At 64.3% G+C, this 43,280-nt stretch carries 31 protein-coding genes and 1 tRNA gene; 11 read left to right on the forward strand and 21 right to left on the reverse strand.

Annotated features, from left to right (window positions below; all coding sequences use genetic code 11):
- Window positions 1–246 precede the first annotated feature (246 nt).
- The gene (locus tag MUB52_RS21330; protein ID WP_263846179.1) at window positions 247–765 is read left to right on the forward strand and encodes a flavin reductase family protein; all 519 of its coding nucleotides are present in this window, start codon (window positions 247–249) and stop codon (window positions 763–765) included.
- Between the two features lie 3 nt (window positions 766–768).
- Here MUB52_RS21330 and MUB52_RS21335 read toward each other — a convergent pair whose 3' ends face one another.
- Both MUB52_RS21335 and MUB52_RS21340 read right to left on the reverse strand, forming a co-directional pair.
- Window positions 769–4,374: a translocation/assembly module TamB domain-containing protein gene (locus tag MUB52_RS21335; RefSeq protein WP_263846180.1), complete on the reverse strand. Its 3,606-nt coding sequence runs from the start codon at window positions 4,372–4,374 to the stop codon at window positions 769–771.
- Window positions 4,374–6,182 (reverse strand): autotransporter assembly complex protein TamA, encoded by a 1,809-nt coding sequence (locus MUB52_RS21340; RefSeq protein WP_263846181.1) that lies wholly within the window; start codon window positions 6,180–6,182, stop codon window positions 4,374–4,376. The genes MUB52_RS21335 and MUB52_RS21340 overlap by 1 nt, the downstream gene beginning before the upstream one ends.
- A 581-nt stretch (window positions 6,183–6,763) precedes the next feature.
- Here MUB52_RS21340 and MUB52_RS21345 point away from each other — a divergent pair.
- Genes MUB52_RS21345 through ggpS form a run of 3 tightly spaced genes read left to right on the forward strand, consistent with a single transcriptional unit; the run spans window position 6,764 to window position 10,173 of the window.
- Complete coding sequence (locus tag MUB52_RS21345; protein ID WP_404818259.1) at window positions 6,764–7,900, forward strand: NAD(P)H-dependent glycerol-3-phosphate dehydrogenase; 1,137 nt, start codon at window positions 6,764–6,766, stop codon at window positions 7,898–7,900.
- Complete coding sequence (locus MUB52_RS21350) at window positions 7,897–8,661, forward strand: HAD family hydrolase (protein WP_263846183.1); 765 nt, start codon at window positions 7,897–7,899, stop codon at window positions 8,659–8,661. The genes MUB52_RS21345 and MUB52_RS21350 overlap by 4 nt, the downstream gene beginning before the upstream one ends.
- Before the next feature lie 3 nt (window positions 8,662–8,664).
- Window positions 8,665–10,173: a glucosylglycerol-phosphate synthase gene (gene ggpS / locus MUB52_RS21355; protein ID WP_263846184.1), complete on the forward strand. Its 1,509-nt coding sequence runs from the start codon at window positions 8,665–8,667 to the stop codon at window positions 10,171–10,173.
- Here ggpS and MUB52_RS21360 read toward each other — a convergent pair whose 3' ends face one another.
- Entirely contained in the window at window positions 10,174–13,929 is a 3,756-nt protein-coding gene (locus tag MUB52_RS21360; RefSeq protein ID WP_263846185.1) for an Ig-like domain-containing protein, read from the reverse strand. It abuts the gene before it with no gap.
- 376 nt (window positions 13,930–14,305) lie between these two features.
- Here MUB52_RS21360 and MUB52_RS21365 point away from each other — a divergent pair, with 376 nt between their 5' ends.
- The gene (locus MUB52_RS21365; protein ID WP_263846186.1) at window positions 14,306–16,531 is read left to right on the forward strand and encodes a CHASE2 domain-containing protein; all 2,226 of its coding nucleotides are present in this window, start codon (window positions 14,306–14,308) and stop codon (window positions 16,529–16,531) included.
- Here MUB52_RS21365 and MUB52_RS21370 read toward each other — a convergent pair whose 3' ends face one another.
- The 9 genes from MUB52_RS21370 to MUB52_RS21410 form a co-directional block, all read right to left on the reverse strand.
- Window positions 16,532–17,854: an HlyD family type I secretion periplasmic adaptor subunit gene (locus tag MUB52_RS21370; protein WP_263846187.1), complete on the reverse strand. Its 1,323-nt coding sequence runs from the start codon at window positions 17,852–17,854 to the stop codon at window positions 16,532–16,534.
- Between the two features lie 4 nt (window positions 17,855–17,858).
- Window positions 17,859–20,048, reverse strand: coding sequence for a type I secretion system permease/ATPase (locus MUB52_RS21375; protein ID WP_263846188.1), 2,190 nt, complete (start codon window positions 20,046–20,048; stop codon window positions 17,859–17,861).
- Window positions 20,045–21,418 (reverse strand): TolC family protein, encoded by a 1,374-nt coding sequence (locus tag MUB52_RS21380; protein ID WP_263846189.1) that lies wholly within the window; start codon window positions 21,416–21,418, stop codon window positions 20,045–20,047. Before MUB52_RS21380 ends, MUB52_RS21375 begins: the two co-directional genes overlap by 4 nt.
- 154 nt (window positions 21,419–21,572) lie before the next feature.
- Window positions 21,573–21,968, reverse strand: a complete 396-nt coding sequence (locus tag MUB52_RS21385) for a DUF3307 domain-containing protein (protein ID WP_263846190.1) — start codon at window positions 21,966–21,968, stop codon at window positions 21,573–21,575.
- 133 nt (window positions 21,969–22,101) lie between these two features.
- On the reverse strand, window positions 22,102–23,208 hold the full coding sequence (locus tag MUB52_RS21390) for an ABC transporter ATP-binding protein (protein WP_263846191.1): 1,107 nt from the start codon (window positions 23,206–23,208) through the stop codon (window positions 22,102–22,104).
- 27 nt (window positions 23,209–23,235) lie between these two features.
- A complete protein-coding gene (locus MUB52_RS21395; protein ID WP_263846207.1) occupies window positions 23,236–24,888 on the reverse strand; it encodes an alpha-glucosidase in 1,653 nt (550 codons plus the stop codon).
- Window positions 24,889–24,902: 14 nt separating this feature from the next.
- Entirely contained in the window at window positions 24,903–26,027 is a 1,125-nt protein-coding gene (locus tag MUB52_RS21400; RefSeq protein ID WP_263846192.1) for a carbohydrate ABC transporter permease, read from the reverse strand.
- Complete coding sequence (locus MUB52_RS21405; protein WP_263846193.1) at window positions 26,027–27,007, reverse strand: carbohydrate ABC transporter permease; 981 nt, start codon at window positions 27,005–27,007, stop codon at window positions 26,027–26,029. The genes MUB52_RS21400 and MUB52_RS21405 overlap by 1 nt, the downstream gene beginning before the upstream one ends.
- Window positions 27,008–27,083: 76 nt before the next feature.
- Window positions 27,084–28,439 (reverse strand): ABC transporter substrate-binding protein, encoded by a 1,356-nt coding sequence (locus MUB52_RS21410; protein ID WP_263846194.1) that lies wholly within the window; start codon window positions 28,437–28,439, stop codon window positions 27,084–27,086.
- Window positions 28,440–28,695: 256 nt separating this feature from the next.
- On the opposite strand from MUB52_RS21410, the gene MUB52_RS21415 reads away from it, so the two are divergent.
- Window positions 28,696–29,718, forward strand: a complete 1,023-nt coding sequence (locus MUB52_RS21415; protein ID WP_263846195.1) for a substrate-binding domain-containing protein — start codon at window positions 28,696–28,698, stop codon at window positions 29,716–29,718.
- Between the two features lie 10 nt (window positions 29,719–29,728).
- Window positions 29,729–31,042, forward strand: coding sequence for a GH1 family beta-glucosidase (locus MUB52_RS21420; RefSeq protein ID WP_263846196.1), 1,314 nt, complete (start codon window positions 29,729–29,731; stop codon window positions 31,040–31,042).
- Here MUB52_RS21420 and MUB52_RS21425 read toward each other — a convergent pair.
- Window positions 31,032–32,219: a cytochrome-c peroxidase gene (locus tag MUB52_RS21425; RefSeq protein WP_318527453.1), complete on the reverse strand. Its 1,188-nt coding sequence runs from the start codon at window positions 32,217–32,219 to the stop codon at window positions 31,032–31,034. The two genes, MUB52_RS21420 and MUB52_RS21425, sit on opposite strands and share 11 nt — an antisense overlap.
- Window positions 32,220–32,321: 102 nt before the next feature.
- Between MUB52_RS21425 and MUB52_RS21430 the strand changes: the two genes are divergently transcribed.
- Window positions 32,322–32,792 carry a tetratricopeptide repeat protein gene (locus tag MUB52_RS21430; protein WP_263846197.1) on the forward strand — a complete coding sequence of 157 codons (471 nt, stop codon included), beginning with the start codon at window positions 32,322–32,324 and terminating at the stop codon, window positions 32,790–32,792.
- 33 nt (window positions 32,793–32,825) lie between these two features.
- Here MUB52_RS21430 and MUB52_RS21435 read toward each other — a convergent pair whose 3' ends face one another.
- The 6 genes from MUB52_RS21435 to MUB52_RS21460 form a co-directional block, all read right to left on the reverse strand.
- Window positions 32,826–33,884 carry a TRAP transporter substrate-binding protein gene (locus MUB52_RS21435; RefSeq protein ID WP_263846198.1) on the reverse strand — a complete coding sequence of 353 codons (1,059 nt, stop codon included), beginning with the start codon at window positions 33,882–33,884 and terminating at the stop codon, window positions 32,826–32,828.
- 48 nt (window positions 33,885–33,932) lie between these two features.
- The gene (locus tag MUB52_RS21440; protein WP_263846199.1) at window positions 33,933–35,222 is read right to left on the reverse strand and encodes a TRAP transporter large permease; all 1,290 of its coding nucleotides are present in this window, start codon (window positions 35,220–35,222) and stop codon (window positions 33,933–33,935) included.
- Window positions 35,222–35,812, reverse strand: coding sequence for a TRAP transporter small permease (locus MUB52_RS21445; RefSeq protein ID WP_263846200.1), 591 nt, complete (start codon window positions 35,810–35,812; stop codon window positions 35,222–35,224). The genes MUB52_RS21440 and MUB52_RS21445 overlap by 1 nt, the downstream gene beginning before the upstream one ends.
- Before the next feature lie 80 nt (window positions 35,813–35,892).
- Window positions 35,893–36,417, reverse strand: a complete 525-nt coding sequence (locus MUB52_RS21450) for a flavin reductase family protein (RefSeq protein ID WP_263846209.1) — start codon at window positions 36,415–36,417, stop codon at window positions 35,893–35,895.
- Complete coding sequence (locus tag MUB52_RS21455) at window positions 36,417–37,307, reverse strand: aldo/keto reductase (RefSeq protein WP_263846201.1); 891 nt, start codon at window positions 37,305–37,307, stop codon at window positions 36,417–36,419. Before MUB52_RS21455 ends, MUB52_RS21450 begins: the two co-directional genes overlap by 1 nt.
- Entirely contained in the window at window positions 37,307–38,461 is a 1,155-nt protein-coding gene (locus MUB52_RS21460; RefSeq protein ID WP_263846202.1) for an LLM class flavin-dependent oxidoreductase, read from the reverse strand. The genes MUB52_RS21455 and MUB52_RS21460 overlap by 1 nt, the downstream gene beginning before the upstream one ends.
- A gap of 100 nt (window positions 38,462–38,561) precedes the next feature.
- Here MUB52_RS21460 and MUB52_RS21465 point away from each other — a divergent pair, with 100 nt between their 5' ends.
- A complete protein-coding gene (locus MUB52_RS21465; RefSeq protein WP_263846203.1) occupies window positions 38,562–39,269 on the forward strand; it encodes a GntR family transcriptional regulator in 708 nt (235 codons plus the stop codon).
- A gap of 9 nt (window positions 39,270–39,278) precedes the next feature.
- Window positions 39,279–40,373, forward strand: coding sequence for a Gfo/Idh/MocA family protein (locus MUB52_RS21470; protein WP_263846204.1), 1,095 nt, complete (start codon window positions 39,279–39,281; stop codon window positions 40,371–40,373).
- Between the two features lie 30 nt (window positions 40,374–40,403).
- On the opposite strand, the gene MUB52_RS21475 is transcribed toward MUB52_RS21470, so the two are convergent.
- The gene (locus MUB52_RS21475) at window positions 40,404–41,279 is read right to left on the reverse strand and encodes a hypothetical protein (protein ID WP_263846205.1); all 876 of its coding nucleotides are present in this window, start codon (window positions 41,277–41,279) and stop codon (window positions 40,404–40,406) included.
- 125 nt (window positions 41,280–41,404) lie between these two features.
- On the opposite strand from MUB52_RS21475, the gene MUB52_RS21480 reads away from it, so the two are divergent.
- Window positions 41,405–41,480 (forward strand) — tRNA-Thr (locus MUB52_RS21480).
- Between the two features lie 271 nt (window positions 41,481–41,751).
- Here MUB52_RS21480 and MUB52_RS21485 read toward each other — a convergent pair.
- On the reverse strand, window positions 41,752–43,134 hold the full coding sequence (locus MUB52_RS21485) for a transposase (RefSeq protein ID WP_263846206.1): 1,383 nt from the start codon (window positions 43,132–43,134) through the stop codon (window positions 41,752–41,754).
- Between the last annotated feature and the right edge of the window lie 146 nt (window positions 43,135–43,280).

The following is a 43,280-nucleotide window of genomic DNA, read 5'->3' on the forward strand; positions in this document are numbered from 1 at the left end:
CTTCGCAACCCTCGGCGACACCTCAACACTCGCTGACCCAACCGTCGTCGACGACCTCATCAAAAACAGAATGAATAAGGCCTGATCCGGCACGATCTGAACAGGCGGGGCCAGCGCCCATGCGCCGGCCCCTTTTTTCCATCCGGCACGGGTCCGGTGCTTGCCCGGGCGGCATGGCGCTTTACATCGCAGCAAAGCGCCGTGGCGATACGAAACCGTCGCCAGGCCTCATCTGTGGAGACCTGCATGTCGGCCGAGCCGCGACATTTCGAACCCAGTGCGGACCGCACCGCCGATCTGCGGCGCGCGTTCGGCTGTTTCGGCACGGGCGTGACCGTTGTGACGGTGCAGACCGACGCGGGCCCCCTGGGCATGACCGCCAATTCCTTTTCCTCGGTGTCGCTCACACCGCCGCTTGTGCTCTGGTCGCCCGCGCTCTCCTCGGCGCGGCACGACGCATTTGCCCGCGCCGCCACATTCTGCATCCATGTGCTGAGCGACCGGCAGTTGGAGATGGCCCGCCACTTCGCGCAGACGGGCGACGGGTTCGATCAGTTCGACTGGACGCCGGGCCCGCTTGGCGCGCCGCGTCTTGCAGGCTGCCTGGCCGAGTTTCACTGCAGCACCCATGCGATCCATCCCGCAGGGGACCATTCGCTGATCCTCGGCGAAGTCCAGCACGTGATCGAAGGCCGCCTCGACGCCTCCGGTCTGCTCTTCGACCGGGGCCGTTTCGGACGGTTCTCCGACGATGTCTCCGGCTGAGCCTCAGTAGTCCCGTTCGAAGAAGATGCCGACGCCGGTATTGCCGTCTTGCTCCAACGTGCCGCGGGCCTTGAGCGAGTCGGTCACATCGAGGTTGATAGACAGCTCCGTCTCGCCGCCCCCCGTGACCACATCGGTATAGATGTTCTCAGAGATGTATCGCCCCGCCCTCACAGCGGCCGCGCCATCCTCGGTCGTCGTGATATCCAAGTCATCCAGTCCGAAGCCTTCGCGCAGATTGCCGATCAGGCCGACGCCCTCGCGGCCCGCAAGCGTCGCCACCGCATTGGCCAGTTGCAAGGCCTGGAAGGCCGAGATTTCACTGATGTCGCGCCCGAAGAGCAGCTGCGACAAGACCTGATCCTCCGGCGCATCCGGTGTCGAGACGAAAGAGACATCCGGCGTATCGGCCGGACCTTCCAGCACGACACCGGCGGTGCCGCTTTCCGTATTCGTCGACGTCACGAAGCGGATGTAGGGCACCAGATCGCCCTGAAACTGGATAAGACCCTCCACCAGATCGAAGCGTCGGCCCAGAATGTCGAGACGGCCCCGCACCAGTTCGAACTGCCCGGCAGAGACCAACCGTGCCGTCGTCCCGCCGATCTCGAGCGCACCGCCAAGCTCGGCGTCGATCCCCCTGCCCCGCACGAAGATGCGCTGCGGGGCATTGATCCGGAGGCCAAGCCGATAGGCCGCCGCGCGCGTGCCCGGACCCGATGCCGCTGGCTCAGGAATGACGCCAGCCCGCCGCCGTGTTGCGGTCACGTCGGCCGGGGCGTTCAGATGGGTGATATCGGGGATTTCGCCGATGCTGGTGATGCCCGAGGAGGGCACGGTGACGAGGGTTTCGCCCACGTCGATCGTTCCGGCGATCCGCGCCCCGCCCGTCAGCGGCCCGTCGATCGAAATCGCACCATCGAGCACGGTCGAGAACAGGCGTGGATCAACAAAGCCGACGCTGCGGAGGGCCACATCGAGGTCCGCCGCGAGGCTTGCGAGGTTCAGACTGCCTGAGGCGGCGATCTGCCCGCCCGTCTCCACCGCGCTCTCCGCGTTGATCTGCAAGCGGCCGCCTGCGAGATCGAGCGTGCTCTCCAGATCGCTGAGCACGAGCCGCAGGTTGGGCGCGGCAAAGCGGGCGCCATCGACGGTGATGCGTCCGGACACGGCCTCGAGCGACGGGGCCCCGTTGACCGCCAGGTCGAACTGCGCCTGACCCTGCAGGCTGCGGGGTGCAAGGAACGGCTCGGAGAGACCCAGCGGCAGGGCCCCCGCGACATCCAGCGCGACGGTACCATCCTCGCGGACAAGCCCGGTGATGGCCGCATCCGTCCCGGCGGGTCCTGCGGCACCCGTGTCGACCTGCCAACCCTCCGGCGTGCGCCGCGCATCGCCGGCGACCGACAGCGGCCCGCGGATCTGCGGGACAAAGACACTGATATCGGGAAGGGCGGCAGAGAAGGTCACAGCGGCCTCCGGTCCGGTGGCAAGCCCCTCGACGCTGACGGTCGACCGAAAGGGCCCATCGGCGTCCACATCCACGTTGTAGCCCGCACCGGTCAGCCAGACCCGGCCAGCGGCCTCCAACGGGCCCTGCACGCTCGGGACCAGGGGGCGTAGCTCCGGAACGGACAGATCGAAGCTCACGTCCGTCTGCGGGCCGGTTGCGCGGCCCGTCACGCTCAAGGTGCTGTCATAAGGCGCGTCGGCCTGCAAATCGACCAACCAGCCCGAGCTGTCCTGATTGGCCTCGGCCACAACCGTGACCGGACCCTCGTACTGAGGCAGCACCAGACCGATATCACGCAAGGCCGCCCGCGCCGAGACCACACTGTTGTCGGTCTGCAGATCGAAATCGCCGGTGAGTTCGAGCGCGTCATTGCCGAGGTCCAGCTCTTCGACGAAGGTGCCCGACGCATCGCGCCGCGCGGTCAGAGACAGCTCTGTCCGGCCCGCAAGCACCGCATCCGCCTGCGGTATGCCGACGGTCAGATCGGTGGTGACCCCGCCGATCGCCAGATCGAACATGCTGCTGAGCGGCGTCACCGTGCCGGCGACCGCCAGTTCCGCGCCGCCGGCGATCGGCTGGCCGGCCAGACCAGCAAAGCGGGCGAGGTCCTCGGCCCGTACCTCCAGATCAAGCTCGGTCGGGAAGCCCCCCGCAAGCCCGTCCACGACAATGTCGCCAGCGAGCCCGTAATCATCCCCGGTGAGCTCCAGCCCGGTGATGCGGATCGGCTGATCCTCGACGTAGTCGATGTTGGCGCTGCCCGTCACGGTCTGTCCGACAGCCTGTGCGGCATTCGGATCGGACAGGGCCAGCCCGGTGGCCGTCAGGTCCAGATCCCCCTGAAAGCGGCCCACGGTCGCCAGGGCGCTTTGCAGCGTGCCATCGAGGATCAGCCGCGCGGTGTCCAAGCTGAGATCATCGCGCGCGAGTTCGCGCAGATCGAAGGCGCCGCGGAAGGCATCGCCATTTGCGGCATCGTATTGAACGCTCAGCGTCACCTGCTGCACTGCCGTCTCGACATCCGCCCCCGGCAGGATCACGGGCGCACCGTCGGATCGCGCGATCTGCCCGCCCACATCGATGAAGACGGGCCAATTGTCCGCATTGAGGCGCAGCGCGCCGGCCAGCTGCGCCGATTGCGCATCAAGATCAAACGCCTGCACGTCGACGCCGCCCTCTGCGCGCAGCAGCGCATCGAGCGCGATCCGCACATCCGGCCCGAAGAAATCGCGCGATTGCGGTGCAACCAGCGCCGTGATGTCGCCACCAAGATCGGCCCGGACACGTCGGTCCGGCGGCGCGCCGTCCGTCTCGACCGGCAGAGCGCTGAGCACCACCTCGCCTGCCACGCGCGGCTGACCGTCGGTCGCAAGCGTGATGTCGGCGGCAAAATCGTCGAGCGGGCCGCGCCCGGCCACGGTCAGATCGAGCGAGGGCTGCCCCGGCAGGTTCATGAGCCGCCCGACCAGCCCGCCCGCCTCTTCGTCAAGCTCCATCTGCACCGCAATCTCGGAGGTCGCGCGCTGGAAACTGCCGTTCACGACATAGGTGCCCTGCGCCGCGTCGAGCCGGTTGGCGGTCAGATCGAGGGCCGCGCCATCGTCATCGAGCCGCGCGCTGGCCTCCATGCCAAGCTCGGCCGCCGCGCCCAGGATGGGCGCACCCAAGGAAATCCGCTCCAGCTCGATGCGCTCGATATTGATCGACACCGGCAGATCGGGCAGCGCAAACTCGGTCGCTTCGGCCGAGGGGATCTCGGTGGTCTCCTCCGCCTCCGGCAGGCGCGGCAGCTCCAGCACCGCGGCACTCAGCCGGTTCACCTCCAGCCGCCCACGCAGCAGCGCCAGCCGGCTCCAGTTCAGCCGCACATCCTCCAGCGTGAGCCAGATGCCCTGATCGTCGGCGATGGTCATCCGGTCAAAGGATGCCTCGGAGCTCAACGCGCCCTCGAAGCCTTCGATATTCACCTCGCGCCCCGCTCCGGACAGCAGATCCTCCAGTGTCCGGGTCAGGAAGCCGCCGTCATCCTCCTGCGCGGACACGGCCCAAGGCGTGGCCAGAAGACAGATGAGAGCGAAGAGGCGGAGGAGGCGCATCAGAAGGACTGCCCTATGCCGATGTAGACTTGGATCGAGGAACCATCGTCGTCGCCCGAGGTGGGAACACCGACATCCAGCCGAATGGGCCCGATCGGGGTGTTATAGCGCAACCCGACGCCCGCACCGCTTTGCCACTCACCGGAGCCATCCGGAAACACCTCCTCGCCGACGTATCCCACATCGAAAAAGCCCACGTAGCCCAAGTTGCCGGTCGTGCGCATTCGGACCTCGGCCGAGAGCCCCAGAAACGACCGCCCACCGACGATGCGCCCACCGCCCAGATCGACGCCAAGCGACTGGTAGTCATGACCGCGCACCGTGTCGCTGCCGCCAGAGTAGAACAAGAAATCGGCCGGCGCCACCGAGAGCCCCGGCCCGACCAGAGACCCGAGCTGCCCGCGCAGGGCAATGGTGGTCGGGCGCGCATCGCCGAAGGTCCGGTAGGTGCGCAGATCGACGGTGGTCAGCACCCCATTATCGGCGCCGTCGATGGCCAGAAAGGGTTGGACCTCGGCGTCAACGTAGTAGCCGCGGCGCGCATCAAGTGGTCTGTCGCGGTAATCGAAAGTCGCGCCGGCGGGCACCAGGAACAACGTGTATTTGTTGTCCCCAAAGGCATCGCGCGTGTTGGCGCGCCGCAAGCCGATACCCAGGCGGTAGCTGCGCTGCTCTGACGCTATGCGCTCGATGCCGAGGCCGATGGTGGCCTGGCGTGAGAAGAAGTTGACCTCATCCCGCTGCTCGACCTCACCCAGGATGTAAAGCCCGGTGTCCTCGTTGAAGGTCGCCGGGCGCTGGTAGAGCGCCCCGACGAGAAAGTCTGTCCCCCCCGTCTCGCCTCCGATACCCTCGATCTCGGCTTCGAGGCGCAGCCGCTCCGCCCCACCGAAGAGGTTGCGATGCAGCCAGAAGGCGCTGAACGACAGCCCCTCGACGGTCGAGACCTCTGCGCCGAACCCGAACCGCCGCGGCTTTTCCTCGCTGACGCGGGCGGTGATGGGCAGGGTCCCCGATGGCGTCGCTGTCTCGGCCTCGATCATCGCGACCGAGCGGAACGCACCGGTGCGCCGCAGCCGTGCCGCCGCCCGCTGAAGATCTTGGGGTGAATAGACCGACCCCATCGGCAGCCCGGCGATCTCAAGGATCCGCTCCGCGCGGACGGCCTCGTTGCCCGCGACGCTCAGCTGTCCGAAGCGCAGCTGCGGCCCGGGATCCATCTGCAGGCTTACATTTAGCGTCTGATCGGCGTGCTGCGCTGTCACAGTCTGATTGCGCAGCCGCGCCTTGGCGTGCCCCGCTGCGCGCCAACCGTCGGTTGCGGCGCTGACCGCGTCCCGCATGAGGCTCAGCCGCGCCGGCTCACCCCGCCGGAAGCCCTCGGGCAGATCGGTGTTGGGCGCCAGCGGGCCAATCTCGGCCCGATCGAACCGGAACGCGCGGCCCGGTGTCACGCTGATCTCGGCCCGGGCCACATCGGGGGGCGGCGCAACCGAGGTGATCGTGGCCGCCTCGCGCCCGTCCAGCGCGATGCGGATGGTCGCACCGTAAAACCCGTAGTCATACAGAACGGCCAGCAACCTCTGGTAGTCAGCCTGCGCGAGGGCCACGATCTCCTGCGCCGAGATCTCGGTCTCGGCGCGTGACTGTTCGATCAGCAGCGAGCCGCCTTCGAGATCGGCTCGAAGCTCCTCTGCCATCGGCCCCTGCAACACCACTTCGAGCGCCGCAGCGGGCCCTGCGCAGATGAGCCCCATGGCCAACGCAATCCCGCGACCCCGGGTCAACAAACCGTTGCGCCTCGTCATAACCTGCACCTTGCCCCCCTTCGGCGACGTAATCTGCGATGCCCGGCCGGCAACACACCGTCTTCGCGAACCACAACGCCGCTTCTGTTCTAATGGGATTTCCCGTCGGGCTGCAAACAGACAAATCCCGACCGGCGCAATCCGGTTGTGTTTCGCCGCGCGTGGCGGCACAAGGGCTCCGGCATCGGAGACCGCAAATGCCCAAAAACGACATCTGGGCGCCAATACAGTCCCGCCATCCTGGCACCACTGGGCGGCCCGTCAGCGGCCAGGTTCGGGTCCGCCCTCCCCCGGACGGGATCGCTAAAATCCCGGAAAGAATGTTAACCAATCGTTTTTTCGTAGATTTCCGATGGCTGGACCCCGAATCCGAACCAGCATCGGATCCTGCGGTGCCCCTCGGAAACCTTGCCTATTTTTTGTGCAGACAGCAAATTTCTCACGCAGAGAAGATGTCGCAAACAGACTGCGCGCCTTGAACTGTGCGCCCGACAGTTTAGGTCGACATATAGGCGATGTGGCCGAGGTAACGTGCGCTCAAGCACCTAGAACCTCAGGCGAAAAGAACGCGAAGGGTCATGATGGTGTCAGATTCTCCCGCCCCGGGCTCCGAAGTGCACAGCAAACCCTACGACCGGGTCGCGGTCGTGGGCGCAGGTGCATGGGGCACAGCATTGGCCACCGTCGCTGCCGCTGCCGGACGCCAGGTACGCCTCTTCGGGCGCGACCCCAAGACCGTCGAGAACATCAACACGCGCCACGAAAACCCGGCCTACCTGCCCGATGTGCCGCTTCCCGATACGCTCGCGGCGACCCATCAGCTCTCCGAAGCGGTGACCGGGGCCGATGCGGTGCTGATGGTCGTGCCGTCCGGCGCGGTCCGGACCATGGCGGCCGATCTGAAGGTCTTCCTGCCGCCCGGCACACCGGTTGCCGTCTGCACCAAGGGGATCGAACCGAAGACCGGCCTCTTGATGTCGCAGGTCGCCGCCGAAGAGCTTGGCGACGTGCCCGTCGGGACGATCTCGGGGCCGACCTTCGCGCGCGAGACAGCGCTCGGCCACCCCACCGCGGCCACGGTCGCCTTCGAGTTCACTCACACCGACCGGCTGGCGCCGACCCAAAGCCCGGCGGCGCGCCTCGCCGTCTCGATGAGCACGCCCTTCTTCAAGACCTACATCTCGGACGACCTCGTCGGGGTCGAGATTGGCGGCGCGATCAAGAATGTGATCGCAATCGGCTGCGGCATGATGACCGGTGCAGGCTTTGCCGAAAACACGCGGGCGGCGCTGATCACCCGCGGCATGGATGAGATGAAGGCGCTGGCCGAGGCGCTTGGCGGCCGGCGCGAAACGGTGACCGGCCTTGCGGGTGCGGGCGATCTGACACTGACCTGTTCCAGCCAGACTTCGCGGAACATGTCACTCGGCGTGCAGCTTGGTCAGGGCACCCCGCGGGCAGCCTGCTTTGACGGGCGCGCGGTGGTGGTCGAGGGTGAGGCGAATGCGGCATCCATCGTGGATTTGGCACGTCGGGTGGGCATCTCCATGCCGATCTGCGAGACCGTGCATGCCATCCTGCATGGCGGTGCCGATCTGCACCAGGCCTTCGCTGATCTTTGGACCCGGCCCATCGAAGCCGAGCCGCGCGCGCTCGACATCTCTCTCAGCAACCCCGCGCAGCCGCGCGTCAGCCAGGTGCAGGGGCGCGCCTCGTGACCCCACCGCTGACCAACCGCCGCTTCGTTCTGGCGACCGATCTCGACGGTACGTTTCTGGGCGGGACAGCCGCGGACCGCGCCGCCCTCTACGACTGGATCGAGGCGCATCGTGCCTCGGTGGGGCTGGTCTTCGTCAGCGGCCGCGACCCGGAGTTCATCTGCGAGCTCTGCGGCAGTGGCGAGGTGCCCTGGCCGGAATATGTCATCGGCGATGTCGGGACCACCATTGCGCAGGTGACCCCCGAGAAGGCCATCGCGCCCATCGAGGCGCTGGAGCGCGAGATCGCGGCGCGCTGGAACGGCAGCGGCGATCGCGTCAAGGCGCACCTCGAGACGGCGCCCGGCCTGCGCCTGCAGCCAACCGAATTTCGCTATCGCGTGAGCTACGACTACGACCCCGACACCTTCGACCCCGCGACGACACGCTCCGTCGAGGACATGGGCTTCGATGTGCTGATCTCCGACAACCGATACCTCGACGTGCTGCCGAAAGGCGTGAGCAAGGGGCCCTCGTTGTTGCGCCTGCTCGATCACCTCGAGGTGGCCCAGCGGAGCGTGCTCTCTGCCGGGGATACGCTGAACGATCTGTCCATGCTTGTCGCAGGCACGCCCGCCGTGGCGGTGGGCGGATCCGAGGCGCCCCTGCTCGAGGCGCTGCCGCCCGCGCCGCATATCTATCGCGCGGAAGGTGTCGGCGCGGCCGGTATCCTCGAGGCGGTCGCACATTTCAACTTGCACCCCACACCCGAAAAGGTCTGATCCATGTCCTCCGATCTCGTGATCGTCTATCACCGCCAGCCCTACGAGGAGGTGGAGAAAGACGGCGAAATCATCCTGCGCGAGAACAAGAGCCCGAACGGCATCGTGCCCACGCTCAAGAGCTTCTTCGGCACCGCGGAACACGCCGCCTGGATCGCCTGGAAACTGGCCGACGACCCGGCCAACCCGGATTTCGAACGGGTGGTGGAGATCAGCGACGCACATGGCGACTACACGGTCTCTCGCCTGCCGCTGACCCAAGAGCAGGTCAGCAGCTTCTATCACGTCTCATCGAAGGAGGCGTTCTGGCCGATCCTCCATAGCTTCAAGGAGAAGTTCAATTACGACCCCGTCGACTGGCCCACTTTCCGCGAAGTGAACTGGGCCTTTGCGGAGGCCGCTGCGCGCGAGGCCGCGCAGGGCGCGCGGGTCTGGATTCATGACTACAACCTCTGGCTGGTGCCCGGATATCTGCGCCAGCTGCGCTCCGACGTGACCATCTCGTTCTTCCATCACACGCCCTTTCCGGCGGCGGATATGTTCAACGTGCTGCCCTGGCGGCGCGAAATCGTCAAAAGCCTGCTCGACTGTGACATCGTCGGCTTTCACATCCCGCGCTACGCGTCGAACTTCGTCTCGGTCGTGCGCAGCCTCTTCGACGTTGAGGTCAAGAAACGGGAAATGGTGGCCGACGAACTGATCTCGGACGGCACCGCCCTCAGCGAGCGATCCGCGCCGACGCTGCTGAGCTTCGAAGACCGCGAGATCATCGTCAGCTCGGCGAGCGTGGGCGTGGCGGTCGACTTCATTGAGGAGCGGGCGGCGGATCCGGCGGTGCGGGCCGACGCCGAGAAGATCAGGGAGTCCCTTGGCGACTGTCGGCTGATCCTCTCGGTCGGCCGGACAGACTATACCAAGGGTGGGGTCGACCAGATGGAAAGCTTCGAGCGCGTCCTGACCGATACCCCCGATCTGCGCGGCAAGGTCAAGCTGATGCATGTCTCGGTCAGCGCCAACCGCAACATGTCGGCCTACGCCCTCACGCAGACCGGCATCGAGGAGACGGCGGGCCGGATCAACGGGCGCTTTGGCACGCTGGAATGGCAGCCCATCGCGCTGATCTCGCGCGCCATCCCGTTCGACGATCTGATCAAGTATTACCTCGCTGCGGATGTGGCCTGGATCACCCCGCTGGTCGACGGGATGAACCTCGTCTGCAAAGAGTATCTCGCCGCGCGCACCGACGGCGACGGGGTGCTGGTTCTGTCCGAATTCGCAGGCGCAGCAGTGGAGTTGAACTCTGCGGTGATCACCAACCCCTTCTCGCACCGCTCGATGGATCAGGCGATCCTGCAGGCGCTCGAAATGCCCGAGGACGAGCGGCGCGACCGCATGAAAGCGCTGCGCCGGGTGGTCAGGAAGTATTCGGTTCAGGCCTGGGGCGACACGCAGCAGGCACAATTCGCCGCCGCCATTGCGCGAAAGATCGAAGCCGGAGTTGCGGCTAGCTGATCAACTCGTGACGATGGCGCCGGTGACGTCGATGTCGGTGTCCACACCCAGGGTTGCCAGAACATTGCCGCCATCGACATAGGAGTAGACGTCGAGCGTGTTGCCCTTGCCGTCGTCAATCGGGGTGTCCGAGACTTTCTGGAACCCGCCGGTGCCGCTGCTCACGAGCAATAGGCTGTCGGAGCTATCGCCGTAGATGATCGCACTTTCCGGCAGGGCCCGATCCAGCAGGGTCTCAAGCTCGCCGTCGCCCGTCGAGGACAGGTCGATCACGTCCTCCAGCGAAATCTCCAGAACATTCGCCTGACCGTTGTCCATGTCGATGGCTTCGATGTCACGCAGATCCAGCGTCGGAAGCAACTCTTCCGACAGATCGCCCGCGACGTCGATCTGAAGCACATCCCGCCCCGACCCGCCGTCCAGCACATCGACCCCGGCCTCCGGCGCCTCTGTCACGCGCAGCACATCATCACCGGCGCCCGCAAGGATCACATCGGCACCGGACCCTCCGTCGAGCGTGTCTGCGCCGTCGAAGCCGAAGATCACATCGTCACCGGCGCCGCCTCCGATCTCTTCAGCGAAGTCACTGCCGAAGAGCAGATCGGCGCCGTTTTGCCCGTCCGTGTTCTGCGGCGTCTCGGCCTTGCCCAACACCTCGCTCGAGAAGAGCTCAATCTCGGCCGTGCTGAGGTCGCCGTCGAGATCGAACTGCGCCTGCGCGCTGATCCGGTTGCTGACCCCCAGAAGCGCTTCGATATTCTCGATACTGGCGAGCGGCAGCGCGTAGTCGGTCCCGTCCACGATCAGCCCCGCGCTCTGCTCGGTGGCAATCGTTCCATGATCGGTGTCATCGGCGGTCAGCGACAGATCGAGCGAGATCAGGCGTGGCACGAAGACCGGCACCTCGGTGAGCGCATTCGCGAGATCCTCGGCGGATTGGAGAATGGTCGGCTCGGGGTCGATCTCCTGCAACAGGGTCGGATCGTAGCGATCACCGATGCCGAAGGCCTGGATATCGATGTCGAAGGCATTGCCCGGCGGGTTGGTCAGGGCCTCCAGCGAGTCGCGCCAGCGGTCACTGTCGGGCACGCCGTCGGTGATGAACAGCAGCAGATTGGTCTCGTCCGCGGGCTGCGCTGCAAGCAGGCTGTTGGCCTCATCCAGCGCCAGATCCCACCGCGTCGCACCCCGCAGGAACGGCAACGCGAGAATGGCGTCCGGCAGATCGGGATCCTGCAGGTCGAAGGGGCCGATTGACGAGGCGGCATTGGAATAGCTGATGATCTGAACATCGACCGAGGTCGCCGAGCCTTCGAAGCGGTCTGCCAGCAGGAGGATCGCGTCCTTGACCGCCTCGCGCTGCACCGCCCAGTCCACCTCGCCGATACTGCCGGAGCTGTCCATGGCAATGACAAGGTTGATCCCCGGGGGCTCGACCGCGGTGGAGTCGATGGTCAGCGCTCCGGCCGCCGTACCCTCATCGGGTTCGGTCTGGAACGACAGCGAGACGGCCTGGCTGCCGGTGCCACCGCTGGCGCTTTCGACCGCAATGGTGACCTGACCGGCCGAGACGCCGCCCTGCGCGTCAGTGACGGTGTAGCTGAACCGGTCAAGACCGACAAACCCGTCGGTGGGCGTGTATTCGAAGCTGCCATCGGTGCCGAGGGCCAGCACCCCGTGGCTGGGGCCATCGGACCCGAGCGCAAAGACGAACGCGGCGCTGTCGACGTCGCTTGCTGCAAGCTGCCCGGTGATCGATCCTTCGGGCATGGTTTCGAACACCGTGTTCTGAGCAACCATCGGCGCATCGTTGGTACCGGTCAGCGTGACCTCGACCTGCTGCGCGACGGTCGCGCCCTCTATATCCGTCGCAACAGCCGTGAAGGTCTCGATCACCGTTTCGCCTTCCGCAAGACGGTCGGCGCGGTCGCTGTCGAGCAGGTAGGTCCAGGCGCCCGCGGCCGTGATCGAGAAGGTACCGAAGAGCGCGGCCGACGATGCGCCACTCCAGTTGATCGGGCCTGCGCGGTCCGGGTCCTCGGCCGTGAGCTGGCCGCGCGCGTCCGCAGGCCCGTCGCTCTCGACGACGCTGCCCAGGTTGGCGCCGGTCACCGTCGTGATCACGGGCGCATCGTTGACCGGAGAGATCGTCAGGGTGACCGAAGCCTGCGCCGTCTCTCCGTCCGGGTCCATGACCAGAACGCCGAAACTGTCCGTGCCGGTGAAATCCGCGTCAGGCCGATAGGAGAAGGTGCCATCGGGGAAGAGCGTCACCTCGCCATTCTGCGGCAGATCGGTGATGGTGTAGCTGAGCGGGTCGCCGTCTACGTCACGGGCCGCGATAACCCCGGTCACGGCGGTGTCTTCGGGGCCGGTCACGGCCGTATCATCCGCCACCGGCGCATCGTTGACCGCCGCCACCTGTACCAGGACGGTGCCCTCCACAACCGCGCCGCCGGGTTCAGAGGCCGAGAAGGTGAAGCTGTCGGTGCCATTGAAGTCGGGATCGGGCACATAGTCGAACTGCCCGTCCGCCGTGAGCGTCACGGTCCCGTTCGAGGGGCTGCTCGCCAAGGCGAAGACCGTGCCCACAACGCCGGAAATGACGCTGACATCCCCCATGATCGCATCGGCTTCACCGGCATCTTCGAGGCCGGTCACAACGATGACAGGCCCCTCGTCCTGGATTGCGTTCAGCCCTTCGTCAAAGGGCTCAGGCGGCTCGGTCCCCTCGTCGGTCTCGACCGGTGGCGGCACCGGCGGGATGGCGGCGGGCTCGTCGAGCCCGTCGAGGTTCTGATCGGTCTCGAGCTCTCCAGCCGTTCCGCGGCCTGCCGTGCCCGTGCGGCTTGTCGGAACGGAGACAAAGGCATCGCCCGCCTCGACCCTCGCCACGGCCGAGCGGTAGGCTGCAAAGGCCTCCGCGATCAGCAGATTGTCCTCGGCCGCGTCGAGCGGGCTGCGCGCCACCTCGCGCACCTCGCCGGTGGCGGCTGATACGACCCACTTCGTATCGGTCTGGGTGATCGTCGCGACCAGGTTGCCGTCGACGTCCCGCAATTCCACCCGACCCCGCGCGCCGTCTGGATCGTTGGTGAGCGAGACTTCGGTGGTGTCGACGCCATCGACCGTGGCGACCTGGACCACAACCGTGGTCCCGCGGATCCCCATCGTCGAGGACGGTGTGCTCACCTCCATACCGCCGGTTTTTGCGACCTGCCCGGCGATGAAAACGAACCCGCCCTGGATCAGGCTGAAGGTCCCAGAGTTCTCCTCGGACTGCGGATCGTAGATCAACTCGTCGATCACCATCCGGGATGCGGCTGAGAGCGTGAAGATCGTCCCGTCCACGAAGGTCAGCGACACCGCCCCATCCTGCCCGGTTGCCACCACATCATTCTGATAGATCACCGAGCCCACTTCGAGCGGCTCGACCGTCCCGTCGGACCGCTGCACCGAGGCGCTGCCCTCGGCGGCTTCCACCTGCCCGATCGGGCTGGGAAAATCGCCGGTGCCGGCCTGCGCGTATTGACCCGGCGCAACCGGGCCGGCGAGGCGTTCCACAAGGTCCCCGCGCAGAATGGCACCATTCGGATCCGTCAGGTCCGCGGGCTGCGGCCGTGCGAAATAGTCCGGTACGCGGAAGTTTGCCGCCCCGTCGTTCACGATATAGAGGTCCGGGCCGAGGCGGAAGAAATCGCCATTGAAGAGCAGGCCGCTGTCGGGCACGAGGACGGCGCCGGACGCGTCACCCATGAGGGTAACTACCTCATCCGGGTCCTCATTTTGCGCTTCATGGTTGCGCGACACGCGGGTCATCCTCAAATACCTGACTTAACCAATTCTTAACCCAAAACGCGCGGCTGGTATGTGATCGAGCCCACGTTTTGCAAAATAATTGCCCGAAAAAAGCCATATTCGCACCGGCGCAGGAAAAAAACCTTGATTATCTTCAGATCGCGAACAATCGCCGATCCGCCCATCGGCTTGATCCAGCGCCCGATTCGGTCAGTATAGCCCTGCAACCGGACACGCCGGTCTGCCTCGCGCGGAGGACGCGCGCACGTCCGGCAGGGGGCCGATCAACACCGCGATGCGCCAGTGGTTTTCAAAATGGATCGGGTGGGTCCGTGTGGTCGCTGTGCTCGGCCTGCTCTGCGGGCTGGTGATCCGCGTTGGCGATCCGCCCCCGATTGCCGCGCTGCGCAACGCCTCTTTCGATCTCTATCACCAGTCCAAGCCGCGCGACCTCACGCCTCTGCCCGTGAGCATTCTGGATATCGACGACCGCAGCATCGAGGAGATCGGCCAATGGCCCTGGCCCCGCAACCGGCTCGCCGAGCTGGTAGAACGTGCGGCTGCGCAGGGTGCCGCGGCCATCGGCTTCGACATCGTCTTTGCCGAACCCGACCGCCTGTCGCCACCGCAGATCGCGCGGGACAATCCCGGTATGCCGGACCCGCTGGCCACCGCGCTGGGGACGCTGCCTGACAATGACGACAGCCTCGCCAGCGCCTTCGCGCGCGCCAGGGTCGTCGTCGGGCAGACCAGCGTTCGGACCGAGGCGGGCAATCGCACCGAGAAGCGCGAGATGGCGCCTGCGCCGCACGCGCTGATCGGGCCAGATCCCATGCCCTTCCTGATGCAGTTTCCAGATATCGTCCAGAACCTGCCCGTGCTGGAGGCCAAGGCCGCCGGGCGCGGCATGTTCGCCACCCGCCCCGACGCCGATGGCATCTACCGGCGGGTACCACTGGTGATGGCCGTCCAGGGCGAGGTGCGGCTTGGCCTTGCCGCCGAGCTTTTGCGCGTCGCGACCGGCGGCGATCCCTTCATCCTGCGCACCAATGACGCCGGCATCGACGGCCTTGTCATTGCGCGGCAGCTGATCGCGACCGCACCAGACGGCACCGTATGGCCCTATTTGACCCCGTCGACGCAGAGCCGGTACGTCTCGGCCGCCGATCTTCTGGCGGACCGCGTGCCCGAGGGGCGCCTGGCGGGTCATCTCGTGCTTGTCGGGACCTCCGCCATCGGGCTGGAGGATTTTCGGGCCACGCCGCTGGGGGTTGCCATGGCCGGGGTCGAAATCCATGCGCAGGTGCTCGAAAACATCATGGCGCAAAGCCTGCTGATCCGGCCCAACTACACCATCGGCGTCGAGCTGGTGACAACACTTGTACTCTGCCTGCTGGTGATCATCTTTGCGCCCTCGATCTCGGCGCGTGCGCTGATCGCGTCATCGCTGCTGCTGATGGGTGGCTATGTTGCGCTGTCCTATGCGCTCTTCTACAATCAGCGCATCCTGCTCGATCCGTCGTTCCCGGCCCTGGCGACGGCAGTCACCGTGATCCTGATTTCGACGGTGAACTACCTGCGCGAGGAGCGTCAGCGACGGGAGATCCGGAATGCCTTCGGGCAGTATGTCTCGCCCGATCTGGTGGACCAGCTGAGCCGCAACCAGAGCCGGCTGACCTTGGGCGGCGAGTCGCGTCAACTGACGCTGCTCTTCAGCGACGTGCGGGGGTTCACCGCGATCGCCGAGGAGTTCCGAGACGACCCGGAAGCGCTGACACTGTTGATGAACGAGTTTCTCACCATCCTGTCGACCGCGATCATGGATGAGAAGGGCACCATCGACAAATTCATGGGCGACGCGGTGATGGCGTTCTGGAATGCCCCCCTGCCCAACGACGATCATGCCCGCGCCGCCTGCCGTGCCGCCTTGAAGATGATCGCGGATGTCGGGGCCTTCAACACGGCCCGGCGCCGCGCGCAGAAGCGCAAGCGGGTCGGACAGAAAGGACAGGCCAAGGGCAAACGAACGCCCTGGGTCAAGGTGCATCGGATCAACGTCGGCATCGGCATCAACACCGGGCAATGCGTCGTTGGCAACATGGGCAGCAAGATGCGCTTCGACTACACCGCGCTCGGAGACCCGGTGAACGTCGCCTCACGCCTGGAGGGCCAGTCGCGCTACTACGGCGCCTCCATCATCCTCGGCAGCGCCACCGCGCAGGAGGTCTCGCAGGATTTCGCGCTGCTCGAGCTTGACCGGGTGCGGGTGGTGGGCAAGGCCCTGCCCGAGACCATATTTGCCCTGCTGGGCGATCGTGGCATGCGCGACACCGCGCTCTTCCAAACTGTGCAGTCCAGCAACGCGAAGATGCTCAAGGCGTACCGCGCACAGGATTGGGACCAGGCAGGGGCGGAGCTGGCCACGCTACAACCGCTGTTTCAAGATCTTGGCATCGGCCTCCAGGACTACCTGGAACTTTACGCCACCCGCCTCGCCGATCTGCGGCAGACCCCACCGGCCGCGGACTGGGACGGCGTCTTCGACTCGACCAAGAAGTAGCTACCTCTCGCGCAGGGCCTCCGCCTGGGCGCGCAGGATCGGTTTGGCCAGATAGGAGAGCACGGTCCGCTCGCCCGTCTGGATATCGACCGACGCGATCATCCCCGGCGTGATCGGCAGTGGGTTGTCGGCAGTTCCAAGATGCGAGGTCTGAGTGCGGACGATCACCCGGAAGAACTCTCCCCCATCCTCGCCCGAGATCGTATCCGCACCGATCCGGACCACCTCGCCCTCCAGCGCACCGTAAACGAGGTAGTCATAGGCCGAAATCTTGACCGATGCCGGCTCTCCCGGGCTGACGAAAGCGATATCGCGCGGGCCGAGATCGGCCTCGATCAACAGGCTGTCGTCGATGGGTACGACTTCGACCAGCGCTTCCCCCGGCTGAACAACAGCCCCGATCGTGGTTGCGTTGATGCGATTGATGGTGCCGCGCACCGGCGCACGCAGCTGGGCGCGGGTGACACGATCGTCAGCGCTGCGCAGTGTCTCCTGCACGACGGCGAGTTCCAGTTGCAAGGCCGCTAGACGCTGCCGCGCCAAGAGCGCATAGGCCGACCGGGCGGCGTCGATCTGGTTTTCGGCGCCGAGAATCGCCGCCTGAAGCCGCGGCTCGGTGGCCTGGCCGACCGTGAGGTCACCACTCAATTCGGCCAGCCGCGACTGGAGCCGCAGAAGCTCGATCTGGGGCACCAGCCCGCGCTCGAACATCTCCTCGGTGAGTGCGATCTCGGCCCGCAGCGGTGCGATGATGCCCTCCGTCCGTGCCCGCTGCGCTCGGACCTCCTCAAGCTCGCCGCGCCGTTGCAAGAGCTCCGCCTCAAGCACCTGCAGTTCGCGCGTCAACTGCTCGCGCCGCGACAGGAACACCTCCTCTTCCGCGGCCACGGCCAGAGGCGCGCGGGCCCGCAGGGCGGCGTCGAATTGCACCGTTTCGGCGAACCGCGCCTCCGCCCGGAGACGCGCCGCCTCTGAGAGCACCGCCGCCTCGCGCTCGCGCAGCTCGCCGCGTTCGGCCGCAAAGCGGGTGTCGTCGATCTGCATGAGCACATCGCCCGGCTCCACGATATCGCCTTCGGCCACCGCGATGACACGGACGATCCCGCCTTCAAGGCTTTGCACGACCTGCACCTGCTGCGAGGGGATCACGCGGCCGGTCGCGCGCGCCGTTTCCTCGATTTCATGGGTGGCAGCCCAAGCAACAAAGGCCAGCGCTCCGACAAAAACCGCGAGCAGAAGGCGCCACGGCCCACGATCGCGCATCGCCGCTTCGGCCTCCGTGATGGTGTTGGCGAACTCGTCCTCGATCCGATTGCCGAACATCCGCCTACCCCGCCGCCTTCGCGGCACCCATGGCACGCAGCTTCGCCAGCACCTCGGTGCGCGGCCCGTCAAGCACCGCGCGCCCCTGATCCAGCACAACAAGGCGGTCGGCCATGGCCGCGAGCGATTGGCGATGGGTCGAGATGATCAGCCCCACGCCGGTCCGGTTCAGCTCTTCCAGGCGCCTGATGATCTGACCCTGCATGCGCTGGTCCATCGCATTTGTGGGCTCGTCCAGAAAGAGCGTTTTTGGCCGCCGCAGCAAGAGCCGCGCCAGCGCGACCCCCTGCTTCTGACCGCCCGAGAGGTGCTTGCCCTGCTCGCCGATGAACATGTCGAGCCCCTCCGGCGCCTCGGCGATGAACTCATCCATCGCGGCGAAATAGAGCGCCTGCGCGATCTCCTGATCGCTGGCACTGCGTTCACCGATCACCAGGTTCTCGCGCAGCGTTCCGGTAAAGAGGTCTGGCATCTGCGGCAAATAGCCGATGCCGCGGCGCAGCTCGGCCCGGTCGTATTGCGACAAGGCGATCCCGTCGATCAGCACCGTGCCGCTGTCGGGCTCGATCAGGCCGGCCAGAAGTTTGCCCGTGGTGGTCTTGCCCGACCCGACACGCCCCAGCAAGGCCACGCATTGACCCGGCCCCACCGCGAGGCTCAGCCCATCCAGCGCGGGCCGGGGCGCGTCCGGATAGGTGAAGCTGACCCGGTCAAGCCGCACCGCGCCTTCCGTCACGCGCGCATCGCTTTTGACCACCGTGTCCTGTTCGACCGGCAAGGCCATGAAGCGATTGAGTGCTGCAAGCGACTTGAAGGCATATTGGGCACGGAAGATCGTCTGCGCGATCATGCCGAGCGGCGCCAGAACCCGGCCCGCAAGGATATTGGCTGCGATCAGGCCGCCCACGGTGATGGCACCCTCCGCCACCAGGAAGACCCCCCAGACGATGATCAGTACGGACACCGCCTGCTGAACCAGCATCGTGCCGTTGGTGGCCACGTTCGACCAGAACCGCGTTCGCCCGTTGATCTGGGAGGAGGCGGTCACCGCCGCGTCCCATTCGCGCTGCATTGCTGGTTCCGCGTTGAGGCTCTTGATGGTCTCCACCCCCCCCAGCGCCTCGACCAGAACCACATGACGCCGGGTGGCCATCTCCTGCGCGCGCCCCGCGCTGCGGCCCAGCGGCAGCTGCGCCGCAAGCGCAATCACCAGCACTACCGGCACCGCGAGCAACGGCACGATCGCAATGGGTCCGACCACCCAGAAGAGGGCCGCAACGAAGATGCCGATGAAGAGGATGTCGATGACCGCCACAAATGTGGCTGAGGCGAAGAACTCGCGCACCACCTCGAAGTCCCGGATCGTGCTGGCGATGCCTGCCGCACCGCCCGGCCTGTCCAGCAGCCGCGCGTTCATCGCCTGCCGAAAGAGCGCGGCCGCGACCTTGAGATCGACCCGGCGCCCGATGCTTTCCAGTACATTGGCCCGAACGATCCGCATCATCAGGTCGAGACCAAGCGCGATGCCAACACCGATTGCGAGCGTCCACAGCGTGACATAGGCGAGGTTCGGGATCACCCTGTCATAGACGTTCATCACGAAGAGAGGCAGGGCCAGCGACATCACGTTCAGCAGCAGCGCAGCGGTCAGCACCTGCATCCAGTTGCCCCAATTGGCCCGCACCGGACCCCAGAACCACGATCCGCCGTCGGCATCCGCGTCGGAGTGCATACCGCTCCGGCGCGCCGGGCTGTCCGACCGTGTGACCAGCATGATCTCGGCACGCAGTTGTCTGCGCAGCTGTCGGAGCGGGATGTCCTGCACCAGAGTGCTCTGCGCGGCATCGACGCACTGCACCGTTTTTCGGTCCTTGCTGAGCCCCTGCACGATCAGCGGCGTCCCCGTCTTCGGCCAGACAACGAACGGCAGAGCAATGGCGTCGATGCTGCCGGGATCGCGCAAGACAAGCCGGCAGGACAGGCCGACGGCTTCGAGCGCGCGCATCAGATGGTGCGGATCGGTGGCGCGCGCGCCCGCGGGCAGCCGCGCCTGAACGGCCTCCGCCGAATAAGTCACCCCGAAAGCCTCCGCCATCCAGGCTACCACCGGCAGCAGCGCACCATCTGCGGCCGTTGACCGATCAGGCTCCGGCGGGGCAGCGGCACCTACCTTGGGGTGGATCTCGACCGTCATTCCAGAGGCTCGATTGTCACGTCAAAGATCGCCGTCGGGTTGTTCCTGACACGCTCCTGAAACACAGGCTCGAGCGCCAGGTCGCTCTTGGCGAGGCCAAAATGACTGGCCAGCAGGCTTTGTGCGGCCAGGGCGCGGTAGGTGCTGAAGGCCAGCGCCGATTGCGCACCCACCGCCTCGAATTCGACGTTGAAGCGCGCCCGCTCGACCTCGAGCAGGTCAAGCAGCGTCCGTTTCGCTGCAAGGAACTCATCGCCGTAGACCTCGACAATCAGCCGGTTGATACGGAGCTGATCGGTTAGCTGCGCGGCCCGATCCGCGTTGGTCCGGTAGGTGTTCCATGTCCGCGCGGCCAACTCGCGCACATCGCGGACGGCAACGGCCTGCTCGGCCAGGGCGCGGCTGTTCTCTTCGGCCAGGGCCCGCCGCTCGGCCGCCCGTCCACCCTGGTAGATTGTCCAGCGCAACCCGACCCCGATGGTTTCATCGGTGCGGTTGCCCGAGACCCCATTGCGGTTGATATCCCGCACCACACCGGTGCCGAGCGTCAACTCCGGATAGCGGTCCGCAAGAGCGACTTCGGCCCGAAATCGCGTCTGATCGATCTGGGTCCGCGCAAATTGGACACGGTAACTGTTGGCCACCGCCCTCTGCGTGAGCTCGGTCAGGGTTGGCGGCGCCTTGGCGAGCGGGACCTGCATGGCGCCTTGGGGCGGGCGACCAATAACCCTTTCATAGCGGGCATTTGCATTCCGAAGCGCACGTTCCACATCAAGTTGAGCCAGGCGGGCCGAGCGGATCCGGTCGTCGATGGTCAGCTCATCGCTGAACGGCAGGCGCCCGCCTTGGACCAGCTCGCGCACCTGCGCGCCGATCTCCTCATGCGTGGCGACGTTGCGCTTCGCCACCTCGAGCAGGCGCCGATGCCGATGCACGTCGATGTAGGCCTCGGTCGCATTGAGCGCCATGGTTTCGGAGGCATCGAGCAGGCTGAAGATACTGCCATCGACCCGCGCTGCATTCGCGTAAACGAGGTTTGAGCGCCGGAACCCGTCGAAGAGCACCAGTTCCGCGCGCACGCCCAGCTGGTGCCGCGCCTTGGTGCTGTCGTTGTCCGCCACCGAAAGGGCATTGGGGTCGTCGACCCTCTGCCAGCCGGTTTCGCCCGAGAGGACGACCCGGGGCTCGAATTCGCCGCGCAGTTGGAGCAGTTCGAAGGCAGAGGCGCGCATCTGGGCCTGCGACGCCTTGATCGCGGGGTTTGTCGTCACCGCAAACCGCACGGCCTCGCGCAGCGTCTCAGCCGAGAGACCGCCGACCACCCAGAACATGGTCAGACCTGCACAGAGCAGCATGCGCAGTCGTTTCAAATCGGTGTCCCCCGTAACCACTCACAAAACCCGTAAAAACAATGATTTCACGTTAGCGAAATCGGTCGAAAAAGCAATCTAGGAGCGCTGTGGCGGGAGATTGGGGATGTTGAAGGCGTTTTGCGCCCGCACCGGCGGCTGCGGTGTCGTGAGATCAGCCGGCGCTCTGCGCCAGCAGCCAGAGCCAGATCATGCCGACATAAGTCAGCTGGTGCAGCGCCTGATCGATGCCCGAAGCGCGCCAGTATCCGGAATCCGCCGGGGTCAGCTTCTCACGCGTGGTGTAGCGCCCCTTCCACCAGTCGATGTGGAAATGCACCGCCCATTCCGCCAGCACGAGCGGCAGAACAAACCCGAGCGGCGCACCGACAAGGCTGAACGCGACAAGAGAGCCCGCGGCATGGATGCCCGCGTGCAGAAAGGTTCCGAAATGCAGGTACTTGCCGCGCCCTTCCAGCATCGCCCGGGATTGGAGGAAATAGTCCGCGAGCATGTGTTTGACTTGCAATAAGCACAACAGAATCAACAGTGTGCTGTAACTCGTTACCAAGATGTCTTCCTTTCACCCCCCGGCGCGCCGACACAGAGGCGCCGGAGGAGCATGTGGTCATCCGCGGCCACCGAATCCCTGCCGCGAAAAAGCGGGCCTCAGGCGGTGTAGCACCGTTTTGGCCCCTGCTCTGTCACTGACGATACAAGAGAGATTTCCCGTTCGCAAACAGATGCACCTTGGAAGGATCAGCCGTCAGCTTCATGGTCTGGCCCCGCATGTTGGTATGGATCCCCGCCAGTTTCGCAATCACCGTATCGGTGTCCTTGGCCGAGCTCGGGGCCTCGAAATAAAGCTGCGTCACCTCGCCCAAGGCTTCCACGATGGACACATCATGGGCGAAGGCGTAATTGTCGCCATCGGTGGGGATCATGTCTTCGGGGCGGATGCCCACGTTGACCTTCATGCCCTTCTCCGACGCTTGCGTCGGCACGTTCGACTGGAAGGTCCCGCCGCCTTCGGGGCAGGACACGGTCGTGACCTCGCCCGTCTCGACGATCTCGCCGGCCAGAAGGTTCATCGCCGGCGAGCCGATGAACTGGGCCACGAACTCATTCTCGGGCTTCTCGTAAAGCTCCAGCGGCGTGCCCACCTGCGCGATGCCCTTGTTGGCCAGCACCACGATGCGGCTGGCCAGCGTCATCGCCTCCACCTGGTCGTGGGTGACGTAGATCATCGTGGAGTTGGGCATGCTCTCCTTCAGCTGCGCGATCTCGATCCGCGTCGCGACCCGCAGGCTGGCATCGAGGTTCGAGAGCGGCTCATCGAAGAGGTAGACCTTGGGATCCCGCACGATGGAGCGCCCAATGGCCACCCGCTGCCGCTGCCCGCCTGACAGCGCCTTGGGCAGACGGTCGAGGTACTGGTCGAGCTGCAGCACCTTGGCCGCGCGGCCCACTGCCTCGTCGATCTCCTGCGGCGACTTCTTGGCCAGTTTCAGTGCAAAGGCCATGTTGTCCCGCACCGTCATATGCGGGTAGAGCGCGTAGGACTGGAACACCATGGCGATACCGCGCTGCGCGGGTGGCACATCATTCATGCGGTCGCCGTCGATGGTCAGCTCGCCCGAGGTGATCTTCTCCAGCCCCGCGATCATCCGCAGCAGGGTCGACTTGCCGCAGCCCGAAGGCCCCACGAAGACGATCAGCTCGCCGGTCGTGATATCGAGGTTGATGTGCTTGAGCACCTCGACGTTGCCGCCGTACGCCTTGCCCACGTCCGTCAGTTTCAGATTGGCCATATCCTTGTCCCTCCCAAGACGCGGGTCTTAATCCTGTTTCAGCGCAAGGCAGACTTGCCAGGGCCCCAGGTGCAGTTTGAAGTCCGGCGACGGTGTTGCGCCGCCAAGTTCGTGCCCGATGGTCAGCCAGTCGCCCGGCGGCATGCCGTGCAGCGAGGGCGTATCGGACAGGTTGAAGGCGCAGAACATGGTCTCGCCCTCATGGGTGCGGGTGAATTGCAGCACGTCGCCATAGGCAAAGACACCGCCGTGCTCCCCCTTGATCAGCGAGGGGTGATCCTTGCGGAAGGCAATCGCACGCCGGTAGTGGTGCAGGATGGCACCGGGATCCTCTTCCTGCAGCGCCACGGCACGGTTCAGGTGATCGTGGCTCACCGGCAACCAGGGGAAGCCTTCGGAGAAGCCACCGTTCTGGTTGGAGGCTTCCCAGACCATGGGCGTGCGACAGCCGTCGCGGCCCTTGAACTCGGGCCAGAACTCCTTGCCGTACGGGTCCTGCAGGTCCTCGAAGGCCACGTCGGCCTCGGGCAGCCCCAATTCCTCACCCTGATAAAGACAGGCCGAGCCGCGCAGACACATGATCAGCGTCGCAAACATCCGCTGCGCCGCGGGCGGCAGATCCCAACGCGAGGTGTGCCGCTCCACATCGTGGTTGGAGAAGGCCCAGCACGGCCAGCCATCCCGCGCCACGCGGCCCAGCTCGTCAAAGACCTGCGCGACGCGTGTGGCATCCAGCTTGGTCTTGGCGAGGAATTCGAAGGCATAGCACATATGCACCATCTCGGGCCCGCTGGTGTATTCACCCAGCAACTCCAGACCGCGCTGCGCATCGCCCACCTCGCCCACGCAGGCCGCAGCGGGGTATTCATCAAGCAGCGCCCGGAAGCGCTTGAGAAACGCCAGGTTCTCCGGCTGGTTCTTCGAATAGATGTGTTCCTGGTGGTTGTAGGGGTTCACAGAGGGCGCGATATTGGCGTTGCGTCGCTCTGGCGGCAGGGCTGGGTTGTCGCGCAGTTCCTTGTCGGCGAAGTAGAAATTGATCGTGTCCAGGCGGAAGCCGTCCACCCCGCGATCCAGCCAGAACCTGGTTGTGGCGAGGATCGCGTTCTGCACATCCTCATTGTGGAAGTTCAGGTCGGGCTGCTCCACGAGGAAGTTGTGCAGGTAGTACTGCTCGCGCCCCGGATCCCACTGCCAGGCAGGCCCGCCGAAGATCGACAGCCAGTTGTTGGGCGGGGTGCCATCGGGTTTCGGGTCCGACCAGACGTACCAGTCGGCCTTGGGGTTGGTGCGGTTGGACTGGCTTTCGACGAACCAGGGGTGCTGATCCGACGTATGGCTCAGCACCAGGTCGATCATCACCTTCAGCCCGAACTGATGCGCCGCCTCGACCACCACGTCGAAGTCCGCCAGCGTGCCGAACATCGGGTCGACATCGCAATAATCGCTCACGTCATAGCCGAAATCCTTCATCGGCGAGGTGAAGAAGGGCGAGATCCAGATCGCATCGACCCCGAGCGAAGCGATGTAGCTCATGCGCTGCGCGATGCCGATCAGATCGCCGATCCCATCGCCGTTGGTGTCCTGAAAGCTGCGCGGGTAGATCTGATAGATCACCGCACCGCGCCACCAATCCTTGTCGATCACCGGCAGGTGCAGATGGTGTTCCATCTTTGTCATTTCCATTGGACTTTCTACTTGACGGAGCCGGCCAACAGACCGCGCACCAGATAGCGTTGCATTGTGAAGAAGACGACAAGCGGCACGGCGATGGAGATGAAGGCCGCCGAGGCCAGAATGCCCCAGTCGCCGCCGCGCGACCCCAGAAGGTCATCGGCGATCTTGACGGTCATGACCCAGCTTTCCGCATTGGATGGTAGGAAGACCTTGGCCACCAGCAGGTCGTTCCACGTCCAGAGGAACTGGAAGATGGCAAAGCTGGCAAGGGCGGGAAAGCTCAATGGCAAGACGATCTTGGTGAAGACCTGGAAATCCGTGGCGCCGTCGACCTTCGCGCTTTCGATGATATCGCGCGGCAGGCCGACCATGTAGTTGCGCAAGAGATAGATCGCGAGCGGTAACCCGAAGCCCGTATGCGCCATCCAGATGCCTAAGAAACTCTGGCCGATACCGATGGAATTGTGGAACTGCAACAGCGGAACGAGCGCGAGTTGCAAGGGCACGACCAGCAGCCCCACGACCATCGCGATCAGAAGGCCCCTGCCCGCGAAATCCATCCATGCAAGAGCGTAGGCGGCAAAGGCCGCAATCAGGATCGGGATGATCGTCGCGGGGATCGTCACCGTCAGCGTGTTGATGAAGGCGATGTCCATATTGTTGGAAAAGAGGATCGTCTGGTAGTTATCCAGCGAGAAATCCGGCGGCGTCGCCGTCGAATAATAGACGCTTGGGTCGCGACTGATCTCGGCAGGCGAGCGATAGACGAAATCGCCGTTCTCCTGCACGGTGAGAGAGCGGTCGCGTGTCAGTTCGGCGGTCTCGCCCGCAGCGGCCACCGTCGGGTTCGAACGCGCGCCGCCAAAGCGGATCACCTCGCCCTCGCCGCCCGAGAAGATGTTGCCTTCGATGACAAAGAACTCGCCATCCTGCCGGGCTTCACCAGCGGGGATCTTGGCCTGGAAGTTCTGCTCGACCGCGAAGGGCGACAGCCACCAGCCCGAGGCCGAGATCTGGTCACGGTCGCGGAAGGAGGAGACCAGCAACCCCACGGTGGGGATCAGCCAAAGGACCACGAGGAAGATGACCGAGAGATTAACCGCCCAGGTCAGCGAGGATTTTGTGCCAGCGATATTGTCCATTATCTCATCTCCGCCCTTGCTTGCCGGATGTTCCAGATCATCACCGGCAGCACCACGATCATGATCACAAAGGCGACGGCTGTCGCGCGCCCATCATCGCGGAACATGTAAGACATCATGTAACTGGGCAGGATATCGGTGCCGAAATTGCCCCCTGTCATCGTGTAGACGATGTCAAAGACCTTGAGTACGAGAATGGTGATCGTCGTCCAGACCACCACGATGGTGCCCATGATCTGCGGCACCTTGATCTTGAAGAAGACCTGAAACGGGTTGGCCCCGTCGATGATCGCCGCCTCGATGGTTTCTTCGGGGATACCCCGCAGGGCGGCGGAGAGGATCACCATGGCAAAGCCGGTCTGGATCCAGACAAGGATGAACATCAGGAAGAAGTTGTTCCAGAACCGCACCTGCAACACGTCCAGCGGCTCCGACGCGCCGAAGAAATCGCGGATCGCGTTGATCAGCCCGATGTCGGCATTGTTGGCATAGACGAACTTCCAGATCAGCGAGGCGCCGACGAAGGAGATCGCCATCGGCATGAAAATCAGTGATTTGGCGATATTGCCCCACTTCAGCCGGTCGGTGAGCTGTGCAACCAGCAGGCCGAAGAAGGTCGCGGCCGCAGGTACGAAGAGCACCCAGAGCATGTTGTTGAAAAAGGCGATCTGGAAGCCGTCATCGGAAAACATCGTGGTGTAGTTGCCAAATCCGATGAACTGATCGCCCGAGCGGTTGAAGAGCGAGCGGTAGAAGGAGCCCACGACGGGGTAGACCAGATAGAGGCCGAGGGCCGCCATCGCCGGGAACAGAAAGAGCCACGGCCGCACCAGATTGGCGCGGTTGATGTTCCGGCCCGGATTGTCCGCACGCGGCGGAAAGATGACCTTGTCGAGGATCAGGTTCGACAGGAAGAAGTACCCGACGCAGCCGCCGACCCCGATGATAACTGTCACGATCCCCTGAAGCAGCGGTGACATGGCGATCCCTCCCAAAACCTATGTGCGGGTGTGGTGCAGCCCGGCGGATCAGAGCCGCCGGGCTGATTGCAAAGCCTTACTGGATCGTGTCCCAGCGCTCCTGGATGCCTTTCGCCACGTCTTCGGCGCTCGCGCCGGTGGTGTAATCCACCATACCGGTCCAGAAGGCGCCTGCCCCGATCTCACCCGGCATCAGGTCAGAGGCGTCAAACCGGAAGGTGGTCGCGTTCAGCAGGATCTCGCCCTGCGCCTTGAGGCTGTCCTCGAGGTAGGTCTCGGGGTTCACGCCCGCGTGCGCGGTCAGGAAGCCGCCCTGCGCCATCCACAGCTCATGCGCAATTGGCGTTTTCAGGAACTCGACAAAGGCCATTGCCGCGTCGGAAGGGTTGGTGATGGCAAAGAGCGTGCCCGCCCCAAGCACCGGCTTGCCGAGGTCCTTTTCGGCGTAGGCCGGGAAGTAGAAGAAGTCCACGTCTTCCCCCACAACAGTGCCTTCCGGGAAGAAGGCCGGGATGAAGGAGGCCTGACGGTGCATGTAGCAATCCGGCGGGATCGCGAAGAGCCCGGCCGGGCTGTCGCGGAAGTCGGTGTTGGCCACCGCCGAGGCGCCGCCGTCCACATAGTCGTCATTGCGCGCGAAGGCACCGAATTCCTCGATGGCGGCGATGACTTTCGGATCATCGAACTTCATCTCGTTGGCCACCCAGGCGTCATAGTCCTCGGGCGACTGCGTCCGCAGCATCATCTCTTCGACCCAGTCGGTGGCGGGCCAGCCGGTCGCCGCCCCGGACCCCAGACCGATACACCAGGGCGTGCCGCCCTCCTCCACGATCAGATCCGTCAGCTCCTTGAGCTCTTCCATCGTCTCGGGGATGTCATAGCCTGCCTCGTCAAAGGCTTCCGGCGAATACCAGACCAGCGACTTCACATCGACCCGGTAAAAGAGGCCGTACATCTGGTCTTCGCCGTTCTCGTCGGCGTAGGTGCCCAGATCGACCCAGGACTGCCCCGCGGCGTAATTGTCCCGCACCCAGTCCGCGGTGCCCTCCGGTAGCGGCGTCAGCAGCCCCTGGCTCGCCATATCCGCGGCGAGTCCCGGTTGCGGGAAGACGGCGAGATTGGGTGCCGAACCCGAGCGTGCAGAGATGACGATGTCCTGTTCGAAGCTGTCGGAGCCGGAGTAGTTCACCGTCGCGCCGGTCGCGCTGGTGAAGTAGGAAAACGCCTTGTCGACCTTGGCTTTTTCGTCGCCGGTCCAGGGGCCCGTAATCTCGACGGTCTGGCCGCTCAGATCGTATTTCTCGGCGAATTCATTGTAGCTGTCCCAGTTGAAATCACCCTCGCCGACGGCGAAGGGCTGGTGCCCGTCCGCATGCGCCAGTCCCGCGAAGAGAGCCAGCGCCGCAGCACCCGCGTAATAACGTGCCTTCATGAGGTCCTCCCGTAGCAATGCCTGTTTTGACATCGTCTTGATCATTTTTTGTGCGCAAAGAATCACTTCAAAGCGCTTTGGATGCCGGAAAACTGGAGGAAGGCGGCAAACCTGTCAACTCGTGGTTGGGTTTCTCCGCTGCATTTCAAGGCCCTGCGCCACGTGGCCGATGCAGGGCCTGTTTCTGCTTTGACCTGCCGGACAACGCTGCCTAGGCTGAATGCTGTTTGAGGTTAAAAATGACACTCCGGGTCTTATGAATCTACGAGAACTTTCGGAACGGCTGAACCTGTCGCAGACCACGGTCAGCCGCGCGTTGAACGGGTACCCGGAGGTCAGCGAACAGACCCGCAAGCGGGTTGCCGCCGCTGCGAAGGAGTTCAACTATCGCCCCAACATCCGGGCCCAGAGGCTCGCGACGGGGAGATCGATGTCCATCGGTCACATCATTCCGCTTTCGAAGCAGAACGAGATGGTCAACATCGTCTTTGCCGATTTCATCGCAGGTGCGGGCGAGGTCTATGCGCGGCATGGCTACAACATGAGCCTGTCGCTGGTCCGAGACGAAGAAGAGTTGAACGCCTACCGCGGTGTCGCCGAGAAGGGCGCCGTTGACGGCATCATCGTACACTCCCCGGCGCGGCACGACCCGCGGATCGCCTTTCTCGCGGAGCTGGACATTCCCTTTCTCGTGCATGGCCGCGCCTCGGAGGTGACGACGCCCTACGCCTGGCTCGATGTGAACAACAAGCGCGCCATAGAGACCGGAACACGGCATCTGCTTGAGCTGGGGCACAGGCGGATCGCGCTCGTCAACGGCGAGGAACGGATGGATTTCGCGCAGCGCCGGCGCGAGGGCTATCTTGCGGCCCTCTGCGGTGCTGACGTGCCACCCGATCCGGGGCTCATGCGCTCAAACGAGATGAGCGAGCCCTACGGGCATGCGGCGGCGCATGAGATGCTGGACCGTTCCGCGCCGCCCACCGCCTTCGTTGCCTCCTCCATCGTCTCGGCCCTGGGCATTCGACGCGCGATCCAGGAACGCGGCCTGGTGATGGGCCGCGACATCTCTGTCCTTTGTTTTGACGATGAAATCTCATACCTGCCGAACGGGCAGACCACGCCGGTCTTCACCGCGATGCGCTCGTCGGTGCGCGCGGCGGGCCGCCGATGTGCCGAGCTGCTGATTGACCAGATCACGCATCCTGACCAAGAGTTGCGCACCGAGCTTTGGGACGCGGAACTCGTGATCGGACCGTCGACCGGCCCCTGCCCCTGAAGGACTGACAATGGATTTCAAGAGATCGGACTTCCCGAACGGATTCCAGTTCGCCGCGGCGACCTCCAGCTATCAGATCGAAGGACATCGCTTTGGCGGCGCCGGCAAGACCCATTGGGACACTTTCGCAGCCACGCCGGGAAACGTCGTGCGCGCCGAGAATGGCGACATCGCCTGCGATCACTATCACCGCTGGGAGGAAGACCTCGACCTGATGCAGGCGCTGGGGCTCGACGCCTACCGCTTCTCGACCAGTTGGGCGCGGGTGCTGCCCGAGGGGCGCGGCCCCGTGAATGAGGAGGGCCTCGACTTCTACGACCGGCTGGTGGACGGGCTGCTGGCGCGGGGGCTGAACCCGATGGTCACGCTCTATCACTGGGAACTCCCGGTGGCGCTGGCGGACCTGGGCGGCTGGCGCAACCCGGACATCTCGCATTGGTTGGCCGACTACACCACCGTGATCATGAAGCGGATCGGGGATCGCGTCTTCAGCGCAGCCCCCATCAACGAGCCGTGGTGCGTCGGCTGGCTGTCGCATTTCATGGGACATCACGCGCCGGGCCTGCGCGACATCCGTGCGACGGCCCATGCCATGCACCACGTGCTGACCGGCCACGGCCGGGCCATTCAGGCGATGCGGGCGCTCGGTGTCAAAAACCTCGGGGCGGTCTGCAACTTCGAATACGCGCATGCCGCCGACGACACGCCGGAGGCGGCCGAGGCCGCGCAGCTCTATGACGGCTACTACAATCGCTTCTTCCTCGGCGGCCTCTTCAAAGGCGCCTACCCCGAGGATGTGATGGACGGCCTCGCGCCGCACATGCCGAAAGGCTGGGAAGATGACTTCGGGCTGATCGGCCAGCCGCTCGACTGGTGCGGGCTAAACTACTACACCTGCAAACGCATAGCCCCTGTCGACGGCCCCTGGCCGGCACATCAAGAGGTGGGCGGCCCGCTGCCCAAGACGCAGATGGGATGGGAGATTTACCCCAAGGGCCTGCACCACTTCCTCACCTGGGTGCATGAGACCTATACCAAGGGCCTGCCGCTCTACGTGACGGAGAACGGCATGGCCAACCCAGATGAGCCGGACGTGCCGGATGAGGCGCGCATCGAATATCTGAATGCCCATGTGGCCGCGGCACAACAGGCGATGTCGGAAGGCGTGCCGCTGGCGGGCTATACGTTCTGGTCGCTCATGGACAATTACGAATGGGCGCTCGGCTACGAAAAGCGCTTTGGGCTGATCCACGTCGATTTCGACACGCTGGAGCGCACGCCAAAGGCCTCCTACCACGCGCTGGCCGAAGCGCTCAGGGCTTGAACCACGCGGGCACGCCGAACGGCGGGTGGGTCACACTGCGCGTGCCGGTGAGGCTGTCCAGAAAGGCCACGATCTGCGCGATCTCCGCGTCATCGAGATCCGGTCCCGGCCTCGGGACCGCGCGCGCCTGACGCGCCATCTCGCGCGCGTCCCCTTGTATCACGAAATCGGTCGCAGCCAGCCAGGGCACCTCCGGCAGCTTCGCATCCTCGGGTCGCCAGGCAGCGCGGGCGCGCGCCGGGTCGAGGTGGTGGCGCACCATCGCCTCCAAGGTGGCATAGGCGCCATTGTGTCCATAGGGTGCAGTCAGCGCCACATTGCGCAGCATCGGCGTGCGGAAGGCATAGGCATCCTCCAGCCGGTTGCTCTCGCTCATCCGCCCCACATCGCGCGCATAGGGGTCGAAAAGCCGCGTGCGCCCCGGACCGAAGGCCGGGAGACCCAGCGCGTGAAACTTCTGGTCACTGAGCAACGAGCCCGAATGGCAGGACGCACAGTCCGCCTTGCCGTAGAACAGTTGCAGGCCCGCGTGTTGATCGGGCGTCAGGGCAGCACGGTCCCCGGCGAGATACCGATCGAAGGGGCTGTCGAAGCTTGTCCATTCGATCGCCATGAAGGCCGCCAGCGCATTGGCGATCTCGACGATGCTCACCTCCTCGGGCGCGTTGATATGGTCGAAAGCCGCGACGAAGCGCGCACCATAGCCCTTTTCCGTACGCACCCGTTTGGCGAGGATCGGCCATGCTGCATCGATGCGGTCATGCACGGCGCCGATCATCTCGTTCTCACCCGGATTGCCCGCCATTTCGAACTGTGCCACCAGCGGGAAGAGCGCCTGCGCGGCCAGCAGCGACCCCAGCCCCTGCGGCAGCCATTCTTCCGCCGGAGAATTGAACCCGTTGCCGAAGAGGTCGGACCGGCTGAGCCGCCCGTCGTGGAACATCACCGTCAGATCGCGCGCGCCCAGGTTCCACAGCCCCGGCGCGTTGCGCGGGATGCGTTTGGCAATGCGCTGCTGGCCCACGCCCGGCGTCCGTTCAGGCCCCAGTCCCTGCCCGCCCTCGCCAATGCCAAGGCTCAGCCCGTCGCCCGTGCCGAACTCCGGGTGGTGGCAATGCGCGCAGGCGATATTCCGGTTGCCCGACAAGATGGGATCGTAGAACAAGGACTGGCCCAAGGCGGCCCGGTCCCGGTCGAACGGCAGGAAATCCGCAGCCGTCAGTGGCGGCGGCAGATCCCCTGCTGCCGCCAGCGTCGCACAAGAGGAGAGAACGATCCCATGCGTGCCATATGTCTTGCCCTTGCGCTGCTGGCCGGCCCCGCGCTGGCCGAGATCGAAGAGGCGCGCGACATGATGGAAGAGGGCCGATTTGAGGAAGCCTATGAGGCGCTCTGGCCCGCTGCACGGTCGGGCAATGCGGATGCCGAAGAGCTGATCGGTGTCATGTATGCGATGGGCCTTGGCGTCCCGCGCGACGATATCCGCGCGTTCGAGTGGTATCTGCGCTCGGCCATGAAGGGGCATCCGGGCGCGCAATCGGGTGTCGGCTGGTACTACGAGATAGGGCGCGGGATGCCGGCCCCGGACCTCGTGCGCGCCTACATGTGGTACACGCTGTCGGCCATTGGCGGCGACCCGGACGCGGCGATCAGCCTTGAGGAGGTGGTGAAGAAGATGACCAAGGCAGAGATCGAAAAGGCGCATGAGCTCGTCGCGGACTACAAGGTCTGGATGTACCCGTTTCGGTGACGGGGCGGCCTCGATGACCGCCCCGGCGCGGCATCAGTTGAGGTCCGCTGACCGCGCTGCGCCCACGGCCTCTTCGGCTTCAGCGACCGCGGCGGTCAGAGCTTCGAAGATCTCCTCGCCCCGCCCCACGTTCGCCTTGAACCAGTCAAAGACGGGGGCTGCGCCTTCCTTGAAGGCCGCTTTCTGCTCGGGGGTCGGCACATAGAGGTCACCGCCTTCGGCCACGAACTGCTCATAGGCTTCGATGGATTTGCGCTTGGGCGAGGCGAAGGTCGCTTGCTGCAGGGCATAGAAGCCATCGACCACCACGCGGCGCATGTCCTCCGGCATCTCCATGAAGCGCGCGTTGTTCATCCACCACAGCGCGCCCATGTAGGCATGGCCGTCCAGCGTCACATATTTCAGCCCCGCATCCGGGAACTTCATGCCCATAATATCCGTGATGCCATTCTTGGAGCCTTCGACCACGCCGGTCTGGAAGGAGGTGAAGAGCTCGGGCCACGGGATCGGCGTAGGTGCCGCACCGAGGGCCTTCACGAGTTCCTGCGGCAGGTCAGCGACCACCGTGCGGATCTTCAGGCCTTCCATGTCAGAAGGGTCTGCGATGCGCCGCTTGGTATTGGCAAAGTTGCGCCAACCGCCGGTATTGCCGATGGTCATCAGGCGGATCGCGCCGCCGGAATCCTCCAACGCCATCTCACGCATCTTGCGGGTGAAATCGCCCGAGAGCACATGCTCGGCGATGCGGTCGTCGGCCATCAGATACGGCAGATCGAGCACCTGCACATACGGGAAGATGCCGGACGCGCCGCCCGAGGTGGAGACAAAGATATCGATGGAGCCATCAGCCACACCCTGCAGACACTCCGCGCCGTTGCCGCAGAGCTGTGTTCCGATGAAAAGCTCGACCGCGATGGCACCATTGGAGGCCGCCTCCACGTAGTTCTTGAAGACCACGAGACCGTCGTAGTCCTCGTCGTTCTCGTTCGAGTTGGCGGTGGCGCGCAGCGTGTACTCCTGCGCGGCTGCCGCCATCGCCGAGCCGGCCAACATCGCCGCCACGGTCAGCGATTTCAGGGTGTTTTTGATCATGTCAGTCCTCCCATTGGATGATGTATCGTATTTGCAAAATTCAACTGGCTAGTTTGCAAAGCCCGTAAGGCGCGGAATTGTCATGGAAATCGCAGGGATATAGGTGATCAGGAAGATCACCAGGATCTCCACGGCCAGGAACGGCAGGATCGCCTTCGAGATGGTCTCGACCCGCTCGCCCGAGACGGATGAGGCGACAAACAGCACCAACCCCATCGGCGGCGTGGCCAGCCCGACGGTCAGGTTCACGCTCATGATGATCGCAAAGTGGATCGGGTCGACCCCGAGGCTCACGAAGATAGGGCCAAGGATCGGCCCCAGGATGATGATCGCCGGCCCTGCGTCGAGGAACATGCCCACGACGAACAGGAGCAGGTTGATCAGAAACAGCAGGATGAGCGGGTTGCTCGTCAGGCTGAGCACGAATTCCGCCATGGTCTCGGGCGCATGGCTGAGGCTCACCACCGTCTTGAACGCCATCGCCGCGCCCACGAGCAGCAGCACCACCGCCGAGGTGATCCCGGCACGGTTCAGCACATCGGGCAGGTCGCTCAAACGCAGTGTGCGCATCACGAAGAGCCCGATGATCAGCGCATAGGCCACGGCGACGGCGGCGGCCTCCGTGGGTGTAAAGACGCCCGCCAGAATACCGCCCAGAATGATCACCGGGGTCATCAGCGGAAAGAACGCCTTCAGGCTCGCCTGCCCGCGCTCGCCCCAGGAGTGCTTCTTCGTGGCAATCGGAAAGTCGTATTTATCGGCCTGAAACTTCACCACCAGCATCAAGCCGACGCCCACCAGGATGCCCGGTACAATCCCCGCGAGGAAGAGCGCCGCGACGCTCTCGCCCATCACATAGGCGTAGATGATCATGATGCCGGACGGCGGGATGATCGGCCCGATGACCGAACTCGCCGCCGTGATCGCCGCGGCGAAACGGCGCTTATAGCCCTGTTTCTCCATCGCCGGGATGAGCATGGACCCCAGCGCCGAAGTGTCGGCCACAGCAGAGCCCGAGAGCCCGGCGAAGAGCATGGAGCTGAGGATGTTCACATGCGCCAGACCGCCCCGGAAATGCCCCATCATGGCCTGGCTGAACTCCACCAGCCGCATGGTGATACCGCCGCGGTTCATCAACTCTCCCGCGAGCATGAAAAAAGGGATCGCCATCAGCGGGAAACTGTCCATCCCGTTGTAAAGATTGCGGTAGAGCAGCGTGATGTCGCGCTCCTGCCCGTTGAGCCACAAGAGGATCCCAGGCGCGGCCAGAAGGCCGAAGAACACCGGCAGACCGATCATCAGGAAAACGAGAAAGAGCGGCAGGAACCAGACCAGCATTATTCCGCCCCCACCTGGTCTTCGATGGCAATCACCGGCAGCCGATCCGCGCCACCCAGCATCTTCACGAGCGCCCGCAGGATGAGCTCGACGTTCACCGAAATCAGCACGATCACGCCGAAGAGCAGCGAGGCCATCATCCAGCTGCGCGGCACGCGGAACCAGCTCTCGAAGCTGAGATCGGTGGGCAGATAGAGCGAGGCGGTCGCGAATCTCCCTGCAAATCCAGTGACTTCCGACCAGCCGATCTGCACGGCCACGACCAGCACGCCGAGGCTGAGAAACAACAGCGCCAGTGAAATCAGCGCGCCCACGCGCTCTGGCAGCAGGCGCACCACCGTGTCGATAGCCACGAAGCCACCGCGCCGGAAGGCCGTGGGCGCCATCAGCCCGGTCATCCAGAGCATGCAGAAGCGTGCCGCCTCGTCGGGCCAGGGCAGCGCATTGTTCAGAACATAGCGATAGAAGACCTGGATGAGGATCGCGGCCACCATGAGCGCCATCGCCACCACGCCGAGGCCCCTGCCCAGCTTGAGCACGGTCTCATTGACCAGCCGGAGCGGTGTGATGACCGCCAGCAATGCTCCCATTCCGGAGCCTCCTCCCTTGTGCCCGGGTATTCCGGGTCACCCCGTGCGGGTTTTCCCCGCACGCTTCATTCGTTGGCCTTTTAGGCCTGATTGTCAAACCGTGTGAAGCGGCCTTGGCAAAAAATCAGCGCATCCCCCTCCCGGAACGCAGCTGCGCGCACGCGGCCCACAACAATCGCATGGTCGCCCGCGTCGTGTATCTGGTCAGTGGTGCATTCGAACCGGGCCAGGCAATCCCCCAGCAGCGGCACACCCTCGGCGGTCTGGGTCACGTCGAGCCCGTCGAAGGCGGTGCCCGATTTCGCAAAGCCAAGCGCAATCTCTTCCTGCTCGGTGCCCAACACGTGAATGGCGAAGTGTTGCGCCGCGATGAAATGTGCGTAGCGGGTCGAGGATTTGGCCGGGCACCAGAGCACAAGCGGCGGGTCCAGCGAAACGCTCGAGAAGGAGTTCGCCGTCATGCCGATCGGCCCGTCCGGCGTCTGTGCGGTGACAACGGTTACGCCGGTTGCAAAGCGGCCAAAGGCGCTGCGCAACTGCCGCTGCGTGTCGGGCCCGGCCGCAAATCCGTCCAGCGCTGCCATCTGTCGCGTCCCGTCGGCCATCATGGCACCTCCTGACCGTTTGCGGCCTCATAGAGTTCAAACCAGGTCTGCCGGTCCATCTCGACCTTTACGGCATCCGAGAAGGTGGCAATGCGCGAGAGCGTGTTGGTGCCCATCACCGGCAGGATGCCCGCCGGATGCGCGAGCAGCCAGGCCACGGCCACGGCGGCACGGTCCACGCCCTGCGCCTGCGCCACCGCGTCCATCTTCTGCGCCACCGCACTGTCCTCGGTCATCAGGCTGCCGCCGCCCAGCGGCGACCAGGCCATCGGGCTGATCCGGTGCTGTTGCAGATGCGCCAGATCGCCATTTGTCAGGCAGTCACGGGCAGCAAGGCTGATCTCGATCTGGTTGGTCACGAGCGTGTTGGTCATGCTCGATTGCAGCAGATCCCAATCCCACGGACGGAAGTTCGACACGCCGGCCGCCTTGATCTTGCCGGCCTGAATCAGCGCATCGAGCGCGCCGCCGGTCTCGGCCGCATCCATCATCGGATCGGGCCGGTGGATCAGCAGCAGGTCGATCTGCTCGATCCCCATATAGGTGAGCGAGGCCTCAACGCTCGCCTGAATATGCGCCGCCGAGGTATCATAGTATTTCACGCGGGCGTCGGCATATTTGCCGATGGGCGCGATGATGTCGCATTTGGTCACGATCTCAAGCTGATCGCGCAGACTGGGGGCCTCTTTCAGCGCAGCGCCCAGCACCTCCTCGGCCGCGTAACCGCCGTAGATATCGGCCTGATCCATCGTGGTGATGCCTTGTGCGAGGCAGGCGTCGATCTTGGCGCGCACATGCGCGGGTGAGGTGTCGCTGTCATCGGCCAGGCGCCACATGCCATAAACGATGCGGCTGAACTCAAGCGTGTCGGAGAGGGCCACGCGCTCCATCAGCGACGCTCCCCGGCGGCCAGCGGTGTGGCAGGTGCGGCTTGGGGCACACGACCATAAGCCTCTGGCAAAGAACAGGTTTTCAGATGCGGCATCACCAGCCGCCCGAAGTGCTGCGCCTCGTCCAGATGCGGATAGCCCGAGAAGATGAAGGCGCGGATGCCCATCCGCTGGTAGGCTTCGATCTCGGACAGCACCTGATCGGCCGAGCCCACAAGCGCCGCGCCACAGCCCGAGCGCGCACGGCCTACGCCCGTCCAGAGATGCGGCTCGACATAGCCGAATTCGTCGGCGATATCGCGGTTCTTCGACTGATGCGCAACGCCCAGCGAGGTCGCGTCCAGCGCGCGCTCGCGGATCTTGCGGCCATAGTCATCATCGAGTTTCGAGACGATGTAGTCGGCGTATTCCTTGGCCTCGGCCTCGGTGTCGCGCACGATCATATGGACGCGCAGACCGTAATCCAGCGTCCGGCCCTTCTCAGCGGCGCGGTCGTGGACCGCCTGCATCCGACCCGCGATGGCCTCTTTGGGCTCGGGCCACATCAGGTAAACATCGCAATGCTCGGCGCAGAGATCGAGCGCGGCAGGCGAATAGCCCCCGAAGTAGAGAAGCGGCCCGCCCGTCTGGTATGGCTTCGCCGGGTCGGTCGTCAGCCCCTTGAAGGTATAGACCTCGCCCTCATGGTCGATCTCGTCGCGCGTCCAGGCTTGCTTGAGGATCTCGACCACCTCGCGGCTGCGCTGATAGCGGTAGTCGCTGTCGGCCTTCTCGCCCGGAAAGTCCGAGCTGATGATGTTCACCGTCAGCCGCCCTTCGAGCATGTGATCCAGCGTCGCGATGGTGCGCGCGAGCATGATGGGCTGCATCTCGCCGCACCGCACGGCGGCCAGCAGGTTGATCTTGGAGGTGATTGGCGCGCAGCCTGCGACAAAGCTCAGCGTATCCTGCCCCACCTGATAAGACGAGGGGCAGAGGATGTTGCGGAACCCCTGTGCCTCCGCCGTCTTCACGATCTCTGAGCAATGCGCCCAGGACGAGCGCAGATCCCCATCCGGCACGCCCAGAAACTGGTAGTCGTCCGAACACAGGGCTGCGAACCAGGAAACTTCCGCCGCATCAAGATCGGCAGAGGTGACGGGCACAACGGTCATGAATCTTCCCTTGTGTGTGTGAGCTGATTTCCAGTTGCATAGCACCGTCAAAATAGTAGATCAATGGTGTATCAATTTTTCGCGCGACGCTGTTCGACCCATGACCACCCCACCACCCCGCGGCACGACGATGCCGAAATACATCCAGCTGAGCGAGCTCTTGATCCGCGACATTGACGCCGGCCGGATCCTCGATGGCGAGCGGTTGCCGCCCGAGCGGGACATGGCGGTGTCGTTGGGCACCTCCATCGGAACCCTGCGTAAGGCGCTTGCGGAACTGGACCGCAAGGGGCTGCTCGACCGAATTCAGGGCTCGGGCAACTACGTGCGCAGGCCCGCGCGGCCGACGGGCGTTTACGCCATGTTCCGTCTCGAGCTTCTGTCAGGCGGCGGTCTGCCCACGGCCGAGGTTCTGGAGCTGGAGAGCCTGCGCAAGCCTGCGGATCTGCCCGCCTTCGGAAGCAGCGATACAGCCACCCGGATCCGGCGCCGCCGATACCTCAACGACATCGCAATCGCCGTCGAGGAGATCTGGCTCGACGGCAGCGCAGGGCGACTGACGCCCGAGATGCTGGGCGACTCGCTCTATCAGACCTATCTCGACGGGCTCGGCTTCTGGATTGCCCGCGCCGAAGATCGCGTCAGCATCGGCGTCCTGCCCGACTGGACACCGCCGGACTTCGGCACGCCCGGTACGCCAAGCGGCTATATCGAGCGGTTTGGCTGGGCCTCCGCACCGACAGCTATTGAGTTTTCCCGCACTTGGTTCGATACGGACAAATCCGTCTACGTTCAGCGGTTGAAATAGGAACATCACATGGGACAGACCACGCGCTACGGCATGATCGGCTGCGGCATGATGGGCCAGGAGCACCTCAGGAACATCGCGCTCCTGCCGGACACGGCCGTGACGACGATCTTCGAGCCGGATGCGGCCATGCGGGCCACCGCCGCCGAGATCGCGCCGCAAGCCCGGTTTGCCGAGAGCCTTGAGGCGCTGTTGCAAGACGCGGCGTTGGATTGCCTTGTGGTGACCAGCCCGAACCACTGCCATGCCGCGCAAATGACCCAGATTGCCGCCACGCGGCCCCTGCCCCTGCTCATGGAAAAGCCGCTGCTGACCGATCCGGCGGACGTCCCTGCGCTGACGGCGGTGGCCGCGACCTATCCGGCACCGATCTGGGTGGCGATGGAGTACCGCTACATGCCGCCGATTGCGGCGATGCTCGCGCAGATGCAGGAGGCGACCGGGGGCCTCAAGATGCTCACGATCCGCGAACATCGCTTTCCCTTCCTGCACAAGGTCGGCAACTGGAACAGGTTCAACGCACAAACAGGTGGCACCTTTGTCGAGAAATGCTGCCATTTCTTCGATCTGATGCGGTTGATGATCGGCACGCGGCCGATCCGCGTGATGGCCAGCGCCGGGCAGTCGGTCAACCACCTCGACGAGCGCTATGAGGGGGCCGCGCCCGACATCCTCGACAACGGCTTTGTCATCGTCGACTTCGAAGGCGGTGTCCGCGCGATGCTGGAGCTCTGCATGTTTGCGGAAGGTGCGCGATATCAGGAAACCATCGCGGCGATGGGCCCTGCCGGAAAGATCGAAGCCTTCGTGCCCGGGCCCATACGCTTCTGGCCGGAAGATCTGGGCCCAGCTCCCACACCGATGGTCGAGGTCAGCCCACGCACCCCCAAACGGCCCGAGGTGCGCCCGGTCCCGGTCGACCCGGAGCTGCTTGCCGCAGGCGATCACAACGGCTCGACCTTCTACCAGCATCAGCGCTTTCTCGACCTGGTGCGCGGCGATCTGGCCGAACCCGAGGTCTCGTTCGACGACGGGCTCTGGGCCGTGAAGATGGGGATGGCAGCGCAGCAGTCGGCACAGACGGGTCAGGCGGTCCTTCTGTGACCGCAGAGATGACCGCTCCGGCCCTCTGGCTCAAGGCGAGATCACCTGCACCCCGGGCATCCGCGTGATGGCAAAGACGTCGTCGTCATAGGCCTTGGTCATCTCATCGACCAGCGCATCGGTCCAGCCCGGCATATCGAGCACTTCCTCGATCGCCTCATCGAGTGCGAACTTGTCCAGAAAGGCCACCATCGCACGGCGGCGCTGAATCTCCGTCATCGTGGGGTGCTTGTCGAGAAACGCGCGGAACCGCGTCATCCCTTCAGGCGCCATGATCTCTCCCAGCAGGTCGTAACCCCCGACGATATCCTCCGCGGGGTCGATCCGCCCCATCTCGCGAATGATCTCGGGCCAGATCAGCGGCGAATCCTCGCTGCACCAGAGCGTGATCGAGACATGCGGCACGGCCTCGCGGATCCGCAGCACCATGTCGGACCAGCGCACCGTCCGCGGGTCAATCCCGCCCGTGAACTCGCTCAGGTCCTCTGCATCGCTCCGCTGATAGGCTGCTGGCAGAAAAGTCGCGGGGTTTTTCACGGCCATGAAGAGCTCGATCTCATCCGCCTGAAAGATCTCGGCCATCTGCGCCATGCGCTTGGGGGCGTTCGGGTAGATCACCTCCCGCCGCAGCGCGCCGCGTACAGGGCCGAAGAAATCGCTGTCGGACAGGATCACCCGATCGGCGGTCGCACTGTCGAGGATCGCATCGAGCAGGACATCGCGCGCCTGCGCGGCAGGCTCACTGAAGTCCATCGCCTCCATCGTCTGCCGCAGCAGCTTTCGGTATTTGCCCGGGCCCGGCACGGCAACGCCATGCGCGCCGAAGCTGTCCTTGTTTTTCAGCAAACTCCGCATCAGGCGCTCCTCTTCCGTGAAGTGTGCGCCGGTGTGGAAGAGCAGCTGCATGGGTGTCCGTGCCTTAAGAAAGCGTTCACGAAAATTAACGCGGCCTCCAGGGATGTTCAAACGCAAAGACGCGGGCATTTTCCGGCTTGCGCGAAGAGTGCAAACTGACTAAACGACCGGGCAACGCCCCTATAGCTCAGCTGGTAGAGCAACTGATTTGTAATCAGTAGGTCCGCGGTTCGAGTCCGTGTGGGGGCACCATTTTTTAGGTAGAAATACATATATTACAGTAACTTACGTGTATTTCCTGAAAGACTATCCCCCAATGCATCCCCCAGCCGAAGCCTGTTTTACGTTCTTCGACAGGTCGGTTGAGCCATAAGTGCTTTGGTCCGCACTTACGATAGTGATCGGTTAATGGTCTCGACGACAGGCGCTCAGGGCGGATTTTGTTGAAAAACTCCTTGGGTCTGGCGCGTCTGATTAAGCTATCGCTTTGATTTCTTTTGGATGTGCCAGTCTTGCCCGCCTTTCATTCTGTTGCGGGCATAGTCGGCTTGAGCTTGGCCAGCTTCCGGAGGTTTTGGGCGGTTGCTGCGAGGGTGAACTCGTCTTGAACGCCGCATGGGCCGCGTAATCGGAGCCTGCCCAGCCCGAGGATGCGTTTGAGGTGGGCGAAGAGCATCTCGACCTTCTTGCGCCGCGCCTGTGCTTTCGGGTTGAACTCTGAGGCGGTGCATTGGCGGGCGAAGTCTCGGACGATCTCATACTTCTCACGGTGGATGGCACGGGCCTCTGAGTTGGGGCAGCACTTGGCCTTCAGGGCGCATCCGGTGCAGTCAGACTTCAGCGCCCTATACTTGCGGGCTTTCCAGCTTGGGGCATTCCGCTTCGGATCGGAATAGTTTCGCCAGGTGTGCCGCATCTCCTTGCCGCCCGGGCAGATGTAGCGGTCGTTCTCGTCATCCCATGTGAAGTCGGAGCGCGAGAACGTTCCGTCGGTCCGTTCACCCTTGTCGAAGACCGGGATGAAGGGGAGGATTTGGCGCTTTAATGCCAGCCAAACCAAGTTGTCCGACGACCCGTAGGCCGTATCTGCAGCGATCCAATCAGGCTTCATGCCAAAGCGCTCTTCGGTCCGGTCGAGCATCTTCTGCATGGCACCGACCTCGGCGGTCTTGTTCGACCGGCTGGCATCGACATCCACGATGATGCCGTGGTCCGTGTTGATCAGATAGTTGTCGGAATAAGCAAAGAACGCAGGGCCTTTGCGCGCCGCTGTCCATTGACTGGCGGGATCGGCATGGGCGGTGAACTTGGGCTTGGCAGTAGTCGCTGCACCGAAGGCTTCGTCGTCCAAAGTGTCGAGGTACTCGCGTACGGCACGCGGTGCATCAGCGGGATCAATCTCGCGAGCGGCCCAATCCTCGGGATTGCTAGAGTTTTGCTTCTGAACATCGGCGCTGATCAGGCTGGCATCGACCGCAAAGCCCTGGCCACCGACCAAACCCTCTTCCATGCAGCGCACAACCGTCATCTCGAACACACGGCGGAAGAGGTCACTCTCGCGGAACCGGCCATGGCGGTTCTTGGAAAAGGTCGAGTGATCCGGGATGCGATCTGTCAGATCAAGGCGGCAGAACCAGCGATACGCCAGGTTTAGATGCACCTCCTCACAGAGCCGACGTTCTGAGCGGATGCCAAAGCAGTATCCGACCAACAGCATCCGGATCAGCAGTTCGGGATCGATCGACGGACGCCCCGTATGGCTATAGAAATCCGACAAATGGTTGCGAATGCCGCTAAGATCGACAAACCGATCAATCGACCGAAGCATGTGGTCTTGCGGAACGTGACCTTCCAGCGAGAACTCGTAAAACAGTGCTGCTTGCACCTCCTGTCTCGGTCCCATCATGGTTAGTCCTCCCACTCGTTGGGAGAATTGAATCAGCCACCTACGCCTTGATCAAGACAGAGTTTTTCAACATGGAGTAATCCCGATCTGTCTTCGCACAGCACCCGGTACACTGGGCGGGTCACATTCAGAGAGGAACTGACAGA

Source organism: Roseobacter sinensis (genome assembly GCF_025755255.1).
In the GTDB taxonomy this organism is placed as follows: Bacteria; Pseudomonadota; Alphaproteobacteria; order Rhodobacterales; family Rhodobacteraceae; genus Roseobacter; species Roseobacter sinensis.

Coding starts and splice junctions, on each gene's coding strand:
- MUB52_RS21340 (WP_263846181.1), bottom strand. CDS start 6,182: ATGACGAGGCGCAACGGTTTGTTGACCCGGGGTCGCGGGATTGCGTTG.
- MUB52_RS21455 (WP_263846201.1), bottom strand. CDS start 37,307: ATGGAGCGCGTGGCCCTCTCCGACACGCTTGAGTTCAGCCGCATCGTT.
- MUB52_RS21360 (WP_263846185.1), bottom strand. CDS start 13,929: ATGGGTGACGCGTCCGGCGCCGTCCTCGTGCCCGACAGCGGCCTGCTC.
- MUB52_RS21395 (WP_263846207.1), bottom strand. CDS start 24,888: ATGACAAAGATGGAACACCATCTGCACCTGCCGGTGATCGACAAGGAT.
- MUB52_RS21460 (WP_263846202.1), bottom strand. CDS start 38,461: ATGACCGTTGTGCCCGTCACCTCTGCCGATCTTGATGCGGCGGAAGTT.
- MUB52_RS21415 (WP_263846195.1), top strand. CDS start 28,696: ATGAATCTACGAGAACTTTCGGAACGGCTGAACCTGTCGCAGACCACG.
- MUB52_RS21475 (WP_263846205.1), bottom strand. CDS start 41,279: ATGCAGCTGCTCTTCCACACCGGCGCACACTTCACGGAAGAGGAGCGC.
- MUB52_RS21470 (WP_263846204.1), top strand. CDS start 39,279: ATGGGACAGACCACGCGCTACGGCATGATCGGCTGCGGCATGATGGGC.
- MUB52_RS21390 (WP_263846191.1), bottom strand. CDS start 23,208: ATGGCCAATCTGAAACTGACGGACGTGGGCAAGGCGTACGGCGGCAAC.
- MUB52_RS21435 (WP_263846198.1), bottom strand. CDS start 33,884: ATGATCAAAAACACCCTGAAATCGCTGACCGTGGCGGCGATGTTGGCC.
- MUB52_RS21430 (WP_263846197.1), top strand. CDS start 32,322: ATGCGTGCCATATGTCTTGCCCTTGCGCTGCTGGCCGGCCCCGCGCTG.
- MUB52_RS21440 (WP_263846199.1), bottom strand. CDS start 35,222: ATGCTGGTCTGGTTCCTGCCGCTCTTTCTCGTTTTCCTGATGATCGGT.
- MUB52_RS21405 (WP_263846193.1), bottom strand. CDS start 27,007: ATGTCACCGCTGCTTCAGGGGATCGTGACAGTTATCATCGGGGTCGGC.
- MUB52_RS21335 (WP_263846180.1), bottom strand. CDS start 4,374: ATGCGCCTCCTCCGCCTCTTCGCTCTCATCTGTCTTCTGGCCACGCCT.
- MUB52_RS21465 (WP_263846203.1), top strand. CDS start 38,562: ATGACCACCCCACCACCCCGCGGCACGACGATGCCGAAATACATCCAG.
- MUB52_RS21400 (WP_263846192.1), bottom strand. CDS start 26,027: ATGGACAATATCGCTGGCACAAAATCCTCGCTGACCTGGGCGGTTAAT.
- MUB52_RS21370 (WP_263846187.1), bottom strand. CDS start 17,854: ATGTTCGGCAATCGGATCGAGGACGAGTTCGCCAACACCATCACGGAG.
- MUB52_RS21345 (WP_404818259.1), top strand. CDS start 6,764: ATGGTGTCAGATTCTCCCGCCCCGGGCTCCGAAGTGCACAGCAAACCC.
- ggpS (WP_263846184.1), top strand. CDS start 8,665: ATGTCCTCCGATCTCGTGATCGTCTATCACCGCCAGCCCTACGAGGAG.
- MUB52_RS21410 (WP_263846194.1), bottom strand. CDS start 28,439: ATGAAGGCACGTTATTACGCGGGTGCTGCGGCGCTGGCTCTCTTCGCG.
- MUB52_RS21445 (WP_263846200.1), bottom strand. CDS start 35,812: ATGGGAGCATTGCTGGCGGTCATCACACCGCTCCGGCTGGTCAATGAG.
- MUB52_RS21330 (WP_263846179.1), top strand. CDS start 247: ATGTCGGCCGAGCCGCGACATTTCGAACCCAGTGCGGACCGCACCGCC.
- MUB52_RS21485 (WP_263846206.1), bottom strand. CDS start 43,134: ATGATGGGACCGAGACAGGAGGTGCAAGCAGCACTGTTTTACGAGTTC.
- MUB52_RS21375 (WP_263846188.1), bottom strand. CDS start 20,048: ATGACGGTCGAGATCCACCCCAAGGTAGGTGCCGCTGCCCCGCCGGAG.
- MUB52_RS21450 (WP_263846209.1), bottom strand. CDS start 36,417: ATGGCCGACGGGACGCGACAGATGGCAGCGCTGGACGGATTTGCGGCC.
- MUB52_RS21420 (WP_263846196.1), top strand. CDS start 29,729: ATGGATTTCAAGAGATCGGACTTCCCGAACGGATTCCAGTTCGCCGCG.